This is a genomic window from Campylobacter gastrosuis (assembly GCF_030249845.1).
Taxonomy (GTDB): Bacteria; Campylobacterota; Campylobacteria; order Campylobacterales; family Campylobacteraceae; genus Campylobacter_A; species Campylobacter_A gastrosuis.
On record NZ_JANURM010000002.1, the window covers coordinates 113,926 to 171,596 of the forward strand.

Here is a 57,671-nt window from a genome sequence, read left to right on the forward strand (position 1 = left end):
CAGGAATTCTCACACTCCCTGCAACCAATGCAAAAATCTACATTTACCACTTCTAAAATTTTACCAAGCACGGCACTAGGCTCAACTCTCATCGCTAAAACCCCAGCTGGACAGCGACTTACGCAGATATCACACGCCTTGCAACGCCTCTCATCTACCCAAACAGCAACACCACTCATCTTAGCACCTCTTTTAGTTTTTCTCCGATTTTTGCTGGGTTACTTACCACGTAAGCACCAGCACTGCTTAGGGCGTGCATTTTTGCGTTTGCACTTGCATTTTCTGAGCTGATAATCGCACCTGCGTGCCCCATTTTACGCCCTTTTGGCGCACTTGCCCCTGCGATAAAAGCAATAACAGGCTTTGAAATTCTCTCTTTGATGATTTTAGCAGCACTTATTTCAAGCTCTCCGCCAATCTCGCCAATTAGCACAATCGCCTTTGTTTCATCATCATCTTGAAATTTCAGTAAAAGCTCATCATATCCAGTGCCAATAACTGGGTCGCCACCAATACCAATGGCTGTGCTAATGCCATAACCTTCGCTTAAAACCTGATTTGCCGCTTCGTAGGTTAGTGTGCCTGATTTTGAGATGATGCCGACATTTATCGTTGATTTTTTAAAAATTTCGCCAGGCATAATACCTAATTTACACTCATTAGCACTGATTATGCCCGGGCAGTTTGGACCAATGATTTGCATACCGCACTTTTTGGCATAATCTTTTGCTTTAAGCATATCTAAAACTGGGATATGCTCAGTAATCACAACACAAAGTCTAATCCCAGCCTCTGCTGCTTCAAAAACAGCATCTTTTGTAAAGGCTGCTGGGACAAAAATAATGCTCGTATCGGCGTTTGTGGCGAGTTTTGCCTCTTTTACGCTGTTATAAACCTTAACGCCAAGATGAGTCGTGCCACCCTTAAACGGCGTGACGCCTGCTACGATGTTTGTGCCGTATTCTAGGCACTTTTGCGTGTGAAAGCTACCCTCTTTGCCAGTTATGCCCTGAACGATGACCTTTGTGTTTTTATCTATTAAAATACTCATTTTAGCTCCCCTTTTGCAAAGCTAACAGCCATTTTTGCACCCTCATAAAGGCTAGGACTTGCGTAAAGTCCGCTTAAATTTGAGTTATTTAAAATTTCAATTGCTTCGTTTTTATTTGTCCCATCAAGTCTAATAACAACTGGCACATTTAGCCTTAAATGCTTACAGGCTTCGCAAATCCCTTGTGCAATCAAATCACAACGGACAATGCCGCCAAAAATATTTACAAAAATAACCTTAACTCGCTCATCTTTTAAAATCAGCTCAAATGCCTTTGTGACGCCCTCTTGATTAGCCCCACCGCCAACATCAAGAAAATTCGCCGCCTCGCCGCCAAGCTCTTTAATAATATCCATAGTCGCCATAGCAAGTCCAGCGCCATTAACCACGCAACCCACGCTACCATCAAGTTTTATGTAGCTTAGCTTTTGTGCCTTTGCGATATTTTCGCTCTCATTGCTCTGGCTTGGGTCGTTTAGGGCTGAAATTTCAGGGTGGCGAAAAAGTGCGCTATCATCAAAGCTAATCTTGCAATCAAGTGGATAAAACTCATCATCATCGCCTAAAACGAGCGGATTTATCTCAACCAAAACCGCCTCTTTTTGCGTGTAAATTTGATAGAGTGAAAATAGAAGTTTTGAAAATTTTACCCCTAAATCTTTGCTAAATTCTAAAAATTCCAAAAGCTCTTGAATGTGAAAACCACAAAGCCCAATTTGCGGATCAATGGCTATAAATTTTATAAGCTCCGGGCTTGTTTTTGCTGTCTCTTCAACGCTAACACCGCCATTTTTTGAGATGATTAAGCCGATATTTTCGTGCGTTCTATCAAACATAAAACTAAGGTAGAACTCGCGCTTAAATTTTAGCGTTTTCTCAACGTAAATTTTATTTACGATAATGCCATTTTTTGGGGTTTGTGGCGTGATTAGTGGCTTTTGTAAAATCGCACTGGCAAACTCTAATGCCTCGTCCTTGCTCTTTGCGATTTTTACGCCACCGCCAAGTGCCCTACCACCAGCGTGAATTTGTGCTTTGATGGCAAAACTATCGCCACCAAGCATATTTAATGCCTCTTTTATCTCGCTCAAACTTGAAGCGACAACGCCGTCCATAACGCTAATGCCGTAGCTTTTTAAAATCTCTTTTGCCTGATATTCGTGTATATTCATTGTAAATTTTCTCTTAAAAATTTGAAATTTTCGCTAATTTTTAACTCGCTATTTTTTAGCTCATCTTGCTCATTTTGGCTTAATTTTGGCTTTAAAATTTCAGCCAAACCAGCCCTATTTAGCCTGATAAGTCGCCCAGAGGCTAAATTTTCATCAAGCACGACAGAGCCACTTAAAATCTCATCGCTGCCATTTTTTATCGCCTCACACATTTTTACAGCCCCAGCTGCTGGTGCATAAAATGCCGAAGTTTTCAGCAGTTTTACGATTTTTGCTCCGCCGTTTTTGGTCTCATTTTTTATCGTTTCAAACTCGCTTTGAGTTAGATTAATACTTAAATTTGAGCTTGAAATTATCATTTCATCGTTGTGAGTGCCGATGACTTTTGCGTCAAAAGTGCTTGCATTTAGCCCTTTTAGTGTTGAAATTTCATACTTTAAACGAGCAGAATCAAGCTCGCCAGCCATACCTAAAATGCGATTTTTGCTAAAACCGCTAAATTTTAGGGCGACTAAAACCATAACGTCAAGCGGATTTGTGATTACGATGATGATTGAATTTGGGGCAAATTTGGCTACATTTTGCGAAGCATTCTTAACAACTTTTGCGTTTTTTAGTAGCAAATCCTCCCTGCTCTCGCCCTCTTTTCGTGGGCTGCCAGCCGTGATGATAACTATGTCGCTATCCTTGATAAGCTCGTAATCATCGCCACCTTTTAGCCTTATATCGGCATTAAAAACACAGGCGGCTTGATAGATATCCATAGCCTTTGCAGTTGCCACGTCTTTGAAAATGTCAATCAAAATAATCTCATTTGCAACGCCCTTTAAAGCAAGTGTGTAAGCCGTGTTTGCACCGACATTGCCAGCACCTATTACAGAAATTTTCATAACTCTATCCTACTATTTAAAATTTCACTCGGTCTTAACGTCTTAGCGACCACCTTTTCGTTTAAGAAATACCAGCCACCAAGCTCAACCTTTTGCCCTTGATTTGCATTTAGCTGTGCTAAAATTTCATCTTTATTTGCGGTTAAAAAATCTGCTAAATCGGCGTAAATTTCTGCCAATTCACCATTTTTTAGCTCATTTAGCCAAAACAGAGCTAGTAAAAAATGACTGGCACGTGTGTCGTTTTTACCCACTTCTGGTTTTGGAGATGAGTTGGTTTTAAGATACTGACTAATTGCGTTATCAAGGGCTTTTGCTAAAATCAAAGCCTCTTTGTTGTTACAATTTGTAGCATAAAATTCAAGCGAAGCATTAAGAGCTAAAAACTCGCCTAAACTATCCCAAATGATATGATTTTGCTCCAAAAGCTCTTTTGTAAGAAGCGGTGCCGTCCCACCAGCTCCGGTTTCAAACAGCCCACCGCCGTTTAAAAGTGGCACGATTGAGAGCATTTTAGCACTTGTGCCAAGCTCTAAAATCGGATATAAATCGGTTAAATAATCCCTTAAAACATTGCCAGTTACGCTAACTACATCTTTACCATTTCTAATCTCACTAAGGGTTTTTAAACAAGCTTTTTGTGGGTTTAAAATTTCAATGTTTTTTATATTTTTTATATAAGGTGTTACGATTTGTATCATATTTTTATCACTTGCCCTACTCTCATCAAGCCAAAAAATTGTTAAATTATCGCTTGTTTTTGCTCTATTTATTGCTAAATTTATCCAGTTTTTTATCGCCTCATCTTTTGCGATACAAGCCCTAAAAATATCACCCTTTTTAACGCTAAATTTTAGATACTCATTATCAGAAAATACAACAAATTCGCCATCATTTTCTGCAATGAAGCTCTTATCGTGACTGCCGTATTCTTGGGCTTTTTTAGCCATTAAACCGATATTTGAAACGCTACCAATACTCCTTACATCAAGTTTGCCACGCTCCTTAAAATCATCAAGTGCAGCCTTATAAACACCAGCGTAAGTCCTATCAGGGATTAGTGCTTTTGTGGCTTTAAAATTGCCATTTTTGTCTATCATTTGACCTGAATTTCTAAGCATTTGAGGCATTGAAGCGTCAATTATCACATCGCTTGGGACGTGAAAATTTGTAACACCATTTTTAAAATCAACCATAGCCACATCAGCATTTTCTTTAAAGCACTGGCTAAATTTTGCCATTATCTCATCTTTTTTTGGCGAGTTTTCAAGCTTTAAAAATATATCTTTTAGCCCATTTTCGCCCCTTATATCTAGGCGTTTAAACTCATCTTTAAACTCATCAAAAACTGGCTTAAAAAACGCCTTTAAGGCGTAGCCAAAGATGACTGGGTCGCTTACTTTCATCATTGAGGCTTTTAAGTGTAGGCTTAAAAGCAAGTCCTTCTCTTTTGCGTCTTTAAACTCATTTTCATAAAATTTATAAAGGCTATCAACGCTTAAAAAACTAGCGTCAAAAATATCGCCAACGCTTAATTTGATATCATCTTTTAAAAGCGTCTCTTTGCCGTTTTTATCTATAAATTTTATCTTTAAAATTTCATCTTTTTGTGCGATAAATGAGCGTTCATTTTCATAAAAATCGCCGCTATTCATTGAGCAAATCTCTGCCCTATTTTTAGCGTCCCACTCGCCCATAAAATGTGGGTTATTTTTAGCGTAATCCTTAACCGCCTTTGTGCTTTTTCTATCTGAATTACCCTCTCTAATTACTGGATTTACGGCACTGCCTAGGATTGGTGCGTAAATTTTTGGGTTATTTTCATAATCTGGCAAGTCAAATCCAGCGTTTTTAAGCTCTAAAATCGCCGCTTTTAGCTGTGGGATAGTGGCTGAAATATTGGGTAGTTTTATGATATTTGCGTCTTTTTGCTTTGTTAATTCGCCTAAAATTTTAAGTCCATCATCAGCGTAATTAAACGCTGCTAAAATCCTGCCGCTTAGGCTAATATCAACGACTTTTAGTTTGATTTTGGCTCTATTTAAAATGCATTTTAAAATCGGCAACAGCGAAACGCTCGCTACAAATGGGCTTTCATCGGTCTTTGTCCAAACAATCTCACTCATCTTTTGCTCCTAAAAAAAGGTAAATTTAACACAAAAAGGCTTATAAAAAACATTATTTTATATTTTCGTTGTGTTCTTTAAGTGTTTTTGAAAATTTATGCTTTTTTGCGCCTCTATCAAGCACAAAATACAAAAAATCGCTCTTAGCTGGGCTTATGGCTGCTTTTATTGCGTTTATTGAAACCACGCAAACTGGGCGTGGAGGCAGTCCGTCATTTAAATATGTATTAAACTCGCTCGTGTCCGTTCGTATTCGCTGGGCAGTGATTTTTTCGTGCGAGTAAAGGTCGTAATTTAGCGTCCCGTCCATTTGCAAACGCATATTTTTAGCTAATCTATTATAAATTACTGATGAAACCAGTGGCATTTCAGCGTCATTTGCCGCCTCTTTTTGGATTATTGAGGCGATTGTTAGGATTTTAAACCAACGCCTCTCGTTGTATTCGCCATAAATTTTACGGCTTAGCTCCTCTTGGGTTTTTTGTGATAAATTTACCAAATAATAAGCCAAGTGTCGCTCGCTCATACCGATTGGAATTTTGTAAGTTTCTGGGATTAAAAAGCCGTCTTGTATCTTTGCAAGTGCGTTATATTCGGCATTTAGCTTAGTTGCGTTTAGCCCTAGTTTTTTTGCTGTTTCGTTTAAAAAAACCATAGTTGTTTCGCCCGGTATCAGCGTTATTTCAGTCATTGCCGCCTTTGCTGTGGTTAGGCGTTTTAAAAAGTCAATCCTAGCAAGTCTTGTCTCTTTCATATCAATCCAGCCAGATTGGATATGCCCAATCATCGCAACTGCGTATTTATCAACACTACTAACCATAAAATTTCTGCTTGATAAATATGCTATAATTTCGCTCACGCTTCCCTTTGGGATAAACACCACTCGGCTCGTATCAATCGGACGCGAAAGATAGAAAAGAACGCTTAGGATAAAGATAACTAAAATGTCAAAAATGATAAAAACAATCGGATTTTTTATAAAATTTTTCATAATTTTTGCTGTTTCGGTGCTAATAATTTTAAAATTTGGCATAAAAATTGATAATCTCTCTCTTTTAAATTTACATTTTGAGCAATTATACATAAAACTAGATAAAAAAATAATCTTACGAGCAAATAATATCACTCTGCCAAACCTAAAAAAAGATGATGATATCGGCTCATCTGATTATCTTTTTAATTTAAGTCAAAACGCCTATTTTTTGGGGTTATTTTTTGATGAAATTTTGTTAAATGAGATAAAAGTCGGCGAAATTAGCGTAAAAGTAATCTATAAAGATGGGAATTTTTTCATTGATAGCCCATATTTTTTAGCCGATCTAAGCGTGCTTGATAAGGTAGATAAAAACACCGAGAAAATCGCCATAAAGCGTATGGAATTTAAGGATTTTAAGGTAAATATTTGGGGTGATGTGAGTGCAAATTTAAGGGCAAAAGAATACAAATTTAGCGGTAAATTTGATAGCTACGAGCTAAATGGCAATATGAATTTTACGCTTAAAAGTAACATTTTAAGATATAAGATTTTTAATGTCAGTGCAAAATCACTTGCAGATTTTATGGCAGCACTTGATAATCGCTTTGGATTAAACAAAGAGGTAAGAAGCTGGATTTACGGCTATATCGTGGCTGATGAGTATTTAGTAAAACAGATAAATGGCAGGGTAAATTTAGTTACAAACGACTTTTTCTTAGATGATTTAAACGCAACCGCAACTGCTAAAAATTTATCAGTTAAGCTAGATAAAAGTTTAGAGCCGATATTAGTTAGCGAGGCTGATATTAGTCTTATAAATTCAAAGCTAAATTTTAGCCTTAAAAGCCCTAAATATCAGGGTAAATCGCTTGATGGCTCAACCCTTTATATTTATAATATATTTAATGAAAATAGTGCTGGAATTTTTCTTGATTTACAGACAAAATCGCTCTATGACAAACATATTAATGACATTTTAAAAGTTTATGGTATAGCAGTGCCAATAAATCAGACAAGTGGCAAAATGAATGCAAAACTCACACTTGATATAAATTTTAACACTCTAAATGTCATCGCAAATGGCAAATTTATCGCTAAAAACGCAAAATTTTTAATCGCAAACGCTCCATTTTTAGCCGATGAGGCGGTGATTGAGCTTAATAATAGCTTTAATATGAAAATTAATGCAAAAAATTTTGGTATGAGCTTTTTTAACTCCGATGCGGTTGCAAATTTTGACTTAAAAAACAGCAAAGCCACAATAAATGGGACGCTAAAAAATCTAAAAATTGATGAGTTGTTAGACATTAAAAATGAGCCATTTAACGCAACTCTTGATTTTAGCAAAAGCGACACAAAGCTTGATTTTAACGAGCTTGGACTAAATTTTATCTTTGGGGATAAAAGCAAGATTAGCATACAAAAACCTGAAAATTTTATCTTAAAATCAAAGCTTTTAAGTGAGCTAAATATCAAAGACGCTACATTTTTAGAATTAACTACAAGCGATTTTAATAACTTTAAGATTAATGCAAATGATGTGAAATTTTCACTGCCACTTTTAAATAAAAATGGCTCGGATTATGATAAGCAGAGCTTTGAAATTTTGGTAGATAATGAGAAAATAAGTGGTAAAAGTAGCGATGATTTTATCAAATTTAAAAGCGATGAAAAACAGACAAAAATTGAGATAAAAAACATTGACGTTGCTATAAAAGATAGCGATACAAACGCCACTTTTAAGGGCGAAATTTTCATAAACGGCACGAACTCAAACCTAATTTTTACCGATGTAAATAAGACATTAAAACTGCCAAAATATGAAATTTTTATGAAAAATAGGCAGATAAAATTTCTCTCAACGCCAGAAAACGGGCGGATTAGTATCTTAAAAAATGATGAAAATATCACGCTTGAAGCAAACAATATCAGTGGCGAATACCTAAATCAATTTATCGGCAAAGAGATATTTTTTGGCGGGAATTTTAAGCTAAAAACGATAGGCACGGCAAAAAATAGGCGTGGCGAGGTCAGGTTTTATGACGCCTATTTTAGGGATTATCTGTTTTATAGCAGACTTTTAAGCTTCATAAACTCAGTCCCAGCGCTTTTAAGCCTAAAAACGCCAGATTTTAACGACAAGGGCTTTAAGGCAAAAAATGGCAAAATAATTTTTAAACAAGAGAGTGATATTTTAAATTTCATTGCCATTGAGATTAGCGGTAGCAGTGCAAATATCATCGGCAAGGGCGAAATTGATTTAAAAACTCGCAAAATTAACATTGATTTAGAGCTTGAAATTTTAAAGGACGCAAGCAATATCATTGAAAAAATCCCGCTAGTAAATCAGATAATCCTAGGCAAAGACAGGACACTCTCAACGCTAATAAAGGTGCGTGGCACACTTGATGAGCCGACATACTCAACCGAAGTGATAAAAGATACGCTCTTAGTGCCGTTTAAGCTGATACGAAATATCTTGCAGACGCCGTTTTTGATTTTTGAGTAAAATTAATTTTTTATTTTAAGCTTTGGCTCTAAAAATTTGTTAAAAAATAGTTTAAAAACCAAGCTCTAATCTCATAAGATACATATCCTCGCCGTCAATGACTTTTAGCTCAGCCGAGCCACATTTTGGGCATAAAAATTCATTTTTGCTAAGCTCACTTTTAGCCCCACAATCATTGCAAACGACCACGATTTCTTGAAGGTGGCAGAGTAAAACTGCGTCCTTGCAAATGCTATCTGGCTGTAAAACCGAAAAGGCACTTTCTAAATAGTGTGGCTCAACACCGCTTAATCTGCCGATTTTTATCTCAATTTTTTTTACGCTTTTTGCGTTGTTTTCTCTTGCGTTTTTTTCGCAAAGTGCCATTAAATTTTGTGCGATACTAAGCTCGTGCATCTTAATCCTTAACAAATTCGTGGTAGCAATTCGCCCTTTGGTGGCTCTAAAAACCTGCGTGATTTATAGGCATTTTCTATCACGACACGGCTCTTTTTGCTATCTAAAATTTCGCCTATTTCATTTGCATTTTTATCAAATTGCCTTAAAATTTCAACCGCTTTTATGGCGTCATCTGGCATAACCGCAAGTAAAAACGTCCCTTCGTTTGCAAGCTCGTAAGGCTCAAAGCCAAAAAGCTCACAAATGCCTAAAACTTCACTACTAACGGCAATTTTCTCATCATATACTAAAATTTCAAGCCCACAAGCACCTGCCCACTCATTTAAAACCGCACTCACGCCCCCACGCGTAGCATCTCTCATACAAAGTGGCTTAATGCCAGCGTCTAGGAGTGCTAAAACCACGTTTTTTAGGCTCTTGCAGTCGCTTTTTAACTCGCTTTGTAGATTTTCTCTATTTGATAATATCACGCCTCCGTGTCTGCCAATATCGCCTGAAAGCAGGATTTTTGCACCAGATTTTAGGCTTTTTGTGCTGACATTTTCACACACGACCTCGCCAACACCAGCTGTGTTGATGAAAATTTTGTCGCATTTGCCCTTTGGGACGACCTTTGTGTCGCCACAAACGACCTTTACATCAGCACTTTTGCAAACTTCATTTAATGAAATTAAAATACTTTTTAAATCACTTATTGCTAAACCCTCTTCAATGATTAACGAACAGCTTAAAAATTTTGGCTTTGCACCGACCATTAAAAGGTCGTTTATCGTGCCACAAGCTGCGATTTTACCGATGTCGCCACCATTAAAAAATATCGGTGTAACGACAAAACTATCGGTGCTAAACGCTAAATTTTTAACTCCGCCAAGCACGGCTGAATCATCTGCACGGTTTAAAATTTCGTTGTTAAAAATTTCAAAAATCATCTTGTTTATTAGCTCATTCATCTCCACGCCACCACCGCCGTGGCTAAGCATTATCCTATCCATTACACACCGCCATATTTATAGTAAGCCGCACACGCACCCTCGCTTGAAACCATACACGACCCGATTGGATTTTGCGGTGTGCAGGCCTTGCCAAAGACCTTGCATTCATAAGGTTTTGCCTTTGCACGTAAAATTTCGCCACAAATACACGCCCTATTTTCGCCCTTGCTTACGACCTTGCAGTCAAAAACAGCCCTTGCGTCAAGGTGTTTTAACTCATCTTTTAAGCGATAACCGCTATTTTTTATCTCTCCAAGCCCTCGCCAAATAAAATCATCTTGCACGAAAATTTCATTTATTAAATTTTTAGCCTTTACGTTGCCATTTTCGCTCACGACGCGTGAATATTCGTTATAAACTTCGTGTGTTTTTGCATTTTGTTGCTCTACCAAATTTAACACACTTGCCATTATATCAAGTGGCTCAAAACCGCTAACGGCAATGGGTTTTTGATATTTGTTTGCTATTTGTTTATAAATACCGCTACCCATTATCACACTTACGTGGCTTGGCCCTAAAAATGCGTCAATTTTAACTTCATCATCGCTCATAATCGCCATAACAGGTTCAGGCACACGCACGTGATTTATGTGAAAAAATAGATTTTTTAGCCCAAGTTCTAGCGTTTTTTTAACTAAAACCGCACTCATCGGCGTTGTCGTTTCAAATCCAATGGCAAAAAATACGACATTTTTGTCTGGATTTTGAGTTGCGATTTTTATGCAATCAAGTGGCGAGTATAACGCTCTAATATCACAGCCTTCTGAGCGTAGCTTTTGTAGGCTGGTGTTTGAGCCGGGCACTCTTAGCATATCAGCTAACGTACAAAGGATAAAATTTGGCATACTAGCAATTTTACAGGCTTCATCAATGCGTTCTTTTGGCATTACACAAACCGGACAGCCCGGCCCGTGGATGAAATTTATCTTTTCACCGACTAAATTTTGCAGACCAAATTTCATAATTGAATGCGTGTGTCCGCCACAAATCTCCATTATGTTTAATGGTGCTTTACTGATAGCCTTTATCTTTTTACTAAGCCCTAAGATAAGCTCTTTATCCCTAAAATCATTTATTAGATCCACTCACAAACTCCCTAAGTCCCATATCGCCCTCATCATCGCTTATCGTGCCGTCTTGCATATCAGCGGCGATTTGTTTGTAAATTTCAAGGCTCTCTTTGGCGATTTTTGTGTCAATTTTCTCCATTGCAAAGCCTACGTGAATTAGCACATAATCGCCCACATTTACGCTCTCACCGATAAGATCAAGGCTTACTTTACGCCTAACGCCAAGCGTATCAACAAGGGCTACATTTTGCTCATCAATCTCAATAACTTCTGATGGTATTGAAAGACACATTATCTAAACTCCCGCTTAAATTTTAGGTAATTTAGCCACTTTTCAAGCCCCCTACCACTTCTAGCGTCAATCTCAATAATATCAACCTTTGGATTTAGTTTTCTAGCCTCATCTTTGACTTTTTGCAAGTCAAACTCAAAATGTGGCAAAAGGTCAATCTTTGAGATGATTAAAATATCAGCCGAGCGAAACATCACTGGGTATTTAGCGACCTTATCATCGCCCTCTGGCACCGATATAAGCACGGCATTTAGGTGCGAACCGACATCATAACTAGCCGGGCAGACAAGATTACCTACATTTTCAACAAAGACAATTTCAAGCTCGTTAAGTGGTAAGTGATGAAGTCCTTTATGCACCATAAATGCGTCTAAATGGCAGGTTTGACCAGTGCTTATTTGATAGGCTTTGCCACCAGCTTTTATTATTCTATTTGCATCTGCATTCGTTTCTAAATCGCCCTCAACTACGCCGATTTTAAACGCCCCACTCTTAATCGTGGCTTCTAAAAGCGTGGTTTTACCGCTGCCCGGACTACTCATTAAATTTACGCATAAAATTTTCTCGCTATCAAGCCAAGAGCGATTTTTAGCCGCTTCTTCATCATTTTGGCTTAAAATTTTACTAATTACCTCAATCGTTTTTGTATCATTTAATGCGTGATTTTCGTGGTGGTGGTCGTGATGATGGTCGTGGGTGTGACCTTGTTTAGGGATAGAACATCCGCAATCTTTACACATTATTTATCCTTTGTTTTAATTTCATCTAATTATAACGCTTTGGTTTTAAAGTAAAATGAAATTTTATTTTTGATTATTTTGTTTTAAAATTTCAACACCGATAATCCTAGCGTCGCCGTTAAAAATTTTAAGATGAGCGATCGCCGTTGTATTGCTGTCAATATCTCTTAGTGTTTCTTGAAGTTCTAAGGCTTTTTCTGGTGGCAAAAAATACTTCTCAACGCCAAAATTTTGGGTATAGCCGTTGCTTTTGCCACTAATATAAACTCCGACTTTTGGCTTAGTTTTATTAATGCTTATCGTTTCATAAATTCCATCTTTATTTGGCTCTAAAATGGCGTAAATATCGGTTAATTCATCGGTTTTTATCTTTTTATCGTTAAAATCATATCTTAAATGAACGTAATTACCACGAAGAAAGTCCCTTGGGTCATAGCCTTGCGTTTTTACATAGACATCTTTGCCAAGATAAAATGGCAAAATCGCATAGATAAAAAATCCAACTAGCAAAAGTGGCTGAATGAAAATGGCTAGAAATTTTATCATTTTACTCTCCTTTTTCTAGCGACAACAAGTAGCAAAATAGCAAATCCTAAAAATAGCAAACTAGCTCCAAAATAGTCGCCAATTAGCTGTATGTAGCGGATCATTGCGGTTATAAAAATAAGGCTGGTGCCATAAGCAATAAAACCCTGCTTTATAAAAATAATGGCTAAAATCACGCAAACAATTGAAGCAATAAGTGCGAAATTTACGCCAAAACTTAGCAAAAACGGCAAAATCCCAAGCAAAATCGCCCCACAAAGCAGGTATAAATTTTTATAATAAAAAGCAAAAACGGCTGAAATCGCCGTAAAAAATATAAAAAGCACGTTTAAATGGCTTGAATAATCAAAAGCAAATCCTACAAAATAATCACTTGCTTGCAAGCAAAAAAGCGTAACGACAACGCCTAAAACTGCATTTTGATAGAAAATTTTAGCCACGATTTTATGCTCAGTTTTAGCTAGGGCTAAGCTAACTGAGATGATAAATAAAAAATATGAAAGCGTGGCAAAAATAAAGGCGTAATACTGGGCATCAACTCTTTGAAAAAAGATAAAAAATATGTAGATTGAAACAAAAACAGCGGTTGTTAAAAACCAGCCTTGTGAGTGCCTTAAAACTGCTATACCAGCTAAAATAAATAGCGCAAAAAACGGCTCAATTTTATGAATATACTCAAAGCTAAAAAAGACCCAAGCAATGGCAATAATAAGCGAAAATGCGCTAACTAGGCTATCTTTAAAGCTAAATCCAAGCAAAGCCACACCAAACGCACAAAATAAAATCCCGTTTGGCAGGTGCTTGTCTATGTGATAAATTTGCGAAATCAGGGCGACACTAGCACAAAATACGATTGAGCCAAGCATTAATAAAGCGGTGGCTTGGTTAAATTTTCTCTTTTGATAGCTTAAAAATCCAGCGAAATTTAAAAGAGCCGTAAGAGATATCAGCAAAAACGTGCGGATAAAATCAGGTATCTCCTCCCAATTTGCCCCAACCAAAACAAAAAGCGAAAGCCCAAAGAAAAAGTAGGCGATGAGCGTTAGGATATTTGTGCTAACCTCGTTTAAATTAATCTCATATCTACTTGCGATTTTTAGACTAGTCCTCTCATCAATAATCCCCTCATCTCGCCACTTTAAAAGCTCCTCTTTTAAGAAATTTCTATGCCAAATTTTCAAGCTTATCCTTTAAAATTTTTAGCAAAATTTAGCCAAAATTAGCTTAAAATTTAAACCTTGATACGAACCATATCAAGTTTAAAAATATTTTTAGCACAATACGCTATAATCTGCTAAAAATTTTAAAAATAGGAGCTAAAATGGCAGACAAATTTGAATTTCAAACCGAGGTTAATGACCTTTTAAATTTAATGATACACTCGCTGTATTCAAACAAAGAGATATTTTTGCGTGAGCTTATCTCAAACGCAAGTGATGCACTTGATAAGCTAAACTACCTAAGCCTAACCGATGAAGCTTACAAGGCGATAAGCTACACACCTAGAATTGATTTGAAATTTGATAAAGATAAAAAAACGCTAACGATAAGCGACAATGGTATCGGTATGAGCAAAGATGAGCTTATCTCAAACTTAGGCACAATCGCTAGAAGCGGGACAAAGGGCTTTTTAAATAGCCTAAGTGGCGACGCTAAAAAGGACAGCTCGCTAATCGGGCAGTTTGGTGTGGGCTTTTACTCGGCATTTATGGTGGCAAATCGTATTGAGGTAGTTAGCAAAAAAGCACTTGAAAACGAGGCGTTTAAATGGAGCTCGGACGCAAAAAGCTACGAGATAGAAAGTGTCACAAAAGATACGCAAGGCACGAGCATTACGCTATTTTTAAACGATGATGAGTTTTGCGATGAGTGGAGAATTGAAAATATCATCAAAAAATACTCAAACCATATCCCATATCCAATTTTTATGGATAAAAGCGAATATGTCCCGCCAAAAGAGGGTGAAAAAGAAGGCACTTATGAGAGCAAAAACACTCAAATAAACAAAGCCTCAGCCCTTTGGCGTATGTCAAAAAGCACGATAAAAGCTGATGAATACAACGACTTTTACAAGCAAATTTCGCACGATAGCACCGACCCACTGCTTCATATACACACAAAAGCCGAGGGCAAGATAGAGTATAGCACCCTATTTTACGTCCCGGCAACCGAGCCGTTTGATCTGTTTAGGGTGGATTATCAAAGTGGCGTAAAACTCTATGTAAAGCGTGTGTTTATCACTGATGATGCAAAGGAGCTTTTGCCGCCATTTTTACGCTTTGTGCGTGGTGTAACTGACGTTGAGGACTTGCCACTAAATGTAAGCCGTGAAATTTTACAAGAAAACGCCATAATGAGAAGCGTAAAAGAGCAAAGTGTAAAGAAAATTTTAAGTGAGCTAGGTAAGTTAAAAGAGAGCGATAGAGAAAAATACATAAAATTTTACACACTTTTTGGTAAGGTGCTAAAAGAGGGGCTTTATGGCTTTGGCAACGACAAAGAGCAAATTTTAGACCTAGTGCTGTTTAAATCAAGCAAAAGAGATGGACTAATTAGCCTAAAAGAGTATAAAGAGGCGATGAGTGCGGATCAAAAATCAATCTACTACATCAGTGGCAATAAAGAGAGTATGCTAAGAAACTCTCCACTTCTTGAAAGCTTTAAGGCAAAGGGCATTGAGGTGCTTTTAATGGACGAGGAGATTGATACAATCGTAATGCCAATGGTAAATGAGTTTGATAAAACGCCGTTTAAGTCAATCTCGCACTCTGACATTGATGATGAGATAAAAAGCGATGAGAAAGCCGATGAGAGCAAGGTGGCTAAAACGCTTGTTAAAATGCGTGAAATTTTAAAAGATGACGTTAAGGACGTGCGTTTAAGCTCACGCCTAAGTGAGTCAGCGGCGGTTTTAATCTATGATAAAAACGACCCAGATTTTGCAATGCAAGGGATTTTAAAGCAAATGGGACAAAGCGATTTACCAAAAATTAAGCCTATCCTTGAAATCAACGCAAATCACGAAATTTTCGCTAAATTAGAGCAAAATGAGCTAATGGTAAATGACATCTCTCGCCTACTTCTTGATATGGCAAAAATCAATGAGGGTATGGATATAGAAAATCCGGGCGAATTTAGCAAAATTCTAACAAAAATAATGATAAAGGCGATATGAGTTTAGCACCCATTTTTGGGTGCTATTTGTGTTTTTTACGCTGTTCTAGTCCGTTTTTTTCGTATTCGTCTATCTCTACAACGTATTCTTTATTGTTTTTCTTGCTCTCTTGATTTAGGTAGCTTATTAGCTTTGCGTCGGCGTTTTTATGACTTGCAACAAGCAAAATAAAGCTTAAAAATTCCTTCGCCTCTGCACCAATTGGGCCTTTTTGGCGTTTTGGGAAGGGCATTTTTATAAAGCTCTCAACGAGCAAAAATAGATTATTTTTACTTACTGAATTATCTTGTGCAACCTCTAAAAGATCCCTAATCGTGATTTTACTCTCATCTTTTTTGACAATGTCCTTAATTGTCGGCTCAGTCTTGCCATTATCGCCGCTAAGATAAAGAACGGCTGTTATTAAAATAATAACTAAAAAGACAAGGACAAGAATTAAAAACGCAACGACTAAAAATTTCAAGCAAAGCCCTAAATTACGGCGTAAGCAACCCAAATGCAAGTTTGAAGTGCATCAAGTTTGGCTAGTGTTTCTTTTGAAATTTTCTCATCAACCAAAATCACAGCAAGTGCCTTGCCGTGCTCATCTCTGCCTAGCCTAAAATCGGCGATATTGATACGCTCATCGGCTAAAATGGCTGAAATTTCAGCGATAACGCCCGGCACATCGTTGTTTTTAAAGATGATCATTTTGCCTTTTGGTTTGAAGTCTGTTTTAAATCCATTTATACCAACGATGCGTTGTTCTTTATCATCAAAAACGGTGCCACTTATCGTGGTCGTGTCGCTCTCTGTGGTGATTTTGACAGAAATTTTGTTTTTATAACCGCTCTCTGGGGCGATTACAGCGTCGTTTAAAATCCCACGCTCATCGCATAAAAATTTCGCATTTACGTAGTTGATTTTCTCGCCAAAATTCTCCTTTAAAGCTCCAACAATCGCAAAGGTAAGCATAGAATTTACATACTCGCCAATCTGCCCCTCTGCTTCAACGTGAATAGCCCTAATCGCCTTTTTATTAATTTGAGCTGCCAAAAACGCCATTTTTGAGATAAGCTCAACATAAGGCTCAACAAACGGAGGTAAGTCTTCGGCTTTTATCGGTAAATTTAGGGCATTTGGATAGCTTATGCCACGAGCAGCACTTATAGCACCCTCAACCGCCTGAACTGCGATATTTTGCTGACTTTCAAGGGTGTTTGCACCAAGATGTGGAGTTACGCTTACATTAGAAAGGTCTAAAAGTGGGTGATTTGTCGCTGGCTCTTTTGAGAAAACATCAATGCCAGCAAAGGCGATTTTGCCACTTTTTAGCCCGTTATAAAGGGCTTCTTCGTTATAAAGTCCGCCTCTGGCACAATTTATGAGCCTTACGCCGTCTTTCATCTTTGAAATTTCAGCCTCACCTATCATATCGGTGGTTTCTCTGGTCTTTGGCGTGTGAATTGTAATAAAATCGCACTTTAAAATATCATCAAAATTTGTAGTGTAAGTCCCGCCCATATCAATGACTTTTGATGGGTCAATGTAAGGGTCGTAAGCGATGATATTCATACCAAATGCCTTTGCACGAACGGCGACACGTGAGCCGATATTGCCAAAGCCAATAACACCAAGCGTTTTATTAAAAAGCTCAACGCCATACCACTTCTCACGTTTCCAAATTCTATCTACCTTTAAATCATTATGAGCGTAAGGTAGCGACCTAGCAGCGGCTAACATATGAGCCATTGTAAGCTCAACGGCAGCGATTGTGTTTGCCGTAGGGACGTTCATAACGATGATACCGCGGCGAGAACAGCCGTCAATATCTACATTATCAACGCCAACACCAGCTCTAACGACCGCTTTTAGCCTTTTACTAGCGTTTAAAAATTTCTCATCAACATCGGTTGAGCTTCTTGTGATTGCCACGTCAGCATCTTTTAAAACATCTAAAAGCTCATCTTTTGGCGTGTTAATCGCATCTATGACCTTAATGTCCTCTTCTTTATTTAAAAGCTCTAATGCAACAGGATGCAAAGCATCGCAAACAACAATGGTTTTCATATCTTTACCTCTTTTACGCTTGTTTTTATATCAAAATTCCCAAGCTTCGTGATGACACTTTGAAGCAGGGCTGAGTCGTTTGTGTTTAGAAAGATTTGGCTTTTTACGCCGTCTTTTACGAGCGTAAAATCAACCTCAATACTTCTTAAAGTCTGTGTAATGCAGAACAAAGAGTAGGCGTCATTTTTATCAACAATGAGCTGATATGCCGTTTTTGTCTTTGTTTTTAGTGGTCTTGCATACTCAATGTAAATTTCATTTACTGGCAGGACATACTCTTTTTTGCTAGTCGTGGCTAGTTTGTTTAGCCACGTGTTTTGGGCGTTTGGCTCTTGTTTTGCTAAATTTTGCTCACTTTGGGTGTCTTGCTTTATCTCGGCTAAATTTGCATTTGCATATTTATAAAGATAAATGCCAAGGCTAAAAACCAAAATGAGCAAAACGCTCACAATCGCTAAAAGAGTATGCCTACTCATTTAAATTTTATTGTAGTTGCTCTTTGATAATATCGCCAAGGCTAACCCTGTCGTTATCATTTATCTCATTAAGCACTTCGCGCTCTTTTTGCTTTGCAAGATACCTAATACTTAGGCGGATTCTATTCTTTTTCTCATCAATAAAAGCCACCGCTGCTTCTATCTCATCGCCGATTTTTAGGGCATTAGCATCAACACTACCTAAATCTTCTTTGCGGATAAGTGCATCAACATTATCTCCAAGCTCAACAAACACGCCAAAGTCTTTAATATCGCGAATTTTACCTTTAACGACATCGCCGACCTTGTGCTTAGTGGCAAACTCGCCAACTGGACTTTGTTTTAGCTCTTTTAGGCTTAGCGAAATTTTCTGCTCTTTTTCATCAATTTTTGCGATTTTCACGCTTATCTCATCGCCTACTTTAAATAAATCTTTGCAACGAACGCTTCTATCCCAAGATGCGTCCTCATTGTGAAGTAAGCCCTCAACAGCACCGATTTTAATAAACGCACCAAACGCCGTAACGCTCGTAACCACGCCATTTACGACCTCACCCTCTTTGTAAGATTTCTTAAACTCATCAAATGGCTTTGGTAGTAAATTTTTAAGGCTAACTCTAAGGCGGCGGTCTTTCATATCAATTTCAATAACTTCAACATCAATCTCTTCGCCCTCAGATATGTGGTCTTTTGGATTTTTTATATTCTTATCCCACGAAATTTCAGAGATATGTAAAAAGCCCTCAATGTCATTACCAAGATCAACAAACGCACCATAAGGCTCAATGTTGCTAACAATAACCTTAATCGTGTCGCCAACCTCTAATCCATCTTTGATAATCTCATCCCACGGATCTGGCGTGGCGGCTTTGATTGATAGCGAAAGGTGGCGTTTTTCATTGTCGTAGCTGATGACTTTTACGGCTACTTCATCGCCCTCTTTGTAGATTGAGCTTGGATTTACTGGGCCTTTGTAGCTTATCTCGCTATAATGCACCAAGCCATCAACACCGCCAACATCTACAAACATACCATAAGTCGTGATTTTTTTGATAGTGCCTTGCATAATATCGGCATTATCAACTATGCCAGCAATGGCCTCTTTGCGTTTTTTTCTATCTTCATCAAGTAGTTTTTTGCGTGAAACTACAATGCTTTGTTCATCTTTATCAACTTTTATTATTTTTACTTTATAGCTTTTACCGACAACGTCGTTTGAATTTTTAAATCCGCTCTGTGTTTTTGGTAAGAAAAACTCAACGCCATTTGCGTCAGTAGCGACAAATCCGCCCTTGTTTTTGCCAACGATTTTAACATCAATCGGCTCGGCAAATTTCTCTGGCTCATAAGCGTCAATAAACGCCTTAACCTTCTCTTTTCTTAACGCTTTTTTGTGAGAAACCACGCCACGACCGGTGATTACGACCTTAATCGTGTCGCCGACTTTGTAAAGTAGGTTACCCTTTGCGTCAGTAATCTCAGAAAGTGGTAATCTACCCTCTGATTTCTTGCCTATATCAACCAAAGCCTCATCGCCTCTAATCTCAACGATAGTGCCTTCGCTGTCCTCTTCGGTCTTTTTAAAAGACTCCTCTAACATTGCGGCAAAATCAACATCATCAATATCATCTGCCTTAAACTGAACGCTTTTGTTCACAGCCATCTTAATCCTTTGAAATTTAGTATTTACTAAAAAGAGTAAATTGCAGGATTTTAGCTAAAAAAGGCTTATTTGCGGTTGAAAATTTAAAAAATATTTGAAAATTCTTAAAATTTTAGGTGTGTTAAAAAGCCGCTTAAACCCTTTAAAATATCATCGTAAGTTTTATCAAAATCTCCGCTATACCAAGGGTCGGCAATATCTCTATCAAGTCCAGCAAAGCTTAAAAGCTTAAAGGTTTTTTGAGCGTCAAAGCCAGTAAATTTTGCTAAATTTTTAATGTTTTGAGTATCCATTGCGATTATGTAATCATAATCTTTAAAATCTTGATTTGTTATCTGCACAGCTCTGTGTGGCACGAGCGGAATTTCTAGGCTTTTTAGTTTATTTGCGGTGCCAAAATGCGGGGGAGAGCCTATCTCATCGGTGCTTGTCGCAGCTGAATTTATGTAAAATTTATCACTTAGCCCACGCCTATTTACAATGTGGGTAAAAACCGACTCCGCCATTGTGCTTCGGCAGATATTGCCGTGACAGACAAACAGAACTTTTATCACATCTCGCCTTTTATTAAATTAATCTTATCCACAACCCTTTGAATAACCCAATCAGGTGTGCTAGCCCCCGCTGCTACACCACATAAATTTTTAGCTTCAAACCACGATTTTTCAAGCTCGGCTTCGTTTTCTATCAAATAACTATCATCGCAAAACTGCTTTGAAATGTAGTAAAGTTGCTTTGTGTTTGAGCTGTTTTTACCGCCGATGATTATCATCACATCGGCGCGAGTCGATAGCTCCCTTGTGGCTTCTTGGTTTTCAAAAGTGGCGTTGCAAATGGTGTTAAAAACCCTAACCTCTTTAACTTTTAGCATTAAAAAATTTACAATTTGGCTAAATTTTTCAAATTTTCGCGTCGTTTGGCTTAAAACGGCGACCTTTTGAGAGAGCCTAATATTTTCAAGCTCGCTCTCATCAAGCACGACAAAAACCTTGCCCTTTGCATAGGACTTTACGCCCTTAATCTCTGGGTGATTTTCATCGCCAAAGATGACGATATCATAGCCCTCATCGCTCATTTTTTCACAAATTTGCTGTGGTTTTGTAACAAACGGACAGGTTGCGTCAATGATATTTATACCGCTATTTTTTAGGCTTTCAAGGTCGGTTTTTGTAATGCCGTGAGTGCGAATAATCGCCTTTTTCTCATCGGTTAAATCGTTAATGCCGTCAAGCGTTTTTACGTTAAAATTTTGCTCTAAGCGGTTTATCTCTTCGTTGTTGTGAATGAGCGGTCCGATAGTTGAGGCATCTTTGGCGTTTTCAGCGATTTTTATCGCCCGTTTTACGCCAAAGCAAAAGCCATAGCTACTAGCAAGTTCAATCTTCAACCCTAGCCCCCATTTGCCTTAAAATATCGCTAAAATTTGGAAACGATGTAGCAATAAATTCGCTCTTTAAAATCTCCATACCACAGCCTAGCCCCAAAATCGCAAAGCTCATCGCTATCCTGTGATCGCCGTGACTATCAATCACGGCACTTTTTGCCACGCCGCCCTTTACGCTAAATCCGTCATCAAACTCGCTAACTTCAATCCCACAAGCCCTAAGACCAGCCACAACAACGCCTATCCTATCGCTCTCTTTTACTCTTAACTCAGCGGCATTTCGTAACGTGCTTACGCCCTGTGCCACGCTAAAAGCCACAGCCAAAGCGGGCGCTTCATCAATGAGCCACGAGATATTTTCGCTTACATCAACGGCTTTGAGTTTGGCGTATTTTATCTCTATCTCGCCGATCTCTTCGTATTTTTCGCTAGTTTTTGTAAATTTTATATCAGCGCCCATTTTTTCTAAAATTTTATAAGCTTCAATGCGAGTTTTATTTAAAAGCACGTTTTTTAGCACAATATGAGAGCCTGGCACCACACAAGCGGCGACTGCAAAAAAGAAAGCCGAGCTTGGGTCGTTTGGCACTGAAATTTCAAGCGGACTTAGCGGTTTATTCATCGCTTCTAGCTTTATAACGCCGTTTTCATCGCTAATCTTAGCGCCCATACCTTTTAGCATTCGCTCGGTGTGATCACGGCTTAGCTCGTCCTCGCTAAACTCGCAACCATTTGAGTAAAGCCCGGCTAAAAGCAGAGCAGTTTTAATCTGAGCCGAGCTGATTTCGCTTTTAAATTTAAAATAGTCAAGCTTTTTGCCACGTATGCAAAGCGGTGCCTTATCGCCGTCGCTCGTGCCGTCAATCCTAGCTCCAACCTTAATGAGTGGCTTTGCAACACGCGCCATTGGGCGATTATTTAGGTATTTATCGCCACTTAGCACGAAAAATCCGTCCTGCGCGGCAAGAAGCCCCATAAAAATTCTCATCGCCGTTCCAGAATTTCCACACTCTAAAACCACCTTTGGCTCGGCGATTTTTGCTGGTGGCGTGATCGTTATAGTGCCGTTTTCATCGGTTATCACAGCTCCTAGCTCACGCACGATATTTAGCGTATTTAGCGTATCCTCAGCTCTTAAATAGTTTTTTATCACGCTTTTTTTATCACTTAAAAGCGAGAAAATCGCACATCTGTGAGAGATAGACTTATCAGAGGCGATATTTTCAAGCTTTGCAATTAGCGGTTTTGTTTGGGCAAAGACTCTCATCTTATACTCACGCTTAATTTTTCATTTAGCTGGGTTAAAATTTTATCCATTAGCACGGCTACCTCGTCATCTGTAAGCGATGAGTTCATATCTTGAAATGTAAATTTCACGCTTAAACTCACGTTTTTACCAAGCTCATTTGAGCGGTAAATATCAACTGGTAAAAATTCTTTTAGGGTAGGAATTTTTAGCTCATTTATCGCCTCTTTTATGAGCCTAAACTCCATATCATTAGGCACGATAAGGCTTAAATCACGGCTTATGCTTGGGAATTTTGAGTAAGGCACAGCCTTGATAGGCTCGTAATTTAGGGCGTCAAAGTAGATCTCGCAAATATATGTTTTAGGCAGATCTCTTAGATCTTCAAATTTTGTATGAAGTCGTCCGATGTAGCCTATTTCTACGCCATTTTTGTAAATTTTAGCCTGTTCAAATGGGCTTAAATAGGCTATTTCATCGCTTTTTGATAGATTAAAATCGCCAATTACGCTCTTAATGCTGTTTGCAAAGCTTAAAAAATCAACTTCGGCGATTTTAACGCCGTTTGCAAGGCTTGGCTCTTTTAAAAGTCCAGCGTGAATAAAGCCAAAACGTGAGCTTTGATCGCCATTTTGACTAAACACGGCACCATATTCAAAGAGCTTGGCTGAGCGTTTTTGATTTTTTATATTTTTCTCAGCCGAGCTTAAAAGATGATTTATAAGCGTTGGGCGAAGCTCGTTTAGCTCGTTATTTATCGGATTTGCAATCTGTGCTTTACAAGGCGTGAAACCTAAAATTTTAAGCTCATCGGCACTATCAAAAACATAATGAACACTCTCAAAAAATCCAGCACTTGCCGATTTTTTTCTTAAATCCAGTGCAAATTTATAGCGTTTGTAGGTGTCATTTAGGCGATTTTCTTCGCTAAATTTCATCGGACTTGACGGGATATTATCAATCCCAACAAGGCGGACAATCTCCTCGCAAATATCGTGAGAATTTATGATATCGTGGCGAAATAGCGGGACTTTTATGTTTATGCTTTCAAGCTCTTGATTAAAGACCACAGCAAAACCAAGCTTTTTAAGAATCCGCACAATCTCGCTTCTAGCGACCTCATAACCTATCATTTTATTAATCTCAGCCAAGGTAATATTTAGCATTTTTGGCTCTTTTTTGGCTAAATATTGTTGAGCCCCTGCATATAAACTAACCTGCTTTGAAGTGGCTAACTTTTTAAACAAATAGTCCATTGCATAATTTAAATTTGGCTCGCTACCACGAGTTGCCCTGTAAAGCTCGGCGTCTTTTTGGATGTTTTTGTTTTCACCTACAAATTCAGCGATGATATTTGGGTCGGTGTAGCTAGCGGCTACGATTACGATTTTTGAGTTTTCATCAACCTTGCAAATTTTATCCTGATAAACCCCAGCGACGCCTAAATTTTGGCTATCTGCGTAAATTTCACACTCTTTGTTTTTGCCACTTTTTATGCTAAATAAAACCTTGTCATTTGTGGCAATTTTATCATAATCATACGCCCTTAAAAGCACACCGGTGGTGTAGGTTACGTATTCTAAAAGTCGCTCAATCACGCAAGTTTTATCGCACTCAACCACGGCAAGTCTTAGCTTAGTAAGCAGATTTTCGCTTAAATTTTCGTGGATTTGCAGTGCTTTATAAACGACTGAGCTTTGGACATTTTCATCGGCGTGAAGCGAAACAATGCGACCAATGCCGGGTAAATTTTCAGCGTCTTCATAAGGTGTGTTCTCTTTTAAATTCAGATCAAGTTTAGCCGCTAACTCCCTAGCAATGCCGTTTATGCTGTTTGCGTCGCCCCTATTTGCAGTGATATCAATCTCAATAATCGCGTCGTTAAAGCACTCAAAATCGGCGATTTTTTTGCCAAGCTCTAAACTGCCAATGCTCTCATCAAGCACCATTATGCCGTCATTTATCTTTGCAAGTCCAAGCTCGGTTGATGAGCAAATCATACCACAGCTCTCAACTCCACGAAGCTTTGCTTTTTTAATTTCAAGCCCATTTGGCATAACCGCACCGATTAGGGCAACTGGCACAAACTGCCCTGCTTCAACGTTTTTTGCACCGCAAACGATTTGTAAATTTTCACTGCCAATATCAACTTCACAAACGCTTAATTTATCAGCGTCTGGGTGCTTTTGCCTACTTCTAACGTAGCCAACGACAATATTATCAGGCACTCTAATCTCTTTAAAACCATCAACCTCAAAACCGATAGAATTTAGTGTCTTTACGAGCTCATCGGTGCTAAACGTGCTTAAATCTATTAATTCATTTAACCAATTTTTTGAAATTATCATCTAAACTGCTCCAATAATCTTAAATCTCCCTCAAAAAGCGACCTTAAATCAGGCACTCTGTGAAGCAACATCGCAAATCGCTCAACCCCAAGCCCAAAGGCATAACCGCTTACACCTTTATAGTCAACTGCCTTAAATACGTTTGGATCAACCACCCCACAACCTAAAACTTCAAGCCAAGTGGTGTGCTTACAGACCCGACAGCCCTCGCCGTGACAGAAAATACAGCTAATATCAACCTCGGCGCTAGGCTCGGTAAATGGGAAAAAGCTAGGGCGAAAACGCACTTTAACATCGCCAAACATATATTTTAAGAAATTTTCAAGCATACTTTTTAAATTCGCAAAGCTCACGCTATCGCCCTGCTCCACGACAAGCCCCTCAACCTGATGAAACATCGGCGTATGCGTAACGTCAAAATCACGCCTAAACACAGATCCCGGTGCTATCATACGAATCGGCGGCTTTGAGTTTAGCATTTTTCTAATCTGAACTGGGCTTGTGTGAGTGCGTAAAAGCCTGCTATCTTTTAGATAAAATGTATCTTGCATATCACGTGCTGGGTGGTATTTTGGCAAATTTAGAGCTTCAAAATTGTGAAAATCGTCCTCAATAAGCGGTCCAGTTTCAAGCGAGAAATTTTGACTTACAAAATACTCAATAATCCTATCCATAACGTCCATAACAGGGTGAATCGCCCCAGTTTGCAAAGGCTCGTTAAATAGGCTAATATCAACAGCATCTTGCTTCATTTTTGCCGAAATTTCAAGCTCGTTTAGCTCATCTTTTTTAGCTTCAAGCAAGGCACCAAGCTCATCTCGCTGTCTATTTAGGCTCTCAGCAAAATCCTTTTTAGCACTCTCATCAAGCTCTTTAAGCTTAGCAAAACCAGTGGCTAAAATCCCCTTTTTGCCAAAAATTTCAAGCCTAATCTTTTCAAGTTCGGCTAAATTTTGACAATTTTTTATCTCATTTACAAAATCTCTCAATGTCAAACCTTTTAAAAATTTTGTGTAGATTTTAGTAAAAATTTATTAAAAAACGCATAAAAAGGCGATATTTTTAGCTCTTATTTGTTATAATTGGGAGTTTAAAAAAGGAGATAAAATGACAATTTTTGAGAAGATCGTAGCTGGTGAAATTCCTTGCAATAAGGTGCTTGAAAATGAGAAATTTCTAGCCTTTCGTGATATAAATCCACGTGCTCCAATCCATATTTTAATAATCCCAAAAAAGCACTTTGAAAATATCCAAGAGATGGATCCAGCTTTAATGGGCGAAATGCTAAGCTTTATCCAAGAACTTGCGAGATTTATCGGCGTGGATAAAAGTGGCTACCGCTTGATTACAAACTGCGGTGAAAACGGCGGTCAGGAGGTAATGCACCTGCATTTTCATCTACTTGCTGGCTCAAAGCTAGGCTGGGATAGAAGCTCGGCAAATCCGCAATCAACATTTTAAATTTCACCCATTTTGGGTGAAATTTGTCTAAAATATCAGTGCAAAAAGTGTCTAACGCCAGTAAAATACAGCGATATATTATGCTCGTTTGCAGCTTCTATGACTTCATCGTCCCTTATGCTACCGCCCGGCTCAATAATGCACCTAACTCCCACGCTATGGGCAATGTCAATGCTATCTCTAAATGGGAAAAACGCCTCGCTAGCAAGCGTGCAGCCGTTTAAATCAAGCCCCATATCCTTTGCTTTTGCCACGGCGGCTCTTGCAGCATCTACACGGCTAGTCATACCCATACCGATCGCAACGACGGCTGCGTCTTTTACATAAACTACGCAGTTTGATTTTGTTAGCGCTGCCACCTTCCAAGCGATATCGGCATCTTTTAGCTCGTGCTCGCTAGCACTACGTTTGCTAACTAGCTTCATATTTTTTAGCTCATCATCTCTTACTTCATCTCGCTCTTGATAGACAAAACCGCCGTCAATTCGCTTAAAGTCGTATTTGTCGTTTGCGCGAACTAAAAATTTATTATCTTGGGTGAAAATTTTAATGCGTTTTTTGGCTTCAAAAACTGCCAACGCCTCGTCTGTAACGTTTGCAGCTAGGATCACTTCAACGTAAATTTCATTGATTTTTTGTGCCAACGCCTTATCAAGCGTGCCATTTATCGCCACCACTCCGCCATAAGCTGAGATCGGATCGCATTTTAGCGCCTCGGTATAGCTTTCAAGAAGCGTGTTTTTTACGGCAAAACCGCAAGGATTTGCGTGTTTTATGATAGCCACAGCTGGGGCTTCATCAAAGCTAGTAGCAAGCATTAAAGCGCCGTTTATGTCGGTTAGATTATTAAAGCTCGCCTCACCTTTTAGAGCGCGAAAATTTAGGTTAAAAAAGCTCTCAAACTCATATAAAGCGCCTTTTTGGTGCGGATTTTCGCCGTAACGAGTATCAAAAACCTTATTGCCGACTATAAATTTACTAGCCCCAAAACCGCCGTTAAATCGCTCGTTCATATAGTTTGCAATCATCGCATCATAACTTGCTGTGTGTTCAAAAGCTTTTATCATTAAATTTCTTCTAAACTCATAATCAGCCGTGCCGTTTTTTAAGGCATTTAGCACGTTTTCATAGTCGTTTAGATTAGTTACGATTAAAACATCTTTGAAATTTTTTGCAGCGCTTCTGACCATCGCCGGACCGCCTATGTCAATGTTTTCAACAATCTCGTCAAAATCATCGGTTCTAATGGTCGTTTGCTTAAACGGATAGAGATTTACACAGACCAAATCAATCCCGCCAATATCGTTTTGCAAGGCTTGTTCGGCGTGATTTTTATCATCTCTTTTGTGTAAAATTCCGCCGTGAATTTTTGGGTGCAGGGTCTTTACGCGCCCCTCAAACATCTCCGGACTTTTTGTGTATTCGCTTACTTCTAGGGCTTTTATGCCGTTTTCTTTTAAAAGCTTAAACGTCCCGCCGGTGCTTAAAATTTCAAACCCTAAGCCCACTAAACCACTGGCAAACTCAACAATGCCCTCTTTATCGCTAACGCTGATTAACGCTCTCATTTTTGCTCCTTTAAAATTTTTAAATCTAAAATTTTATTTTTAAAATCACTAAAATTTTGCTCTAATTGAGCCTTTCTTTTTAAAGAAATTTCTACAAAATCTCTATCTTTTTCAATCCCAACAAAATTTCTCCCAAGTAGATTTGCGGCAATACCAGTCGTGCTACTACCGCTAAACGGATCGCAAACCACACTATTTTCATCAGTCGCCATTAGAATAAGACGCACTAAGAGTGCAAGCGGTTTTTGAGTTGGGTGTTTGCCACACGTTTTCTCCCAAGGGGCTATCGCCGAAAAACTCCACACATCTTTCATTTGCTTATCATCATTTATCTTTTTTAAAATTTCGTAATTAAAAATATGTTTATGCTTTTCGCTCTTTCTAGCCCAAATAATCTGCTCTGTGCTATGGGTTAGATAGCGACAACTAAAATTTGGCGGCGGATTTGTCTTTTGCCAAGTTATTATGTTTAAAATTTTATAATCAAGCTTTTGCAATGCTCTGCCGATTGAAAATATGTTGTGATATGTTCCACTTATCATAATTGAGCCGTTATTAGTTAGGGAATTTTTAGCGATTTCTAGCCACGAAAAATTAAATTTATCAATCTCATCAATGCCATAACTTTTATCCCACACTCCCTTATTTACGCTCACGATTTGACCACTTTGAATGCTTAATCCATCGTTTGATAAAAAATAAGGTGGGTCGGCAAATATTAGATCAAAGTGATTTTTAAATTTTGGCAAAATTTCAAACGTATCACCGTGATGAAGTGTAAAATCGCTTTTCATTTTATAGGTAGTCCTAAAATTTGCAATGGGATATACTCAAAATAATATCTACAACCAACGCTAATAATATAATTTAAAACATCTCTGTATTCAGGTTTTTTAAACCAATCGCTTAGCAAGTAGATATATTCAACCTCCATATTTAAGCGTGAAAGTAGCTTTTGATACTGCTTTTTCTTAAAATCGCAAGTTTGAAGCTTCTCATCAACAGAACCTGCTACTTTTTGAAATTTACACTCAATTATAAAAAATGTGTTATTTACAATCACATAAATGCTATCATCTGGCAAAAGGCGTTTTGAAATAACACCCTCCCACTCAACGCCTTTACTCTCTAAAAAATCATAAAATTTATATTTCTTAAAAATTTGAGCCACCAACTCATCATTAAAAAAAACTTGTGAATTTTTATCAACAAAATACCCATTTTGAGAATTTAAAAATGTAGCCAAATCTACTTTACCCTCAAAAACAAGACCAGTTCTTGTATTAGAACCGCCAACTCCACCCTCTATCATTTATAATCCTTTAAAATCACTTCTCGCCTCGTTCGTTTTTGATTTTCTCATACGCTTCGTTTATCTCTTGAAGTTTTTTGGTTGATTTTTCTATCACACTTTCGCTCTCACCCTGCCCCATTAAAATATCTGGGTGGTATCTTTTTACAAGTTCGCGATACTTTCTTTTAATCTCGCTAAAACTTGCGTCCCTTGAAATTTCAAGCACGGCGTAAGGGTCTTTTGGCGTATTTTGGTATCTGTTTTGGCTTTGATGATTGCTGTTGTTTTGGCGTTGATTTGTATAAAATTTCTCAAAGCGATAAATAATTACGCCCAAAAGCGTATCATCAATCCCAAAACCCCTTGCGATATCGCTAATCACGGCTCTTTCATCACTGCTAAAATCGCCATCAATGTAGGCTAAATTTAGAAAAAACGTCAGCCTAGCGATCGCCGTTTGCCTATCTAGGCGAAATTTAGTCGCATACTCACGTGCAAGCTCGTAGGCATCGGCGGTGTTTTGCTTTTCTGTGTTAAAAATCGCCTTTAAATCATCTCTGCTAACGCCAGTTTGAATCACCATATCATCAAGCGTTTCGCTAATTAGCCCAGCTTCAAGCTCATTTACCCTGCCGTCGCCCTTTGCGACTTTTGCCAAAAGGGCTATTAGAAATTTTGCCTCGTCTTGGCTAACTCGCCTTTTAAACTCCTGCCTTATGCCGTTTTGAGCGTTAAATTTTGAAAAAATCCAGTAAATCACCCAAAAAACGAATGCGTAAAAGATAAACGATGCCATTTTTACCACAAATGATAGATCGTATTTTTAAGCTTACCGCCGACTAGCTCGTTTTTACGCCACGAGCTCTCATCGTTCATCACGCTCCAACGCCTCTCATCAGGGCGGTAAAACCAGTCCTTATCTATCTGATAATAGATCTGTTTGCCGTTTGCTTCAATGATATTTGCGATGTTGTTATCGTGATAGCTATTCTCATCATAATCAGTAAAAGCGCGCTGTCCCATTTCAGAGTAAAGCATCGTTAGCTCTTGAAGCATTTCGTTTAGCTCATCATCCATTTTTCGCACGTGAAGTCCGATCTCTTCGGCTTCTCGGTAAAGTATAGGATACTCGTGTGCTGGATAATCGCCGTTTAGTCGCTCTGAAATTTGGCGGATTTTACTCTCATCATCAATGTGATAACGCAAAATTTCACGACAAATTTTTAAAGAGAGCGAACTAGCCCTATCAACCGCACCAAAAACAAGCGGATGAATATACTCATAAAGCGATTTGTAGGGGTTTTCGTCATTTTGCTTTTCATTTTCGTGCCATAGTTTTATGACGCGGTTTAGCTCGTCCATTGACACGCTTACAAGCTCGTTGCCCTTATTTGTGGGGCTTAGCTCGTGTTTTAGCGAGGTATCAACTGGCGTAAGGTAAGCTAGTGGTCCCATAACAATCTCATTTGCACCAAGCGCCATCATAGTCGCAGCCGAAGCGCAGTTTGCAGGGATTAGCGCGGTTATGTTTTTGCAGTAGTTGCGAAGCGTGCTAATAATCCTAAGACTTGCAATACCGCTGCCGCCGTCGCTTTTTATGAATAAAAAGGCGTTTTCTATCTTTTTACCCTTTAAAATTTCATACATCGCGCTCGCGTCATTACCGCAAACTGAACCGGCGTTTGAGTTGTAGTAAGTTATTAGCGTCCCGCCAAGTTTGCTTTCAAGCTGTTTAATAAGCATTTGTGTTTGATTAAACAAAATCGGAGGCTTTGCCACGCCTCTTTTTTCGCTCTCTTGCTGTGCTTCTGGCTCGTCATCTACGCCTTTTGCGGTCTTATCTATCCACTCTTTTAGCCCCATTAGTCATCCTGTTTTATGATATTTCTAAATTCGTTAAAGTAAATATCTTGCATATCTTTTAAATTTTTATTAACGCCGTCAATGATAAATTTATCCCCGCCGGTTACGCCGATTTTTTGCGCGGTTAGTCCGTAAATTTCAGTGAGTTCTAAAAATTTCGCCTCATCTTTTACGCCCACGACCGCCCTTGAAAAGCTCTCATCAAAGATAAATCTCTCATCGCTAAAACCGCATTTTGCGTTAATGCCAATACCGCTAACGCACGCCATTTTAGCTAGCGTCATCGCCACGCCACCAGTGCCGACAGAGTTTGCAAACTCTAAAATCCCAGCCTTGTTTGCGTTAATTACCAAATCCCACAACGCCCTTTCACTTTTATAATCAATCTCTTTTAACTCGCCGCCAACTGCGTTAAACAGGGCTTTTAGATAAAGACTACCGCCAAATTCTCCGCTCGTTTGTCCGATTAGATAAACTGGTGTGTCGCTATTTACAAAGACGCTACCAAGCGATTTTGTGGCGTTCTCATTTACGCCAACGCTTACAATACTCGGAGTAGGATAGACGCCAACGCCCTCGGTATCGTTATAAAGGCTTACGTTACCGCTTACAACAGGCGTATTTAGCTCCCTGCACGCCTCTTTTATCCCCTCGCAACCTTGCGCAAACTGCCACATAACCTCGGCGTTTTCAGGGTTGCCGTAATTTAAACAATCAGTAATAGCAAGTGGTGTCGCACCGCTCATAGCGACCTTTCGTCCGCTTGCCGCTACTGCCATTGCGGCGCCGATTTTTGGATTTACGTAGTTGTGGCGAGATGAGCACTCCATACCCATAGCGATCGCTCTGCCGTTCTCTTTTATACGAATCACGCCAGCGCCCAAAAATCCGGGCTGTTTTATCGTATTTGTCTGAATGTTTGCGTCATATTGGTCGTAGATAAATGATTTATTTAAAATATGCGGATCGCAAAGCAATCTATCAAACGCCTTGTCGTTTGAAATTTTTTCAAATTTATTAGGCGTAATATCCTTTATCTCATCAAAATATTTTGGGCGTTTAGTCGGTCTATCAAGCACGGGTGCTGCCTCGCTAAGCGGGTCAATTGGTATCTCGCCCACTAACTCGCCGTGCCAGAAAAGCTCCATTTTACCGCTATTTGTAACCTCGCCGATAGTTTCAGCATCAAGGTCGTATTTGTTAAAAATTTCTTTGATTTTTGCTTCATAACCCTTTTTAGCGCAAATTAGCATACGCTCTTGGCTCTCGCTAAGCATTAGCTCATAAGGCGTCATACCAGTCTCACGCATAGGCACTCTATCAAGGTGCATTTTCATACCGCTACCGCTTCGTCCTGCCATTTCAAAGCTACTTGAAGTAAGTCCAGCCGCGCCCATATCTTGAATTCCAACGATATAATCTGTTTTAAACAGCTCCAAACAAGCTTCAAGCAGTAGTTTTTCAGCAAATGGGTCGCCTACTTGAACGGTCGGACGAAGCGATTTATTTGCGTCGTTAAAGCTATCGCTTGCCATTACAGCACCGCCAAGTCCGTCCCTGCCGGTCTTTGAGCCGACATACATTACGCTATTGCCCACGCCTTCGGCTTTTGCGTAAAAAATTTCATCGCTTTTGCAAATTCCAAGCGCGAAGGCATTTACTAAAATATTGCCGTTAAAACTCTCATCAAAAGCGACCTCTCCACCAATCGTAGGAATTCCCATACAATTGCCGTAGTGCCCGATACCAGCGACTGAGCCTTTGATTAGGTGGCGTTGGTATTTTGCGGTTTTATCTTTGCCGACAAATTTACCAAAGCGAAGCGAGTTCATATTTGCCACAACGCGAGCACCCATAGTAAAGACATCTCTTAAAATTCCACCAACCCCAGTTGCAGCGCCTTGATACGGCTCAATGAAGCTTGGGTGGTTGTGGCTCTCCATTTTAAAAACAGCGGCGTATCCGTCCCCAACGTCTATGACGCCAGCGTTTTCGCCGGGTCCTTGAATGACCCAAGGGGCTTTGGTCGGAAAGCCGTTTAGATATTTTTTGCTTGATTTATACGAGCAGTGTTCGCTCCACATCGCTGAGAATATCCCAAGTTCAAGTAAATTTGGCTCACGGCCTAGAATTTTTAAGATATTTTCGTATTCGCCGTCGCTGATTTTGTGCGCTTTGATAGTGGCTTTATCCATTTTAAACCCTTTAAAATTTTTTGCAATTTTACTTTAATAAGGCTAAAAAAGCGGTAAAATTAACCGAGCTTTTTAATTTCTGCATTAAAGGCAAATTTTGCGTGATTTAAGAAAAATTCATTGTAAAAATCCGCATCGTGATTTGGTGCATCAAAGGTCGCACAGAGATCTTTAACAACAATTAAACGGCGTTTTAAATTTTGCTCATTTGCACTAAGGGCTAGGTGCGAGATTGTGCTATAAACGCACAAATCGGTGCAAACGCCAAAAATTACAAAGGTGTCAATGTGCGGATTTTGGCGTAAAAATGCGTTGAAATTTTCGTTATAAGCGATTGAAAGCGAGTTTTTGTTAAAAATCATTAACTTTTCATAAAAGCTTAAATTTTTAATCTCATCAATAGCTTCACACTCATTTAAGCCCTTAACTGCGTGTTTTTTAAATGATAAAAACTCACTGCTATTTTCATCGTGTAAATCTTGTATTAATAAAATATTTAAAAATCCAAGCTCGTAAGCGTGACTTAAAAAATCTGCCGCTTTTTGCGAAATTTCACCGCATTTTTGACTGCTTAAAGCACCAAATTTGCAAAATGCATTTATCATATCAACGCTAATTATTGCCGTATTTTTGGGGTTTAGGGCGGTTAAGTCAAGCTTCATTTTGGCAAACTCACGCAAAATGTTTTTGGATTTAGGCTAACCTCAATCGTGCCGCCGTGAGCCGTGATAATCTGCAAACAAAGGCTAAGTCCAAGCCCGTTGCCCTTTAATTTACTGCTCTTAAACGGCTCAAAAACTATGCCAGTATCTTTAATGCTAACTCCGCTATCGTAAATGTAAAATTTATGCTCATTTTGGCTATTTTCATACCATAAATTTATCTCGCCACTCTCGTTTTCATCGTCTTCAATTGCATCAATTGCATTAAAAAGCAAATTTTGAAAAACAATGCACAAAAGCTCCTTGTCAGCGTTATACTGGGCATCTTCAAACTCTAAGTTTATATTTATATTTTTTGAGTATTGATAGAATTTTATCGCCTCTTCACACTCCTTTTTTAGCTCAAAAAGGTTGAAATTTTGGCGGTTTAAATGCACCCCTTTTGTAAAAAGTAGCGTGGCTTTGATGATCCTCTCAACTCGCCAAATCGCACTTTGAATTTCGCCCACAATTTTTGCGTTTTTATCATCAACACGCCTTAAAAGCGTAGAAGCCAAAAGCGAAACCGAGCCGATTGGGTTTCTAATCTCGTGTGCTAAATGGGCTGCTACCTGCCCCATTGAAGCAAGTCGCTCGGTGCGTTTTTGCGTCGTAATATCAATGGCTAGAACGATTTTTTTATCATCTTTTTTTGAAATTTTTATCAGATAAAATGAGCCATTTTTTTCGCATTCATATTCGTTTAAGTTTAAATCCAAAATCACAAACAAATCGGCAAGTTTTAGGGCGTTTGCATTTTGTAAAAACACGCTCTCATCGGCGTTTAAAATCCAAACAGCAGTTGGCAAAACATCAACGACATCTTTTACGATTTTTTGTAAATTTTCATAACTTTGTGAGATTTTTTTATACTCTTGCTCAATCAAATAGGTCTGTTCTATCAGGCTTTTTAGCCCACTTTCTATCTCGCTACTCATCTAAAAGCTCCATTAAATCGTTAATTTCATAAAGTTTTATTCGCTCATCTTTTAGTGCTAAAAGCTCGTTGCTAAATCCGCTTTTTGACAAAATCACAATGAAATTTGGCGTGATTTTTAGCCTATCGCACTTTTTTAAAAGCATATTTAAGACATTTTTACACACCTTTTTGCCCCTAAATTTTGCCTCGCCAACAAGCAAAAAATCGCCACTTTTTACAAAAATATCAAACTCAATATTTTTATGCCAAAAGCTTGAAATTTCAGCATTTATTTGAAATTTTTTAGCCAAAAATTCAGCAAAAATCATCTCAAAACCAAGCCCAACATACTCATCAAATCCAGCCCTAATCAAAGCTAAAATTTCATCTTTTTTACCAGCCCTTAAAGCGTCTAAATTTGGGTAAATAAATCTAAACCAAAACCTAAAAAAATGGCACGAAAAATGAAGTTTGTTCTCAATTTTATACCGCCTTTCGCTCTTTTTTAAACGCTCATTTTTTGCTCTATTTTTTGGCGTTTCTTTGCTAATCTCAACACGTAAAATGCCATTTTTAATGAGATTTGCATAACTTTTTGAAGCCAAATTTTTAGGCAGAATTTTATAAATCCCAAACCACTTTCTATCGCTCTTAGCAAGCTTTGTAAGCACCGATTTTTCAGCCTCACTAAACGTGCTAAACTCAGATGAAATTAGCTCAAAATCATCTAAAATTTCAACTTCAATCGCCCTAAAAATATCATAATAAGCATTTTTTAAGCAAAATCCATCAAAGACAAGGTGAAATTTCACAAGCTCCTCAATATCAAGGTGTTTATTGCCTTTATACGTTGATTTTAGCGGATTTATGGCGATGTCCTTTTTTAAAATTCACAGCGTTAATATACTATTTATTAGCTAAATCCGCTATAATAGCACGAAATTTTTAAGGATTTGCGTGATAAATTTAGAAAATATTAGAAAAAAAATCATCTTAAAAGATGGGATAAAATATTTTGATTTTACAGCCTCTGGACTTGCTTACAAGGACGTTGAGGACGAGATTTTAAAGGCTCTTTTAACCTACGCAAACACTCACTCAGACAGCTCATCAAACGCAATAATCACGCAAAATTTATATGAAAACGCACGAAATGAGCTTAAAAAATCGCTCGGATTAAATGATAATTTTTATCTTTTTGGTTGCGGTTTTGGGGCGACCTCTGCGATTAAAAAATTTCAAGAAATTTTAGGACTTTATGTCCCGCCAAAGACCAAGCAACGCTACGATTTAAACCCCAAAAATCTGCCACTTGTAATAATTGGTCCATTTGAGCACCACTCAAACGAAGTGAGTTTTAGGCAGGGGCTTTGCGATCTTATTAGAGTTAGAAAAAATGAACTTGGAGAGCTTGATTTTACGCACTTAGAGCAAATTTTAGAACAAAACAGCAAACGTGAAATTATTGGCTCATTTAGTGTCTGCTCAAACGTTACTGGCGTGATTACTGATTATAAAAGAATTTATAATTTGTTTAAAAAACACAACGCAATTTTAGCCCTTGATGCTTCAAGTATCAGCGGATATGAAAATGTTGATTGTAGCTACTTTGACGCCCTTTTTTTATCGCCTCATAAACTGCTTGGCGGAGTGGGTAGCTGTGGGCTTTTAGCCCTAAAAAAGGAGCTTTACACGCAAGACGAGCCGACATTTGCAGGTGGCGGGACGGTTAGCTATGTAAGCAGAATTTCACATATTTTTTTAAACGAAGCCGAGCAGTTAGAACAAGGTGGCACACCGCCGATAATTCAGCTTTTAAAGGCAAAGCTAGCCTATGAATTAAGGGATAAAATCGGCTTTAAAGCGATTAAAGAAAACGAGCTTGAACTTGGCAAATATTTTGAGAATAGATTGCAAGAAATTGATGATTTAGTGCTATATTCTCCGCTAAATTTAGAGCGTTTGCCAATATTTTCATTTAACATAAAAGGCATTTCGCCCTATGATTTAACGGCACTTTTAAGCAACGACTATGGCATACAAACACGTGCTGGATGTGCTTGTGCTGGACCTTACGGACACGAATTGCTTGGGCTAATTGATAACGATGAGCTAAAAGAAAAACCAGGCTGGGTCAGAGTTAGCATTCACTACACTCACACTTTTGATGATATAGATTTTTTAATAGAGGCTATCAAAAATAGCGTGAAAAAATATAAAAATTTATGGGCAGAAGAGCGTTCATTATACGCTTTAATGGGGAGAATATGATAAAAAAATATAAGAGAATTTTAATTAGCCTTTTTAGCATTCTGTGTTTAATTTTAGTTTATACTTTATTTGGATTTTATGGTGTGCCGTATCTAATTAAAAACACCTTGCCTAAAAAACTTAGTGATAATAATTTAAGTTTAGCCATTAAAAATGTCAATTTTAACCCATACACTTTTGAGCTAAATGCCTCAAATATAGAGCTAAACACAACCTCAAAGCTTTTTAAGGTTAGACAGTTTGATATTGATATGGATTTAATGAAAATGGTTACTAAAAATTTCAGCGTAAAAACCATAAATTTATACGAGCCAGATTTTAATATCACACGGCAAAAAGATGGGAGCTTAAACTTCTTAAATTTGGCAACAAATAGCGAAAAAAACGATAATAATAAGAGTGCAAAATTTAACTTTGAGCTTAAAAATTTAAGGCTGATTAATGGTAAAATTGACTTTAATGATTTGGCTTTAAAAAAGCCTTTTAGCACAAAAATAAACGATATAAATTATCAAATAACCGATATAAATTTAGAACAAAACAGCCTTGGCAAACACATTTTAAGCCTAAAATCAAATGAAATTAACGACCTAAATTTAAGCCTAAATGCCCTAATAAATCCAATAAACTTAAACGCTATCATCAACCTAAATAGATTAACGCTAGATAAAATATGGCAAAGCTACCTAGAAAACAGCACAAAAACAAGGCTAAAAGGTGGCGAATTAAGCTTGGCACTAAATTTAAACTTTAAAAATAACCTTGAAATAAACGGCACCATAAACCTAGAAAAACCAGCTCTAAATGGCGATTTTGCCGATATTTTAGTAAGCAAAATTGACTTAAACAAGATAAACTTAAACACCGATTTTAATCAAACTATGCTAACTAGCACTCTAAATTTAGAAAATTTTAACCTAAAAAATAGTGATTTTTCGCTCTTAACTGAAAAAATTTCAGCCCAAAATTTAAACATAAATCAAACAAATACTAACACAATACTAAAAATTCCAGAGATAAAAATAGCCAAAAGCTCATTTAACGGCTATGAAACCAGCACAACCCTAAATGATATTAATCTAAATTTGATTAATCTAACATTTAATAAAAATTTAAATATCAATCTAAATGAAGCTAACATAAACGAGATAAAAACCAAGCTAGAAAATAGCGAATTTTTAGGCATTAAAAATATAAAATTAAATGAGATAAATTATGCCGATAACGCCCTAAAAATCGCACTTATTAGTGTTTTAAACACCGATATTTTTAGTAAAAACAGAGCATTTTTTAGCATTAAAGAGTTAGCCTTAAACACACTAAATTTAAAAAGTAACGACTTAGGCATAAAATCAATCCTAATCAATGAGCCTTTTTTAAGAGCCAAAATCAATAAAAATGGCATAGAAGAGATAAACAATATCAAAATACCAAAATCAAAAACAGCCAAAAATGATAAAAACACAACCAATTTTTTAGCTAAAATAAGCGACTTAGAAATTAAAAATTTTAAAGCCGATATAAACGAAAATTTCATCAAAAAACCACTAAATCATAAAATCGCTATGAATGCTAAAATTTCGGAGTTTTCAAGCGATTTTAAAGAGCCATTTTTACTAAATTTAGACCTTAAAACTGATGAACAAATACAAGCAAAAACAAGTGGCAAAATAGCCTTAAATCCGCTAAATATAAACCTAAAAATTGACGCTGATTTTAAGGATTTAAGCAACTTTAACAAAATCACAGATGAGTATCTAAACGCCAAAATTTCAAGCGGAGAGGCAAAATACAGCACGATTTTATCCTTTAAAAAAGAGCCAATTTTAAACGGCTCGTTAAAATTATCAAACCTATATTTTGATCAAAACGGCACAAAAATTTTAGGCACAAAAGCACTAAATATCGCTAGACTTGGGCTTAATGGCACAACTTTAAACATAGATGATATAGCTCTAAATGAGCCATATTTAAACGCCAAAATTTCAAAAGATGGCAGCCTAAATTTAAGCAAAATTTTAAAAGATACAAACTCAACAGATGATAACCAAACTCAAAAAAATCACGACTTTAAAGTAGAAAAATTAGCCATAAATGACGCGCTAATTGACTTTACTGATGATAGTTTGGTGCTACCTTTTCATATCTCTATTAAAAATTTAAACACTCAAATTGACAAGATTGATAGCAAAAACCTATCACATATTCAAGCAAATGGCGTTGTTGGCGAGAGTGGGAGTGCAAATATTTTTATCAAAACCGAGCCATTTAAACCGACAAAACTATCGCAAATTTCACTCAAATTTAAGGATATCGCACTTGAAAATAGCACTCCATACACGGCGACTTTTGTCGGTAAAAAGATAAACGGCGGGACTTTGGGGCTAAATTTAAATTACAAGATTGATGATGAAAAAATGAAAGGTGAGAATGAAATTAGGATTGAAAAAATTGTGCTTGGAGATGATGTCAAATCGCAAAAAGCACTCTCTTTGCCGCTCTCTTTGGCAGTCTCAATTTTAGAGGATAAAAACGGCGTAATAAACCTAAATCTGCCAGTTAGCGGCGATATGTCAAACCCAAAATTTAGCTACGGCGGTATCATTTTTGGGGCGATTATGAAAATTTTTACAGATGTCATCACATCGCCGTTTAGTCTGCTTGGCAACGTGCTTGGCATAGCGGACGCAAAGGGGCTTTCTAGCGTTGATTTTACCGCTGGCAGCGATGAAATTTTACTCTCGCAAAACAAAAAAATAGCCGATTTTAAAAAGATTATTGATACAAAGCCAAAAATGCTTTTAAAAATCACGCCAAGCTATGATGAAAATGCCGATAAAAAGGCGATACAAAAACGATTACTTGATGCTAAGATTTCATCATTAGTAAATAAAAATGGACTTAGTTTTGATGAAGCACTAGCTCAAATTTCAAAGACAACATTCGGAGCCAAACAGCCAAAAGAGCCTTATGCAGAGCTTATAAAAATGCAAAAAATCGCAAACGACAGCCTAGAAAAACTCGCTAAAAACCGAGCCATTAACCTAAAAAATGCGATGAACAAGGCTGGAATTTCAGATAAAAATATCAAAATCAATGATAAAATTTCCAAAACAAAGGCACAAATGGATATTTATGTGCCAATATTAATGGGAGTTGAGGATTAAATTTGTATTTTTATAGTATAATGTCATTAAGAAAGGATTGATATTTTGTCTATATTAGTGGTTGGTAGTAAATATATTTTTAACGAAATTGATAAAAAAAATCTTAAACAAACATTTAAAGAGATAACCTTTGTCAAATATGATGGCAAAAAAACAAGAGAGGTCAGAAAAGAGATAGAGGGGATTTTAGCTCTTAATAATTATCAATTTATAGTCTTAAATATAGAGATTTATATAGACAAAAATACCATAAAATACCTAACTCTCTTGCAATTTCGGCTTCAAAAGCGAAATATCAAAATCATCACGATTGAAAATTTTTTAGAAAAATTCCTGCAAAAATGCTATATTCCAGATGACGATAGGGATCTAAATTTTTTAAGCGATATCAGGGCGTATAATGCTTTTGAGCTGTTTTTAAAGCGAGTGATTGACTATTTTGGCGGAGGTGTGCTATTTTTGATAAACTTTTTTATAAAATTTTATGTCAAAAAACGCATAGATGAAGAGTCGCCCGGAGAGATTTATTTCGTGCAAGATAGGGTTGGGCTAAACACCAAAACCTTTAAATGCTATAAATTTCGCACAATGCACGAAAATTCCTATCATAATCCATACACAAGCAAAAACGATGATAGAGTTTTTAAATTTGGTAAAACTATGCGAAAAATGAGAATTGATGAGATACCGCAATACATAAATGTTTTAAAAGGCGATATGCATATTATTGGCCCAAGGGCTGAGTGGGACATACTTGTTAAAAACTATGAAAAAGAGATACCTTACTACAACGAGAGGCACCTAGTTAGACCAGGCATAACTGGCTGGGCGCAGGTAAATTACCCTTACGGCGAAAACGCCTACGACGCAAAACAAAAGCTAATGTATGATCTTTACTACATAAAACACTGGTCGCTTTGGCTTGAAGCAAGGACGATAATAAAGACTATTTTGACTGTGATTAAAAAGCAAGGAACATAATTAAAGTACAGGAATTAAAAACTCCTTAACTATTTTTTCATAGGATAAATTTTGTCTTACATAATCCCATCCATTTTGACCAAGTTTATCTCGCTCATCTTTTGACATATTGTAAATTTTTAAAATAGCCTCCTTTAGGGCTAATTTATCATTTGTTTTTATACTTAATCCACAATTTGCCTTTTTAATCATATCAAGCTTCTCAATATTAAAAGCGTGAATTATTGTGGTTTTGGCATACATGTACTCATTAATTTTTAATGGAGATAAACCGTATTTATAAAAATTCAAATCAGGTGATGATTTATACAAAATATCACACTTTGTCATTATCTTAAAAGCTTCACTCTTTGGAACAGAGTCAAAAAATATAATATTACTAGATGCGTATTTGCCTATAAGATAATCTCTTTGAGCACCTTTGCCAACAACTAAAAAAATAATATTTGGGAATTGTTCTTTTAATTCACAAGCAACATCAAGCAAAATATCAATACAATTTGAAGCCGTTAAACCGCCAATGTAACCAACTATAAATTTATCCTTTAATCTATTATCTACAAAATCCAACTTTATACTATCATAATACCCTATATCAAGCCCAGTTGGAACATAAACCGCATTATTAGTAGTTTTTATATTAGAAAAATATTCATTTATATTAGCAAGTGGAGAAATAAGTTTATCTTGAAATTTATATATAATTTTTTCTATTATGGTAAGCAAAAGCACAAATGGATGAAATTTACTAACATTAGCAAGTTCAATAATTTCAAGTGGCCAAATGTCTTTAATCTCAACAATTAGCTTGGCTTTGGTCTTATGTGATATAAATTTTGCTGCAAATATAGTAAAAGGCTGTGGTGTTGCCATTACAATAGTATCAATATGCCCTATTTCTTTTAAAATTTTCTTTGTATTCCTAATAAGATTTATGACAAAAGCAAACATATTAACTATACGACCAAAACCATTGCCTTTATAAAATGGTGTTTTTATACTAAAAAATTTTATATCACCATCGGAGTGTGCTATAAATGGCTCATTTATAACCTTTGCATCGTGAATTCTATGTGAGAAAGCCGCATTTATGATAGTTGTCTTATAACCAAGACTAGCTAATTCTTTTGCAAAAAAGTAATGTCTCGTATCAAAATCTTGTTTGCCACCACTATAATGACCAATAAAAACTATGCTTTTACTCATTTTATTAGCTCTTTTGCTATAATCTCGCTTGCTTTGCCACCACCATAAAGATCAAGCTCAAAATCACAATGAAATCCATTTTTAATAAGCTCGTAGTTAGATAAAATTTTATTCTTATCCGCTCCAACGAGTTTATTTGCACCACACTTTACAAGCTCAACCCACTCGGTCTCATCACGCAAAGTCAAACAAGGCTTTTTAAAGAAAAACGCCTCTTTTTGCAGTCCTCCGCTGTCAGTCATAACAAAATCGCAGTTATCAATAAGCCAAACCATTTCAAGATAGCCAACAGGCTCTATAACGCTTATATTAGAAATGTCTATATCTAAATTTTTGATGATATTTTTTGTTCTAGGGTGTAGTGGCAAAATGATTTGTTTTTGGGTAGCAATGTCATTTAATGCTGTAAATATCGCCGTTAATCTAGTTTTGTCGTCTGTATTTTCCGCACGATGAACGGTGCAAAGTATAAAATTATTGTTAATTTTTATGCTTGGTTTTTTGGCTATTTTTTTATAAAACATCGCTCCATCTTGCATAATATCGCCACTTTTTATGATTTTACACTCAAATCTATCAAAGCCTTCATTTTTTAAATTTTGCACGGCCACATCGGTAGGACAAAACAGAATATTGCTTACTCTATCAGTTAAAATTCTATTTATCTCTTCTGGCATAAGCATATTAAAGCTTCTAAGTCCAGCTTCAATATGAGCTAATTTTATGTGAAGCTTTGAAGCCACCAAGGCACCGGCTAGGGTTGAATTCGTATCGCCATAAACTACGATAAAATCAGGTTTTTCTCTAATAGCTATCTCTTCTACCCCGCACATAATATCCGCAGTCATCGCCGCGTGAGTTTTACCTCCGGAGTTAAGCTTATAATCAGGTTTTGGTATTTGCATTTGTTCAAAAAAAATATCACTCATATTTGCATCATAATGCTGTCCAGTATGGACTATAATTTCTCTTATGCCGTCATACTTTTTTAGCTCTCTACTTAAATTTCCTGCTTTTATAAACTGCGGTCTTGCACCTAGAATGGTTAAAATTTTCATTTATTTTCCTTACTTGTCAAAATTACCATTTTAGTTCTTCATAAATTCTTTTTATATTATCACAAAAATTTACCTTGAAGTTAGCATGCCACTGTCTAGGATGTGTTAGCATGCAAATCCTTCGGCATTCTTCTTTTTCAATAACATCAAAAATATTCATAGGGCTATAATAAATCGGATATGGCTTATCACTAATGTACATATCAAAACTATTTTTAAATTTATCATCATACACTTCCAATACTATTCCCAATCTATCTCTTAAACATATGTCGTTTATAATTTCATTATTTATAACTTTTAGCCTTCTGTTAACAAAATCGCCATGGCTTGCAATGCTTTTTAATTTATAACCTAAGTTTTTTTCTATAAATAAAAAATTGCTAGAAAAAATATCTTTTATCTTTTCTAGTTTTTTATAAATATTCTGTGAATTTTTTATGTGGTTGTCCTTGCAAAACTGAGCTATCTCTTCATAATGATAACTGGCTTCACTTCCATAGTCACTAATCTCTTTCATAAGTTTAAAGTCTAAAGTAGATAATCTAAAGTAATAACTAGCTTTTATATTATATTTTTTTTCTATTTCAAAAAAATATCTAGCTGTCTTAATATCCGTGTCTATATCATGCCTATGAACAAAATACTTTGCATTTTGATCTAACAAATTATCTAAAAGTGCTTCATAATACTCTATAACACTTAAATGTATATAATTTTGATCTAGACTTTTTTTAATTAAAACTTCATATTCATTTAATCTAGATGGCATTATAAAATCTGCATAAATCCTATTTATTACTTTTTTTATTTTTCCCATATCCACTGAACCTTATAAGGAGCAAAACCTAATTTTTTCTTAAACATTTTAAGACCATCACTTGCTCCAAAAAATGTATCATACATAATATACCTAACATCTTTCCACATTTTATATTCGTTAAAATTTGTTAACTTTTGATGCTCATTAAAAATTAATCTATTTAATTCAATAACCATTAAATACATTATCCCATCATTCAAAAAATTATTATGCCCTAAAAGCTGATCGTATATTAAAAATTCTCCATAAAATCCAAGGCATATATATGATAACAACTTACCATTTTGATTTATAACACCAAAATATTTATAATTAGACAAATTCTCAAATTTATCTATTTTTTGCAAATAAGAATTAGTCATTTTTTTATCTTGTCTATATTCTGCAGAAGTATTAATTTCATATATATCATCTACATAATCGTTTCTATCTATTTGTATAAATTTATACCCTCGATTAATAGCTTTTCTATGATAATACGCAGCAGAATTTTTACCATTTATAGACTTATAGTATTCCTCAAAAGCAGAAAAAGCATTTATATCAATAAGCATTACACCAATGGTCTTATTTCTAACAATCTTCAATCTATGTCTTTTCGTAAAATAATTATATACTTTTATATAATTATCTTTTGTATTTTGATCATAATTTTTAAAAGAAATTCTAGCCCTAGGTATCTTTAAAATCTCTATAACTTGTGATACTATTTTGGTTAGACTCATATCATTCCCCTGCTAACTTATCATAAATTTGAAACAACTTTTTCTCTTCTATATCCCAATTATATTTTTCTAAAACTGCCATTTTGCCATTTTGAGCCATTTTTTCAGCTTCTTCTGGGTTTTGAATTATAAAATTTATAGCATTTGCTATCTCTTTTGAGTTTAAAGGATCTACACAAATTCCACATTTATTTTTCTCAACAATATCAATCCACAACGGAAAATTTGAAGCTATAACTGGGAGTCCAGCACTCATATATTCAAATAGCTTAATAGGCAAAGAATTTATGTAATTTATTATTGGCGTAAGCGTTACTAGTCCGATTTTTGATACGCTTAATACATCGCTTACTTCTTTTCTATTTAAAAAACCAAAATATTTCACCTTGTCATACCCCCCCCCATTTAGTTCTGAAATAGTTTTTTCAACGATATTTTTAAGATCATCAGAATCAAATGAGCCTACTAGATTGAGTTTATAATCAACATATTTCATAGCCTCAAGTATTTGTATAATGCCTCTTATCTTAGTAATGCCACCAACATAACAAATTTCATCTTTTTTTTCGCTCCATAAAATATCATTTGATAACTCTCCTAAAATAGGATAATTATTAATATTTACCGAATTTTTATTAATTTTTAAAAATTTATCATTAATGTGAGGAGTTGCTGTAACTATTGCATCTATTTTTTTACAAACATAACTTTCATATAAAGAATATATTTTAGAAATTGCATTTCTTAAAAAACTTGGTATATACTCTTTGCTTAAAATTTGCTCGGTTACATTTTCGTGAGAATCAAAAATAACTTTTGCTCCATTTTTTTTCAAATTTAAAGCGATAGTTAAAAGCTCAGGATCGTGAATATGATAAATATCAGCTTCTAGCTCAATGGCCTTGTGTAGTATTTTTTTTGGCATTTTTAAAATTCTATTAAATTTACCATTGCTTCTTTTGCCTATATCTATTATATTAACATTATTTTTTATCTCATTACCAAGTCCATCTGCAACGACTAAAAAAACATTATAATTTTTATTTTTAGCCAACGAACTACACATTTTCAAAAAAATTCTAGTGTCATATCTTTGATGAACCGATGTTAAGTGCGCTATTTTTGACATTATTTTGCGACTTTCTTATTTGAGTAATTTAAGCAATCTGCTAAAAAATTTTCTAGTATATACAATAAACCAATCTGTCGCATAATCATAATGTTGTTTTGGTTTTTCTTTTAATATGCTATCAAACTCTTCATTTGTGATACCTAGTTTTTTAAGAATTTCATTTTTAGTTTTTTGCATATCATCTTTATCATAAAGTGGCTTTGAAAGCTCTAACAAAGCCTCTTCTCTACTCATTTGATTTGATATTATCATTGAAGATAGATGAGATTTTCGTTTATCTACATTATATCTTTCATAAAACCAATACTGCTGTATAAATTTAGTTAAGTCATTTTCTAAATGTTTGCTACCATAATATTCAAAACCACAAAATTCATTAAGCTCTTTAAGAGCCCTGTCTCTATTATAATCTATATAATTAAGCGGTCTATAAGTCTTAATATTTAACAAAAATTTATTTTTAAATTTTGTATAGTCTGACATAAAAAGTAATTTATCTATACCTTTGGTTCCAAATTTAAAATGTATATCCTTTAAATTTACAAGGTCGTATGCATTCCAAGAATTTCCAGTTTGTAAAATACTTTCAAGTGCAAAATTTCCGCCTGATAGAAAAAAACCGATATTATACTCTTTTGCATACTTATATAAATACGCAAAAAGCACATTATCTTGCGGTATAGCTACATCCGGCACATTTGCCTTAAAGTAAGACACTGTAAGATCGTTAAACTGCTCTGCATCGGGCTTTACTATTTCAAGATCAAATCTACACGCACTTAATAGTTTTTTAATATTGTCTTTTGATATTTGAGTATCAAAGCCATCATCTATATGAACAGCCAAAATTCTAAGACCCCATTTATGCCCTAGATACGCTAAGTATGATGAATCAAGCCCACCAGAAATTCCCATTAAGCAGTCATACTTTTTATCTTTCGATTGCTCTTTGATTTTTTCAATCATCTCTTTTAATTTTTGTTCGCCTAGCTCATTTGGAAAATACGTAGTCTCTTTTTGTCTTAATGCTTCGTTACAATAATTGCAATAGCCATTTTCATCAAAAACTATCGCAGGATCAGAGCTATCCATTACGCATCTTTTACAAATTTTATATTCTATACTCATTTTGTCTCCAATAATAATTTAATTATCTATCTTTCTTGCAACTTTTATTAATAACATAAACAACAAACCATAACTTATAGCCGTAGAAAAAGATAAACTATAAAGAATAGCATCATCATTAAAACCAAAAAAATACAATAAAAACAATGGGATAAATACTATAAATGCCCTTAAAATTTCCCAAGTTAAATATAATCCATTTTTATTAAATGTATAAAATATTTTAAAAAACGGAAAAATGGAAAATTCAAAAAATATGCCAAAAATTAAAATAGATGCTATTTTCCCAGCTAAAAACCATTGCTCTCCAAAAATAAAGACAAATATAACTTCACCATAAAAATAAATAAAAAGACACGGCAAAAAAGCAATTGCCATCAAAAAAAACCAAACTCTAAAAATCTTGTTTAATATATTATTTTGTCTAGTATTACAATCTAAAGCGGACATATGTTGAAATAACGCATTTGCCATATTTGTGCCAATAATGGCACTAGGCAAATTAAGCACTCTATATACTATATATATTTGTCCAACAAAATTTGGCAAAAATACTAAACCAAAAACAATATATTTGACATCATTATACAAAGAATCTGCTAAGCAAATTAAAATATTCATTTTTGGAAAACGTATGTATTTTTTAGAAACATACCTTATCGTAGAAATTTTTATATACTGCATTAATCGTTCATCTCTTTTAATAACTTTAATCGCAAGAACACAACAGAATACAACTTGTCCAAAAAGCTGACCCATCACTAATCCACTTCTGCTGAATACAGCAATTACTATATTCAAGCAAGCAGCAGTAGAATTTTGCAATATCTTGGCAATACTTATATTTTTATAATATTTTTTTCTAGTATTCCAGTAATTAAGAATGCTATATATAGACATAATAAAGACAGAAAACGGAATTAAGTATATCCATTCTTCCAATTGTTTTATATTAAAAAATATTAAGATTTCAGTTTTTAAGACAAATATAACAATTAGCAAAATAATAAAACCAAAAACAGATAATGCAAATGATAAAAATACTACATTTATAGCAACTTTATCATTTTTAGGTAAAACAATAGCGGCTTCATATTGTCCTGTAAAAAAAATAGCTAGAACAGAGCTTATTGCCATATATAATGCAAAAATAGCAAAATCATCAGGCGAATAAAGCCTTGTTAAAATAGGACTAATTGCAATAGTGATCATCTGCGAAACAGACGAGCCACCAATTAAGATAAAAGCATTTCTTAAAAATTCACTCTTAAACATAAACACATCTACTTATTTAAAATTATATTTTTAATCAAATAATCAGCTTGTATGTAACTACCGCTCACACTATGATGATCATCGTCTGCGTATAGCATTACACCATCTTTTATAGCATAACAATATTGTTGATCGCAATACATATTTAGCGGATCTAATACAACTACATTGTTATATTTTTTAGATATTTCTAGTATAAAATTTCTATATTCGCTAGATCTTTGAACATATGCCTGAAAATTAATAGTGCATTTATTATCAAAAAAACCAAATGGTCTTTTAAGACATTTTCTGGGAGAAAAACCCAGCTCTGGATTCTCAATTAAATAAAAAAATTTTATTTTTTTATCATTAAAAAAAGCAAATGTATTATCAATACTTTGCAAAAAAATATCTTTGTGATTATAGCTTGCATCCTTATAAAACCCAATATGATGATAATTATATGGTTGCTCATTATTTTCTATTTTGCCAAAACCTCTATCATACATATAAGTATTTGCTCTAGTTATAAATATCACTCCTAATATATTTAACTTATTATTAAGTAAATTATAAATATCCTTTATTTTTTGTTCACAAATAGCAATATCATCAATATTTTTACCCATTGCCCCCCCCAAGTATGGCGGACAACTAGAATTTGAAACAAGCAATGTCTCATATCCAAGAGTTTTTAATCTATCTTGAATACCAGGATACGAAGTATGTGCGTGAGAATCACCCGTTATAAGTATAAATTGTTTAGTTATATCATCAGAAGTTGCTTTAATGTACTCACTAGTAGGGGTATATCCCAATGCTTTGTTAACAAGCAAAATACCTGCATCATTTTTAAACGAATCTCTAATAAACTGTGCTTCAAATTTACTATTATCCACAAGATGAGCTCTTAATGGAAAACCATTTTTACTTTTTATAAAATTACCAAATAGCCCAATACAAACAACTATCAATAACAACACAACTGAAAAAATATAGCTTGTTTGTTTTCTTGCTTGAATCTCAATAAAATAATACACCAAAAAAGATAGTATTACGGACACAAAAATAATTAAAATGCCATAAAAACTAACGTTTATGCCAAAAATATGACCATAACTTATAATTACATAATGCCAAAGATAAAGTGGAAAACTTATTAGTCCAAAAAAAATAAGAAATTTATTATTTAATAATGTTGTTTTAGGAAAAAAAGATAAGTATAAAATTAAAAAACTAGTAGAAATAGCAACACAAAAAGTATTTAAAAAATTAAAATTAGTATTATTAAACGAGTATAAAATGGAGAGTAAAAATACCACATATAAATATATTTTATAATTAGATATTCTTTCGGTAAGATTTTTAAATTTACATGAAAAAACAAAAAAAATACCACCCAACACCAACTCAAAAGATCTAGATATAGTGTGGTAAAATTTATTAATATCCAAAAAAAATGACAACAAAATTAATATTGCAAACACAATCAAAAGACCATGCCAAACTTCTAATTTTAATCTATACTTATACAAAACAAATACAATAGTTGGCCACAACAAATAAAACTGCTCCTCTATCGAAAGTGACCAAAAATGAAGCAATGGTTTTAATTGAGATGCCTCATCCCAATACCCAACCTCTTTTATTAGTCTAAAATTTTCATAAAAAAAAGCAGATGATTTTATATGAAAACCAAGTTCTTTTAATTCAAATGGCAACAAAAATATATACCCAATCAAAATAGTAAATAATAAAACAATAATTAATGCTGGGAAAATTCTACGAATTCTGTTTCTATAAAATTCTTTGAAAGAAAAAGTATTACTTTCAAGTTTTGTATAAATAATCTGCGTAATCAAAAAACCAGATAATACAAAAAATATATCAACACCTACATAACCAAATGAAAAGTATTCTGGCCAAATATGAAACAATAACACCAATAAAATAGCCACACCTCTTAAACCATCAAGAGATGGATTATATTTTAAACTATGTTCAATTGGTATAAAAATTTTCAATCAATATACTCCATAATAAATCCAATCTCATTATCTGAGACATATGGATTCATCGGCAAACTCATAATTTCATTTGAAACTATTTCAGAAATAGGAAAATCGCCTTTTTTATATCCCAAATAAGCAAAACACTCTTGCAAATGAAGTGGCATTGGGTAATGAACAGCTGTTGGAATGCCAGCATCTTTTAACCTAGCTTGAACTTCATCGCGATTTTTTACACGCACCGAGTATTGCGCCCAAGCAGAAGTGGTCCTACTATTAACATAAGGCAATATTAAATTTTTACCATTTAAGGCTTTAGTGTATTTTGTCGCTACGCTTTGCCTAAGCGATAAATCCTTCTCATAATGAGAAAGTTTTACCAATAAAACAGCCGCTTGAATGGTATCCAAACGCCCACCTATACCAATATATTGATGATGATATCTTTTGCTTTGCCCGTGAATTCTTAGTGATTTTAGTTTTTGAGCCAAAATATCATCGTTTGTAAAGACTGCTCCACCATCGCCATAGCAACCCAATGGCTTAGCTGGGAAAAATGATGTCGTAGCAATATCCCCAAGAGCTAAATCTTTTACGCCGTTAAAAGTAGAGCCAAAGCTTTGTGCCCCATCAACTATAACTTTTAGATTATGTTTTTTGGCTATCTTTGAAATTTCATCCATATCAGCCGGCTGACCATAAAGAGAGACTGGCAATATGGCTTTTGTCTTTGAAGTAATAGCAGATTCTATCTTATCTGCGTCAATATTGTAAGTTTTTTCATCAATATCCACAAAAACAGGTTTTGCTCCAACAAGTGCAATCATTTCAGATGTAGCTATAAATGTAAAAGGAGTAGTTATAACCTCATCGCCACTTCCTATACCAAGAGCCATTAAAGCAAGCAATAATGCGTCCGTTCCATTCGAGCAAGCTATTGCGTGTTTTACGCCAAGGTATTTTTGTAAATTTTCTTCAAGCTGAGTTATCTCATCGCCCATTATGAAATTACATTTTCGAGCGACTTTTATTATCGCACTTTCTATTTCATCTTTATAAAGCTCGTGCTGATAAGCCAAATTGGCAAAATCTATTTTCATTTTTACTCTTTTATTAGTATTAAATTTTCATTCTCTATCATATATTTACTATTGTCAAATTTGTCAATAGCAACGCCTTTTTTATCAAATTTTAATGTATTTCCAGCACGAGACACCCAGCCAATCTGTTTTGCTGGTACGCCAACCATTAACGCATAAGGCTTTACATCGCGATTTACAACAGCGCCACTTCCTATCAAAGCATACTCGCCAATCGTAACACCACAGACTATCGTCGCATTTGCACCAACAGAACAACCTTTTTTTAGCAACGTTTTTTTAAATTCATCTCGTCTAACGATGAAAGCACGTGGATTTATAACGTTTGTAAAAACCATACTAGGTCCCAAAAAAACATCGTCCTCAATCTCAACGCCTTCATAAATAGAAATATTATTTTGCACTTTAACACCATTGCCAATATTTACATTTGGTCCAACTACGCAATTTTGACCAAAAGAGCAATTTTTGCCAATATTTGAACCGCCTAGAATGTGACTAAAATGCCAAATTTTCGTTCCATCGCCAATTTTAACATTATCATCTACAAAGCAACTTTCGTGTGCAAAAAAGGACATTATAAAACCTTTTTGCAAAATTCGTGATAGTCGCCAGTTAAAGACGAAATTTCAGCATTTCTAACATACGAAACAAGTCCAACTGATTTTCTAGCAGTATCAAGCCCAAAACCATTGCCTTTTAAAATTGCTTCATAGCTTTTAGTGTGCAAATCAAAAAATCCGCCACTAAATTCTATCTCATTGCCATCAACGGTTATGCTTCTGTATGTTCTTTGAGCTTTTGCCTTTATATCATCAGGTATATAATCATAATTTACACTTAAAAACCATCTAACCCTAGCGTGTTCTAGCTCCAAATAACCAGCATTTGCATCAGGCTTTTTAAGATGCACTATATTTTGTTTAACAGAGCCAAATATCCAAGTAATCATATCAAAAAAATGAACCCCTATATTTGTCGCTATACCGCCACTTTTACTCTCATCGCCCTTCCAAGAAATGAAATACCATTTACCACGACTTGTAAGATATGTAAGATCAATGTCATAAATTTTATTTGGATTTTGTTTTAACTCCTCATCGACCCTCTTTTTAAGCGCGATTATATTTTCGTGCAGTCTAAGTTGAAGGATATTATGCACCTTTTTACCAGTCTCTTTTTCGAGCGTTTCAAGCTGATCTATATTTTTTAAATTTAGCACAAGCGGTTTTTCACAAATCGCATCCGCACCGTTTCTTAAAGCACATCTAATATGCGCATCGTGAAGGTAATTTGGTGTAGTTACCGCTATATAATCAATCTTTTTATCTGTATTATGAAGTTTGTAAAGATGTCTATCAAATCTTTCAAATTCCGTAAAGAAACTAGCTTCTGGGAAAAAGCTATCCATTATGCCGACGCTGTCATTTTTATCCAGCGCACAAACAAGTTCATTGCCAGTATCTTTAATCGCCTTTAAATGTCTTGGCGCAATATATCCGCCTACACCTATCATAGCAAAATTTTTCATCAAAGCCTCCAAGTTAGATTTTGCAATCACTTTTTTATAAATTAAAACACTATTTTATAAAACTTTATTATTTAAAAATATTTTCTTTTATAATAAGTATTATTTTATTTTGAATTTCAGCTAGAGCACCTTCGTTTTTCGCCTCAAACCTAGTTACAATCACAGGGGTTGTGTTTGAAGCGCGCACTAATGCCCAGCCATCTTTAAACTTTATCCTAATGCCGTCAATCTCAATAATACTCTCAATCTCTGGCAGGTCGGTTTTGCCGCTTTTTATGGCGTTTTTGAAATTCTCAACTATGCTAAATTTGCTCTCTTCGCTTACATTTATCTTAATCTCATCAGTGCTAAACATCTTTGGCATTTTATCAAGCTGGGCATCTAAATCAACGCCCTTATGCACGAGTTCAAGCACCCGCATCATCGCATAAAGCGCATCATCAAAGCCAAAATATCGCTCTTTAAAGAAAATGTGTCCGCTAACCTCAGCCGCTAGGTCAATATCAAGCTCTTTCATCATCTTTTTGATGTTACTATGACCCGTTTTACCCATAAAAACTTCGCCGATTTTAGCAATCTCATCATACATAATCTGCGAGCATTTAACCTCGCCAAGCACACGTGGATTTTGCATATTTAGCGTGTAAAGATAGGCAAGCTCATCACCTTTTATGTTGCGTTTTGGCGTGATGACAGCGATCCTATCGCCATCGCCGTCAAAGGCAAAGCCAAGCTTAATCTCACTCTCTCTCATCGCCTTAAAAACGTCAGCTAAATTTTCTTTTTCGCTTGGGTCTGGGTGGTGATTTGGGAAGTTGCCGTTTGGCTCGTGAAATAGGACTTTCGCGTTTAAATCAAGCTCTTCTAAAATCGGCATTAAGGCAGTCCCAACAGCACCATTTCCGCAATCAACGACAAAATTTTCATTAAAAAGCCTTAACGCCCAAAACTCTTTTACAAAAAATTTCACGTAATGGCTTAAAATATCCATATTTTTGCGTTCAAAATTATCAGGAATTTGCTCGTTTAAAGCGATTATCTCACTTACTTTTTTGGCTAAAATTTGCAAATCAGCCCCAAAAAAGCTATCCTTTTTTATCGTGATTTTAAAGCCGTTATACTCTTTTGGATTGTGTGAGCCGGTTATCATTATATTTGCGTCAAAAAAATCGGCATAAACGCTAAAATAGCCAACCGGCGTAGGCAACAAGCCGATCTCATAGATATTTAACAAGCCAACTTTGTTTAATCCGCTAAGTAGCCATTTTAGCAAATTATCCGCGCTAAGTCTTGCGTCATAGCCGATACTTAGGCTCTTTACGCCAAGCTCCGTCATCTTTAAACCAAGCGCGTAGCCGATAGCCTTAACGCTAGTTTCGTTTAGCTCTTTATCGTAAATTCCGCGTATGTCGTATTCTCTAAAAATATTATCAACTCTCATCTTAATCCTATAATCTCGCAATTATATCAAAAAAAACAAATTTAAATTTTAAATTTTTCCGCCCTTTGAGTGCGTAATTGATGTTAAAAATTTATAGCTTCCAAAGATATTTTGCTCTTTTGGTAGTGAGTTTGCAAGCTGTTTTAAAACATCTCCAAAGTCGTCAAATAGGTAGTTTGCAAGACTTCCCGGATTTGGGTTTATCTCGTTTAAAAATACCTTATCATCAATGACAAAAAAATCACACCTAATTAATGCTCCATCAAATCCGCTATCATAAATTTTAGTAAATGCATCTTTGATCTGCACTTCAAGCTGGGCTGAAATTTCGGCTTTTGCTACCTTTTTTTCATTTGAAAAATTTAGATATTTTTGCTCGTAATCTAAAAATTCTCGCTTACTTGGCTCTTCAATGATTGAAAATTTTATCTCATCATCTACCTTTAAACCAGCTAAATTATACTCTTTCACACCGCCAATAAACGGCTCAACAAGCACCTCTTTATCAAATTCAAAAGCAACATCAAGCGCGTATTCAAGGTCGTTTTCATCTTTTACGACAGAAACGCCAATTGAGCTACCTAGTCTTAGTGGCTTTAAAATAAATGGATAGCTAATACTTGGTAAATCGCCACGTCTTAAAACCTCGTAATCAAGCGTATTTATGCCGATTTTTTTGGCAAGTAATTTTGTTAATTCTTTGTTAAAACTCATCACACTCGCTTCAAGTCTAGGTCCGATGAAATTTATACCAAAAAATTCAAGCAAACTTGCCATTTTGCCGTCTTCGCCGTCCATCCCGTGTATTAAATTTATGTAAGTATCAACCTCAATTTTTTTAGCTCCAAACATTGAGTGAAGGTAAAATCCGCCGTTTGAGATTACTAATTTTTTGCACTTTTTATACTCGCCACTAGCAAAAAAATTCGCTCTCATATCCTTTGGTGGTATGTGATAAAATTTTCTATCATAATCACAAAAAACAAACTCTAAATCCCATTTTAAGACGTTTTTTAGCACGATAGCACTGACAATGCTAATCTCGTGTTCAAAGCTTTTTGCACCAAAAATTATGCCAAATTTCATTTTTTATCCTATCCTAATTTTTTTAGAGCCTCTTTGATTAGCTCACTCGTGTTTTCGCCCCTACACTCGCTTAAAACCTTATAAATTTTATCTCGTTTAAATCCGAGTGCTTCAAGTGCCATTAGTGCCTCGCTTTGGTGTGCTGGGACACTGGTTTCATTTATTAGCTTTGCGTCACTTAGCTCGGCAATTATCCGCCTAGCCGTTTTTAAACCAATGCCGGGCACTCTTTTTAGGGTCGCATCATCGCCGTTTATCACGGCATTTATGAAGGCATTTGGACTTAAAGATGAGCAAACTGCCATAGCCGTTGAGGCTCCGATACCGCTTAATTTTATTAGCATTTCAAACATTTTTTGCTCATCTAAATCCAAAAATCCGTAGAGTAAATTTGCGTCCTCACGGATTATTTGCGTGATATTTAGCTCAATTTTCGCACCTTTTTCTAGCTTTGGCGAGCAAAAAAGTGAGATAAAAATGCCGTAGCTAACGCCACTTGCCGTCTTTAAAATCACAAAAGCTGGGTCTTTTTTGGTTATCACGCCCTCAATGGCTTTTATCAATCTTTCTCCTTTGGGAGTAAATTTAGATCATTTGACTTTTTAATCTCAAATTTTGGCTCAATCTCATCGCCGACCTTAACAAGGCTAATCACCCTTGCCATTTCGTTCTGTCGGGTCGGATAGACGACCTCTTTTGGCGGATCAACTAAGATGAATTTTATCTCGTTTAGTTCAAGCCAGTTGCTTCTATTTATGATTTTTGCGGCAAAAATTCCATTTTGCATTACATCAAGCTCATCTTTTAGCCGTTTTAGCTCGGCTTTTTTGGCGTTAAAATCCTTTAAAAGCTCGTTGTAATCAATAACTAGCTGTTGATACTCTTTTAGCTTTTTCATAAATGTAACTGGCGGGACGACCTTTGCGGCTTGAAGCTCCTCAACCTTGGCTTTTATCGTGTAAATTGAGGCTTTGTTTTCATCAATGATGATCTTTTTTGTTTCAATCTGCTTTGGCATTTTTAAAATTTTATGCTCAAAATCTTTGATTTTTTCAATCTGCCCCTCAATATCGTATCCCTTATCTTTAATCCGCCTAGCGTCAATGATAAATCTATTATTCGTGCCACGAAGATACTTTATGTCAATTAATTCAAGTGCGTTTATCGTGCAGTTTGAGCCTAGCGTTTCTATCTTTATCTCATCGGCTGTGATTTGACCGCCGACAACGCTTTTGATTTTTACCTTTTTTGCCACGACCGAGCCACCTTCAAGCCTGTCAATAACGACCTCATCGGCGATAACCTGTCCGATATGTATGGCAATATCAGCCGTTTTTGCCTCTATTTTTGCCTTTGCGTGGGTTTGTCCGCCGATTTTTACCTTGTCTGATTTTATCTGTGCGTTTGCAGCGACATTGCCTTTGACATTTACCTCTTTTGCCTCAACGACAACCCCAGTGCCAATGGCGTCTTTAAAAATATCGTCCTCTTTGATAACCAAACTCACATTTGAGTCCATTTCGGTCTTAACCGAGCCAGTTTGTCTAAAATTTATCTCATTTATTTCAAGCTGTTCTTTTATGTCGTAAGTGCCTTTATCTTCGCTGACAAATCCAGCCTTTTTGGCTCTAAATTTTATAGACCTATCATC

The 57,671-nt window shown here is 36.0% G+C and carries 52 protein-coding genes (2 of these 52 only partly in view); 6 read left to right on the top strand and 46 right to left on the bottom strand.

Going from position 1 to position 57,671, the window contains the following annotated elements; all coding sequences use genetic code 11:
* The 6 genes in view from NYG85_RS02550 to mltG are tightly spaced (at most 52 nt apart) and all read right to left on the bottom strand, a layout consistent with a single transcriptional unit that may run on beyond the window.
* Positions 1–179 carry the 5' portion of a 4Fe-4S dicluster domain-containing protein gene (locus tag NYG85_RS02550; protein ID WP_284936911.1) on the bottom strand. 112 nt of this gene lie to the left of the window's left edge, so only the first 179 of its 291 coding nucleotides appear in the window; it begins with the start codon at positions 177–179; its stop codon lies off the left edge, out of view.
* Entirely contained in the window at positions 176–1,051 is an 876-nt protein-coding gene (gene sucD / locus NYG85_RS02555; RefSeq protein WP_284936912.1) for a succinate--CoA ligase subunit alpha, read from the bottom strand. The genes NYG85_RS02550 and sucD overlap by 4 nt, the downstream gene beginning before the upstream one ends.
* Positions 1,048–2,223, bottom strand: a complete 1,176-nt coding sequence (gene sucC / locus NYG85_RS02560) for an ADP-forming succinate--CoA ligase subunit beta (protein WP_284936913.1) — start codon at positions 2,221–2,223, stop codon at positions 1,048–1,050. The genes sucD and sucC overlap by 4 nt, the downstream gene beginning before the upstream one ends.
* Positions 2,220–3,113 (bottom strand): malate dehydrogenase, encoded by an 894-nt coding sequence (locus tag NYG85_RS02565; protein WP_284936914.1) that lies wholly within the window; start codon positions 3,111–3,113, stop codon positions 2,220–2,222. The genes sucC and NYG85_RS02565 overlap by 4 nt, the downstream gene beginning before the upstream one ends.
* The gene (locus tag NYG85_RS02570; RefSeq protein WP_284936915.1) at positions 3,110–5,239 is read right to left on the bottom strand and encodes an NADP-dependent isocitrate dehydrogenase; all 2,130 of its coding nucleotides are present in this window, start codon (positions 5,237–5,239) and stop codon (positions 3,110–3,112) included. Before NYG85_RS02570 ends, NYG85_RS02565 begins: the two co-directional genes overlap by 4 nt.
* Positions 5,240–5,291: 52 nt before the next feature.
* Positions 5,292–6,233 carry an endolytic transglycosylase MltG gene (mltG, locus tag NYG85_RS02575; RefSeq protein WP_284937138.1) on the bottom strand — a complete coding sequence of 314 codons (942 nt, stop codon included), beginning with the start codon at positions 6,231–6,233 and terminating at the stop codon, positions 5,292–5,294.
* Between mltG and NYG85_RS02580 the strand changes: the two genes are divergently transcribed.
* Positions 6,184–8,724 (top strand): YhdP family protein, encoded by a 2,541-nt coding sequence (locus NYG85_RS02580; protein ID WP_284936916.1) that lies wholly within the window; start codon positions 6,184–6,186, stop codon positions 8,722–8,724. The two genes, mltG and NYG85_RS02580, sit on opposite strands and share 50 nt — an antisense overlap.
* A gap of 51 nt (positions 8,725–8,775) precedes the next feature.
* Here the strand turns inward: NYG85_RS02580 and hypA are convergent, their stop codons facing one another.
* The 7 genes from hypA to NYG85_RS02615 form a co-directional block, all read right to left on the bottom strand.
* Positions 8,776–9,120, bottom strand: coding sequence for a hydrogenase maturation nickel metallochaperone HypA (hypA, locus tag NYG85_RS02585; RefSeq protein ID WP_284936917.1), 345 nt, complete (start codon positions 9,118–9,120; stop codon positions 8,776–8,778).
* Positions 9,121–9,128: 8 nt separating this feature from the next.
* Positions 9,129–10,115, bottom strand: coding sequence for a hydrogenase expression/formation protein HypE (gene hypE / locus NYG85_RS02590; protein WP_284936918.1), 987 nt, complete (start codon positions 10,113–10,115; stop codon positions 9,129–9,131).
* Entirely contained in the window at positions 10,115–11,200 is a 1,086-nt protein-coding gene (gene hypD / locus NYG85_RS02595) for a hydrogenase formation protein HypD (RefSeq protein ID WP_284936919.1), read from the bottom strand. The genes hypE and hypD overlap by 1 nt, the downstream gene beginning before the upstream one ends.
* Positions 11,184–11,477 (bottom strand): HypC/HybG/HupF family hydrogenase formation chaperone, encoded by a 294-nt coding sequence (locus NYG85_RS02600; protein WP_284936920.1) that lies wholly within the window; start codon positions 11,475–11,477, stop codon positions 11,184–11,186. The genes hypD and NYG85_RS02600 overlap by 17 nt, the downstream gene beginning before the upstream one ends.
* Positions 11,477–12,217: a hydrogenase nickel incorporation protein HypB gene (gene hypB, locus NYG85_RS02605; protein WP_284936921.1), complete on the bottom strand. Its 741-nt coding sequence runs from the start codon at positions 12,215–12,217 to the stop codon at positions 11,477–11,479. The genes NYG85_RS02600 and hypB overlap by 1 nt, the downstream gene beginning before the upstream one ends.
* 63 nt (positions 12,218–12,280) lie before the next feature.
* Complete coding sequence (locus NYG85_RS02610) at positions 12,281–12,763, bottom strand: GDYXXLXY domain-containing protein (protein WP_284936922.1); 483 nt, start codon at positions 12,761–12,763, stop codon at positions 12,281–12,283.
* Positions 12,760–13,944 (bottom strand): DUF2157 domain-containing protein, encoded by a 1,185-nt coding sequence (locus tag NYG85_RS02615; RefSeq protein ID WP_284936923.1) that lies wholly within the window; start codon positions 13,942–13,944, stop codon positions 12,760–12,762. The genes NYG85_RS02610 and NYG85_RS02615 overlap by 4 nt, the downstream gene beginning before the upstream one ends.
* A 140-nt stretch (positions 13,945–14,084) precedes the next feature.
* Between NYG85_RS02615 and htpG the strand changes: the two genes are divergently transcribed.
* A complete protein-coding gene (gene htpG, locus NYG85_RS02620) occupies positions 14,085–15,938 on the top strand; it encodes a molecular chaperone HtpG (RefSeq protein WP_284936924.1) in 1,854 nt (617 codons plus the stop codon).
* A gap of 22 nt (positions 15,939–15,960) precedes the next feature.
* Here htpG and NYG85_RS02625 read toward each other — a convergent pair whose 3' ends face one another.
* The 9 genes from NYG85_RS02625 to pheS all read right to left on the bottom strand — a co-directional run bounded on the left by NYG85_RS02625 (position 15,961) and on the right by pheS (position 26,093).
* Positions 15,961–16,401, bottom strand: a complete 441-nt coding sequence (locus tag NYG85_RS02625) for a fatty-acid--CoA ligase (protein ID WP_284936925.1) — start codon at positions 16,399–16,401, stop codon at positions 15,961–15,963.
* 8 nt (positions 16,402–16,409) lie between these two features.
* Complete coding sequence (gene serA, locus NYG85_RS02630; RefSeq protein ID WP_284936926.1) at positions 16,410–17,987, bottom strand: phosphoglycerate dehydrogenase; 1,578 nt, start codon at positions 17,985–17,987, stop codon at positions 16,410–16,412.
* The gene (locus NYG85_RS02635) at positions 17,984–18,463 is read right to left on the bottom strand and encodes a hypothetical protein (protein WP_284936927.1); all 480 of its coding nucleotides are present in this window, start codon (positions 18,461–18,463) and stop codon (positions 17,984–17,986) included. The genes serA and NYG85_RS02635 overlap by 4 nt, the downstream gene beginning before the upstream one ends.
* A gap of 7 nt (positions 18,464–18,470) precedes the next feature.
* Positions 18,471–20,126 carry a 30S ribosomal protein S1 gene (locus NYG85_RS02640; protein WP_284936928.1) on the bottom strand — a complete coding sequence of 552 codons (1,656 nt, stop codon included), beginning with the start codon at positions 20,124–20,126 and terminating at the stop codon, positions 18,471–18,473.
* 104 nt (positions 20,127–20,230) lie between these two features.
* Complete coding sequence (locus tag NYG85_RS02645) at positions 20,231–20,680, bottom strand: low molecular weight protein-tyrosine-phosphatase (protein WP_284936929.1); 450 nt, start codon at positions 20,678–20,680, stop codon at positions 20,231–20,233.
* Positions 20,677–21,513 (bottom strand): 4-hydroxy-3-methylbut-2-enyl diphosphate reductase, encoded by an 837-nt coding sequence (locus NYG85_RS02650; protein ID WP_284936930.1) that lies wholly within the window; start codon positions 21,511–21,513, stop codon positions 20,677–20,679. The genes NYG85_RS02645 and NYG85_RS02650 overlap by 4 nt, the downstream gene beginning before the upstream one ends.
* On the bottom strand, positions 21,503–22,777 hold the full coding sequence (gene aroA / locus NYG85_RS02655) for a 3-phosphoshikimate 1-carboxyvinyltransferase (protein ID WP_284936931.1): 1,275 nt from the start codon (positions 22,775–22,777) through the stop codon (positions 21,503–21,505). Before aroA ends, NYG85_RS02650 begins: the two co-directional genes overlap by 11 nt.
* Positions 22,774–25,104: a phenylalanine--tRNA ligase subunit beta gene (pheT, locus tag NYG85_RS02660; protein ID WP_284936932.1), complete on the bottom strand. Its 2,331-nt coding sequence runs from the start codon at positions 25,102–25,104 to the stop codon at positions 22,774–22,776. The genes aroA and pheT overlap by 4 nt, the downstream gene beginning before the upstream one ends.
* Positions 25,101–26,093 carry a phenylalanine--tRNA ligase subunit alpha gene (pheS, locus tag NYG85_RS02665; RefSeq protein WP_284936933.1) on the bottom strand — a complete coding sequence of 331 codons (993 nt, stop codon included), beginning with the start codon at positions 26,091–26,093 and terminating at the stop codon, positions 25,101–25,103. The genes pheT and pheS overlap by 4 nt, the downstream gene beginning before the upstream one ends.
* Positions 26,094–26,211: 118 nt before the next feature.
* Between pheS and NYG85_RS02670 the strand changes: the two genes are divergently transcribed.
* The gene (locus tag NYG85_RS02670) at positions 26,212–26,565 is read left to right on the top strand and encodes a histidine triad nucleotide-binding protein (protein WP_284936934.1); all 354 of its coding nucleotides are present in this window, start codon (positions 26,212–26,214) and stop codon (positions 26,563–26,565) included.
* Positions 26,566–26,600: 35 nt separating this feature from the next.
* On the opposite strand, the gene purH is transcribed toward NYG85_RS02670, so the two are convergent.
* The 9 genes from purH to NYG85_RS02715 are packed head-to-tail and all read right to left on the bottom strand — an operon-like array spanning position 26,601 to position 35,917.
* Positions 26,601–28,133, bottom strand: a complete 1,533-nt coding sequence (gene purH / locus NYG85_RS02675) for a bifunctional phosphoribosylaminoimidazolecarboxamide formyltransferase/IMP cyclohydrolase (RefSeq protein ID WP_284936935.1) — start codon at positions 28,131–28,133, stop codon at positions 26,601–26,603.
* Positions 28,130–28,927, bottom strand: coding sequence for a DNA-methyltransferase (locus tag NYG85_RS02680; RefSeq protein WP_284936936.1), 798 nt, complete (start codon positions 28,925–28,927; stop codon positions 28,130–28,132). The genes purH and NYG85_RS02680 overlap by 4 nt, the downstream gene beginning before the upstream one ends.
* Positions 28,924–29,445 carry a PD-(D/E)XK nuclease superfamily protein gene (locus NYG85_RS02685; protein ID WP_284936937.1) on the bottom strand — a complete coding sequence of 174 codons (522 nt, stop codon included), beginning with the start codon at positions 29,443–29,445 and terminating at the stop codon, positions 28,924–28,926. The genes NYG85_RS02680 and NYG85_RS02685 overlap by 4 nt, the downstream gene beginning before the upstream one ends.
* A gap of 16 nt (positions 29,446–29,461) precedes the next feature.
* Entirely contained in the window at positions 29,462–30,223 is a 762-nt protein-coding gene (locus NYG85_RS02690) for a TerB family tellurite resistance protein (protein ID WP_284936938.1), read from the bottom strand.
* A 2-nt stretch (positions 30,224–30,225) separates the two neighbouring features.
* Positions 30,226–31,290, bottom strand: a complete 1,065-nt coding sequence (locus NYG85_RS02695; RefSeq protein ID WP_284936939.1) for an SDH family Clp fold serine proteinase — start codon at positions 31,288–31,290, stop codon at positions 30,226–30,228.
* A complete protein-coding gene (purL, locus tag NYG85_RS02700; protein WP_284936940.1) occupies positions 31,290–33,485 on the bottom strand; it encodes a phosphoribosylformylglycinamidine synthase subunit PurL in 2,196 nt (731 codons plus the stop codon). Before purL ends, NYG85_RS02695 begins: the two co-directional genes overlap by 1 nt.
* A 59-nt stretch (positions 33,486–33,544) precedes the next feature.
* Complete coding sequence (locus NYG85_RS02705) at positions 33,545–34,147, bottom strand: cysteine hydrolase family protein (protein WP_284936941.1); 603 nt, start codon at positions 34,145–34,147, stop codon at positions 33,545–33,547.
* Complete coding sequence (locus tag NYG85_RS02710; RefSeq protein ID WP_284936942.1) at positions 34,144–35,124, bottom strand: sensor histidine kinase; 981 nt, start codon at positions 35,122–35,124, stop codon at positions 34,144–34,146. The genes NYG85_RS02705 and NYG85_RS02710 overlap by 4 nt, the downstream gene beginning before the upstream one ends.
* Positions 35,117–35,917, bottom strand: coding sequence for a DUF234 domain-containing protein (locus tag NYG85_RS02715; RefSeq protein ID WP_284936943.1), 801 nt, complete (start codon positions 35,915–35,917; stop codon positions 35,117–35,119). Before NYG85_RS02715 ends, NYG85_RS02710 begins: the two co-directional genes overlap by 8 nt.
* Positions 35,918–36,062: 145 nt before the next feature.
* On the opposite strand from NYG85_RS02715, the gene NYG85_RS02720 reads away from it, so the two are divergent.
* From NYG85_RS02720 to NYG85_RS02730, 3 genes are read left to right on the top strand one after another with little or no spacing between them, the layout of a single operon-like run.
* Positions 36,063–37,376, top strand: a complete 1,314-nt coding sequence (locus NYG85_RS02720) for an aminotransferase class V-fold PLP-dependent enzyme (RefSeq protein WP_284936944.1) — start codon at positions 36,063–36,065, stop codon at positions 37,374–37,376.
* On the top strand, positions 37,373–40,543 hold the full coding sequence (locus NYG85_RS02725; protein ID WP_284936945.1) for a DUF748 domain-containing protein: 3,171 nt from the start codon (positions 37,373–37,375) through the stop codon (positions 40,541–40,543). Before NYG85_RS02720 ends, NYG85_RS02725 begins: the two co-directional genes overlap by 4 nt.
* 45 nt (positions 40,544–40,588) lie before the next feature.
* Positions 40,589–41,524, top strand: coding sequence for a sugar transferase (locus NYG85_RS02730; RefSeq protein ID WP_349252794.1), 936 nt, complete (start codon positions 40,589–40,591; stop codon positions 41,522–41,524).
* On the opposite strand, the gene NYG85_RS02735 is transcribed toward NYG85_RS02730, so the two are convergent.
* The 15 genes from NYG85_RS02735 to NYG85_RS02805 form a co-directional block, all read right to left on the bottom strand.
* The gene (locus NYG85_RS02735) at positions 41,525–42,730 is read right to left on the bottom strand and encodes a glycosyltransferase family 4 protein (protein ID WP_284936946.1); all 1,206 of its coding nucleotides are present in this window, start codon (positions 42,728–42,730) and stop codon (positions 41,525–41,527) included.
* Positions 42,727–43,788, bottom strand: a complete 1,062-nt coding sequence (gene wecB / locus NYG85_RS02740) for a non-hydrolyzing UDP-N-acetylglucosamine 2-epimerase (protein ID WP_284936947.1) — start codon at positions 43,786–43,788, stop codon at positions 42,727–42,729. The genes NYG85_RS02735 and wecB overlap by 4 nt, the downstream gene beginning before the upstream one ends.
* A gap of 22 nt (positions 43,789–43,810) precedes the next feature.
* The gene (locus NYG85_RS02745) at positions 43,811–44,608 is read right to left on the bottom strand and encodes a polysaccharide deacetylase family protein (RefSeq protein ID WP_284936948.1); all 798 of its coding nucleotides are present in this window, start codon (positions 44,606–44,608) and stop codon (positions 43,811–43,813) included.
* Positions 44,596–45,336 carry a hypothetical protein gene (locus tag NYG85_RS02750; protein ID WP_284936949.1) on the bottom strand — a complete coding sequence of 247 codons (741 nt, stop codon included), beginning with the start codon at positions 45,334–45,336 and terminating at the stop codon, positions 44,596–44,598. Before NYG85_RS02750 ends, NYG85_RS02745 begins: the two co-directional genes overlap by 13 nt.
* A 1-nt stretch (position 45,337) precedes the next feature.
* A complete protein-coding gene (locus NYG85_RS02755) occupies positions 45,338–46,465 on the bottom strand; it encodes a glycosyltransferase family 4 protein (protein ID WP_284936950.1) in 1,128 nt (375 codons plus the stop codon).
* Positions 46,466–46,480: 15 nt separating this feature from the next.
* Positions 46,481–47,596, bottom strand: a complete 1,116-nt coding sequence (locus NYG85_RS02760; protein WP_284936951.1) for an N-acetyl sugar amidotransferase — start codon at positions 47,594–47,596, stop codon at positions 46,481–46,483.
* 18 nt (positions 47,597–47,614) lie between these two features.
* Positions 47,615–48,871, bottom strand: a complete 1,257-nt coding sequence (locus NYG85_RS02765) for an oligosaccharide flippase family protein (RefSeq protein WP_284936952.1) — start codon at positions 48,869–48,871, stop codon at positions 47,615–47,617.
* An 8-nt stretch (positions 48,872–48,879) separates the two neighbouring features.
* Positions 48,880–50,877: an acyltransferase family protein gene (locus NYG85_RS02770; protein WP_284936953.1), complete on the bottom strand. Its 1,998-nt coding sequence runs from the start codon at positions 50,875–50,877 to the stop codon at positions 48,880–48,882.
* The gene (locus NYG85_RS02775; protein ID WP_284936954.1) at positions 50,874–51,962 is read right to left on the bottom strand and encodes a DegT/DnrJ/EryC1/StrS family aminotransferase; all 1,089 of its coding nucleotides are present in this window, start codon (positions 51,960–51,962) and stop codon (positions 50,874–50,876) included. Before NYG85_RS02775 ends, NYG85_RS02770 begins: the two co-directional genes overlap by 4 nt.
* Before the next feature lie 2 nt (positions 51,963–51,964).
* Positions 51,965–52,540: an acyltransferase gene (locus NYG85_RS02780; protein ID WP_284936955.1), complete on the bottom strand. Its 576-nt coding sequence runs from the start codon at positions 52,538–52,540 to the stop codon at positions 51,965–51,967.
* A complete protein-coding gene (locus NYG85_RS02785; RefSeq protein WP_284936956.1) occupies positions 52,540–53,493 on the bottom strand; it encodes a Gfo/Idh/MocA family protein in 954 nt (317 codons plus the stop codon). Before NYG85_RS02785 ends, NYG85_RS02780 begins: the two co-directional genes overlap by 1 nt.
* 67 nt (positions 53,494–53,560) lie before the next feature.
* Positions 53,561–54,934 carry a phosphomannomutase/phosphoglucomutase gene (locus tag NYG85_RS02790; protein ID WP_284936957.1) on the bottom strand — a complete coding sequence of 458 codons (1,374 nt, stop codon included), beginning with the start codon at positions 54,932–54,934 and terminating at the stop codon, positions 53,561–53,563.
* A 48-nt stretch (positions 54,935–54,982) separates the two neighbouring features.
* Positions 54,983–56,020 carry a D-alanine--D-alanine ligase gene (locus NYG85_RS02795; RefSeq protein WP_284936958.1) on the bottom strand — a complete coding sequence of 346 codons (1,038 nt, stop codon included), beginning with the start codon at positions 56,018–56,020 and terminating at the stop codon, positions 54,983–54,985.
* 8 nt (positions 56,021–56,028) lie between these two features.
* A complete protein-coding gene (ruvA, locus tag NYG85_RS02800) occupies positions 56,029–56,583 on the bottom strand; it encodes a Holliday junction branch migration protein RuvA (RefSeq protein WP_284936959.1) in 555 nt (184 codons plus the stop codon).
* On the bottom strand, positions 56,580–57,671 hold the 3' portion of the coding sequence (locus NYG85_RS02805) for a flagellar assembly protein A (protein WP_284936960.1). 816 nt of this gene lie beyond the right edge of the window; only the last 1,092 of its 1,908 coding nucleotides appear in the window; the start codon falls outside the window, past its right edge; the stop codon is at positions 56,580–56,582. The genes ruvA and NYG85_RS02805 overlap by 4 nt, the downstream gene beginning before the upstream one ends.

Bases quoted from the DNA above. Each gene is read 5' to 3' on its own strand.
- NYG85_RS02610 (WP_284936922.1), bottom strand. From the start codon at position 12,763: ATGATAAAATTTCTAGCCATTTTCATTCAGCCACTTTTGCTAGTTGGA.
- NYG85_RS02790 (WP_284936957.1), bottom strand. From the start codon at position 54,934: ATGAGAGTTGATAATATTTTTAGAGAATACGACATACGCGGAATTTAC.
- NYG85_RS02570 (WP_284936915.1), bottom strand. From the start codon at position 5,239: ATGAGTGAGATTGTTTGGACAAAGACCGATGAAAGCCCATTTGTAGCG.
- htpG (WP_284936924.1), top strand. From the start codon at position 14,085: ATGGCAGACAAATTTGAATTTCAAACCGAGGTTAATGACCTTTTAAAT.
- NYG85_RS02765 (WP_284936952.1), bottom strand. From the start codon at position 48,871: ATGTTTAAGAGTGAATTTTTAAGAAATGCTTTTATCTTAATTGGTGGC.
- serA (WP_284936926.1), bottom strand. From the start codon at position 17,987: ATGAAAACCATTGTTGTTTGCGATGCTTTGCATCCTGTTGCATTAGAG.
- sucC (WP_284936913.1), bottom strand. From the start codon at position 2,223: ATGAATATACACGAATATCAGGCAAAAGAGATTTTAAAAAGCTACGGC.
- NYG85_RS02685 (WP_284936937.1), bottom strand. From the start codon at position 29,445: ATGATAGAGGGTGGAGTTGGCGGTTCTAATACAAGAACTGGTCTTGTT.
- NYG85_RS02565 (WP_284936914.1), bottom strand. From the start codon at position 3,113: ATGAAAATTTCTGTAATAGGTGCTGGCAATGTCGGTGCAAACACGGCT.
- NYG85_RS02600 (WP_284936920.1), bottom strand. From the start codon at position 11,477: ATGTGTCTTTCAATACCATCAGAAGTTATTGAGATTGATGAGCAAAAT.
- wecB (WP_284936947.1), bottom strand. From the start codon at position 43,788: ATGAAAATTTTAACCATTCTAGGTGCAAGACCGCAGTTTATAAAAGCA.
- NYG85_RS02710 (WP_284936942.1), bottom strand. From the start codon at position 35,124: ATGAGTAGCGAGATAGAAAGTGGGCTAAAAAGCCTGATAGAACAGACC.
- NYG85_RS02635 (WP_284936927.1), bottom strand. From the start codon at position 18,463: ATGAGTAGGCATACTCTTTTAGCGATTGTGAGCGTTTTGCTCATTTTG.
- NYG85_RS02760 (WP_284936951.1), bottom strand. From the start codon at position 47,596: ATGAGTATAGAATATAAAATTTGTAAAAGATGCGTAATGGATAGCTCT.
- sucD (WP_284936912.1), bottom strand. From the start codon at position 1,051: ATGAGTATTTTAATAGATAAAAACACAAAGGTCATCGTTCAGGGCATA.
- hypB (WP_284936921.1), bottom strand. From the start codon at position 12,217: ATGTGTAAAGATTGCGGATGTTCTATCCCTAAACAAGGTCACACCCAC.
- NYG85_RS02695 (WP_284936939.1), bottom strand. From the start codon at position 31,290: ATGGGGCTAAAAGAGTGGATAGATAAGACCGCAAAAGGCGTAGATGAC.
- NYG85_RS02690 (WP_284936938.1), bottom strand. From the start codon at position 30,223: ATGGCATCGTTTATCTTTTACGCATTCGTTTTTTGGGTGATTTACTGG.
- NYG85_RS02755 (WP_284936950.1), bottom strand. From the start codon at position 46,465: ATGTCAAAAATAGCGCACTTAACATCGGTTCATCAAAGATATGACACT.
- NYG85_RS02780 (WP_284936955.1), bottom strand. From the start codon at position 52,540: ATGTCCTTTTTTGCACACGAAAGTTGCTTTGTAGATGATAATGTTAAA.
- NYG85_RS02750 (WP_284936949.1), bottom strand. From the start codon at position 45,336: ATGAGTCTAACCAAAATAGTATCACAAGTTATAGAGATTTTAAAGATA.
- NYG85_RS02725 (WP_284936945.1), top strand. From the start codon at position 37,373: ATGATAAAAAAATATAAGAGAATTTTAATTAGCCTTTTTAGCATTCTG.
- NYG85_RS02745 (WP_284936948.1), bottom strand. From the start codon at position 44,608: ATGGGAAAAATAAAAAAAGTAATAAATAGGATTTATGCAGATTTTATA.
- NYG85_RS02680 (WP_284936936.1), bottom strand. From the start codon at position 28,927: ATGAAAAGCGATTTTACACTTCATCACGGTGATACGTTTGAAATTTTG.
- purH (WP_284936935.1), bottom strand. From the start codon at position 28,133: ATGAGAGCGTTAATCAGCGTTAGCGATAAAGAGGGCATTGTTGAGTTT.
- NYG85_RS02670 (WP_284936934.1), top strand. From the start codon at position 26,212: ATGACAATTTTTGAGAAGATCGTAGCTGGTGAAATTCCTTGCAATAAG.
- NYG85_RS02735 (WP_284936946.1), bottom strand. From the start codon at position 42,730: ATGAGTAAAAGCATAGTTTTTATTGGTCATTATAGTGGTGGCAAACAA.
- NYG85_RS02705 (WP_284936941.1), bottom strand. From the start codon at position 34,147: ATGAAGCTTGACTTAACCGCCCTAAACCCCAAAAATACGGCAATAATT.
- NYG85_RS02795 (WP_284936958.1), bottom strand. From the start codon at position 56,020: ATGAAATTTGGCATAATTTTTGGTGCAAAAAGCTTTGAACACGAGATT.
- aroA (WP_284936931.1), bottom strand. From the start codon at position 22,777: ATGAGAGTCTTTGCCCAAACAAAACCGCTAATTGCAAAGCTTGAAAAT.
- purL (WP_284936940.1), bottom strand. From the start codon at position 33,485: ATGGATAAAGCCACTATCAAAGCGCACAAAATCAGCGACGGCGAATAC.
- NYG85_RS02640 (WP_284936928.1), bottom strand. From the start codon at position 20,126: ATGGCTGTGAACAAAAGCGTTCAGTTTAAGGCAGATGATATTGATGAT.
- hypA (WP_284936917.1), bottom strand. From the start codon at position 9,120: ATGCACGAGCTTAGTATCGCACAAAATTTAATGGCACTTTGCGAAAAA.
- NYG85_RS02785 (WP_284936956.1), bottom strand. From the start codon at position 53,493: ATGAAAAATTTTGCTATGATAGGTGTAGGCGGATATATTGCGCCAAGA.
- hypE (WP_284936918.1), bottom strand. From the start codon at position 10,115: ATGGATAGGATAATGCTTAGCCACGGCGGTGGTGGCGTGGAGATGAAT.
- NYG85_RS02580 (WP_284936916.1), top strand. From the start codon at position 6,184: ATGTCAAAAATGATAAAAACAATCGGATTTTTTATAAAATTTTTCATA.
- pheT (WP_284936932.1), bottom strand. From the start codon at position 25,104: ATGATAATTTCAAAAAATTGGTTAAATGAATTAATAGATTTAAGCACG.
- NYG85_RS02775 (WP_284936954.1), bottom strand. From the start codon at position 51,962: ATGAAAATAGATTTTGCCAATTTGGCTTATCAGCACGAGCTTTATAAA.